We start from the raw sequence: 50961 nt of genomic DNA, 5'->3' as shown, positions 1-50961 counted from the left end.
GAGACGGCGTCCTCTCGCCGCTGACCGACGAGCAGGTCGACGTGATCGTGCGCGACCTGGCCCCCCCCCCCCCCCCCGGCCCGGGGGGGGGGGGGGGGGCCACGGCGGCCTCCAGGACAAAGTGGTGGTAACCAGGCCCCCGGACGGGGGGGCGCGCCCGGGCGCCCGCCGGGGGCGGGGCGCGTTGGGGCGGCCCCGGGGCCCCCGGCCCCCCCCCCCCCGGGGCCGGGGGGGGGGGGGGGGGCCCCCCCCCCCCGCCCCCCCCGCGGCCGACCCCTCCCCCAGGCCCGACAGGGCCGACCGTCCCCGTGGTCGAGGCGACCCTCGGCCCACCGGTCGCCGCCACCCCACCGCCTGTGCGGCTCGCCGTGCCGGACGTGGGCATCGACATGGCCGTCGACCCCGTCGGGGTCCGCGACGACGGCGAGATGGAGATCCCCGAGGACGCCGACCGCGCCGGCTGGTACCAGTTCGGTCCGGCCCCGGCCGACCCCGCCGGAGCAACCGTCGTCGCGGCGCACGTCGACAGCGTCCAGACGGGCATCGGGCAGTTCGCGAAGCTCCGTGACGTCGGGGTCGGGGCCGTCGTGACGGTGACGTCCGCCGACGGCGGGGTCCACGAGTACCGTGTCGTGACGGTCGAGAAGCTGCCGAAGGACGGAGCGCCGGTCGACCAGTGGTTCGACCGTGCCGGTGCGCCACGGCTCGTGCTCGTGACCTGCGGTGGCACGTTCCGCCGCGACATCGGGCACTATACGGACAACGTCGTCGTCACGGCCGAGCCGATCAGTGGGTAGCCGTGACTACGCTGCTGAGCGCTCCTGTCGTCCGGGAGCCGACGAGGGAGGAGCCGTCCGTGAGCGCACCCGCGCCCGGGTCTGCTGACTCGTCGCGCCCGGCGCACCGGCTCGACCCGGACGGCGAGGGAGTCGAGGAGCTCGGCGCGGCCTTCGTGCGGGGCGACGAAGCGGCGATCGCCGAGGCGTACCGTCGCTGGTCCACGCTCGTGCACACCGTCGCGCTCCGCTCGCTCGGCAGCGTCACCGATGCGGAGGACGTGACGCAGCAGGTGTTCGTCGAGGCGTGGCGCAGCCGGGAACGGTTCGACCCGGACAAGGCCCGGCTCCCCGCCTGGATCCTGGGCATCACGCGGCACGTCGTGGCGGACACCCACGAGAAGCGGGCCCGCGACCGGCGGCTGCGGGACAAGTCCGTGGCCGGCGCGGCGGAGCTGCCCGTGCCGTCCGTCGACAACCGCGTGGTCGACCGCGTCGTCGTCGCCGACGAGCTGGACCGGCTCGGGGACCCGCAGCGCACCATCCTGCGGCTCGCGTTCTTCGACGACCTCACGCACGACCAGATCGCGCACCGGCTGGACCTGCCGCTGGGCACGGTCAAGAGCCACGTCCGGCGCAGCCTCGCCCGGCTGCGGACCCGATGGGAGGTGGACGGTGCCGTTCGATGAGTCCCACGTGGACGACGACCTGCTCGCGCTCCTCGCCCTCGGCGAGACCGCCGGCACGACCTCCGACCTCGCGCACATCGAGGAGTGCGAGCGCTGCACCGACGAGCTGGCGTCCCTGACCGACATCGTCGGCCTCGCCCGCTCCGGGGGCGCCGACGCCGCGCTCGTCGCGCCCGCGCCGCAGGTCTGGGACCGCGTCGCCGCGGAGCTGGGGCTGGCTGCAGGTGCTGCGGGATCGTCGACGACGTCGACACCCCTGCCCGCACCCGCCCCCTCAGCCTCGGCGCCCGCTGACGTCATCGCTCCGGTCGTCCCGCTCGACTCGCGTCGACCGCGTGCCGGGCGCTGGATCGCCGCGGCCGCCGCGGTCGGCCTCGTGGTCGGCGGGGGCGCGACCTGGTGGATCGCCAACCGGCCCGACGCCGTCACGGTGATCGCCACCGCGGTCCTGGAGCCGCTGCCCGGCTGGGACGCGTCCGGGTCCGCGGCCGTCGAGACCCTGTCCGACGGCTCGCGAGTGCTCGTGGTCGACCTGGAGCAGAGCGAGTCGTCCGAGGACGGGTTCCGCGAGGTCTGGTTGCTCAAGCCGGACGTCAGCGGTCTCGTCAGCCTGGGCACCCTCGCGGGGAGCTCTGGCCGGTTCGACCTGCCGGCCGGCCTGGATCTCGACCAGTTCTCCGTCGTCGACGTGTCCGAGGAGCTGTTCGACGGTGACCCCGCGCACTCCGGCGACTCGATCGTGCGCGGCCCGCTGGAGGCGTGAGAACGCTGGTGGCATGAGAAACGCCCCCTCCGTCCGGAGGGGGCGTTTCTCATGCCTGCTCGGTCAGACAGCCGGGGGGGCCGCCGGCGGCTGCTGCTGCTGGACGGGCTGCACCGGCTGGACCGCCTGCACGGGCTGTGCCACCGGGGCGGCCTGCGCCGGCGGCGCGTTCGGCGTGGTGCGCTGCTCGACGACCGCCGTGTGGGAGGTGTTGCTGCGCTGCGCGTTGAGCACGATCGCCAGGATCAGTGCAATGACACCGGCGCCCATGCAGATGTAGCCGATCACCGTGAGGTTGACCCCGTCGATGGCGTCACTGACGCCGAACGAGAGGATCGCGCCGATGACGATGAGGGCGATTCCGCCTCCGATACCCATGGTCGGGTCCTTCCGTCGAGCCGTGCGCGGGTCGCCCGGCCTCGACCCGCGAGTCTGGTACCGACCGGGCGACCCCGCACGTCGAGAGCGCCCCTACCCCAAGATCTCCGGGTAGATCGGGGCATTCTCACCCGTCTGGCCGAGCACGTGCTCCGCCAGGAACGCCTCGACCACCTGGTACCAGACGATGGCGTGCTGCGGGCTGAGCACCCAGTGGTTCTCGTCGGGGAAGTAGAGGAACCGGTGCGGGGTCCTCCCCTCGTCGTCGGCGGGCAGGCCGCTCCGGGACAGCAGCTCGTACCAGAGGCGCAGACCCTCTCCGATGGGCACCCGGTAGTCCTTGTCGCCGTGCACCACGAGCATCGGTGTGACGATCTTCTCGACGAACCGGTGCGGCGAGTTCTCCAGCGCCATCTCCGGCGTCATCTCGCGCTCCCAGTAGTAGGCCGCGTCCGTCGTCGGGCCGAACTGGTCCAGCGCCCACAGGCTCGCATGCGTGACGATCGCCTTGAACCGGTCGGTGTGCCCCGCCACCCAGTTCGCCATGTAGCCGCCGAACGAGCCACCCATCGCGGCCGTCCGCGTCTCGTCGATGTCGTCGCGCGCCTCCACCACGTCGGTGATGGCCAGCAGGTCCGTGTACGGCGCTGCGCCCCACGCGCCCCAGCCGGCCTGCACGAAGTCCTGGCCGTAGCCCGTGGACAGCGCCGGGTCGGGCAGCAGGACCGCGTAGCCGCGCGCGACGAGGATCCACGGGTTCCACCGCCACGACCACGCGTTCCACGACCCGAGCGGACCGCCGTGGATCCACAGGAGGAGCGGCGCCTTCTCGGTCGTGGTCGGCAGCGCCAGCCACGCCCGGACGCGTCGGCCGTCCGCCGCCGTCGTCTCGACCTCCGTGAGCGTGCCGGGCAGCTCGGGCGTCGCGGCCGGGCTGCGCAGAGCCGTCGTCGCACCCGTCTCCAGGTCGATCCGCACCGGGTGCGACGGCGCCTCGTACGACGTCCGCAACGCGAACGCCACCGACCCGTCGGGACTGACCGACACGTCCGTGAAGGTGGCGTCGTCGCTGGTCAGCCGCGTGACCTCGTCCGAGTCGAGATCGACCCGGAACACCGGTGCGCGACCGTCGTCGTCGGCCGACACGAGCAGGCCGGTGCTGTCGGGCAGCCACACCGGGTGCTGCGGCCAGCGGTCCCAGCTCTCGACGAGCGTCCGCGGCTCACCACCAGCCAGCGCGACGAGCTGCAGCGTGACGCGCGGGGCGTCGTGCGGCGTCGACACGGTCTCGCGGACGAAGGCGACCCAGCGCCCGTCCGGCGAGATCGCCGGCGACCACAGGTCCGCGGCGGGATCGTCGACGAGCACCCGGTGCTCCCCCGACGCCACGTCGACCGCGACGAGCCGCCCCCGCAGCGTCCCGCGCGCGAGCGGCTGGTTCCATCCGGTCACCACCGTGCGCCCGTCCGGGCTGATCGCGGCCGCCTGCTCGACCAGCGCCGACCGCGCACCCGGCGTCACGTCCGTGAGCGTGAGCCGCGGGTCCTTGGCGCCGGCCAGGGGCGCGACGACGTCGGTACCGATGTCCGCGACGAACCAGTGCGGCGACTCCGGCCCCAGGTCGTGGTCCCAGAACCGGACCGGGTAGCCGTCGTGCAGGATCGCCGCGACCTTCTTCTCCTTGCGCGCCTTGCGCAGCTTCTCGTCGGTCTCCGCGTCGGTCGCGCTCGGCAGGACGTCCGAGCCGACCAGCACGACGTCGGCGTCCCGCGCCACCTGCACCCCGCCCAGCCCCGCCGCCCGGTCCGCGACCACGCGCGCCTCCGCACCGTCGCGAGGCATCAGCCACAGCGCCGGGACGGGCTCGTCGTCGTCCGCCTTGCCGTCCGGGTCGGGCCGCGCGCTGGTGAACAGCAGGTCCCCGTCCTGCGTGAACGCGGCGCTGGCCTCCCCCTTGGCGCTCCGGGTCAGTCGCCGTGCGGGCTTCTCCCCGGTCGGGTCCACCTCCCACAGGGCGGTCACGAACTTGGTCGACTTGGCATCGAGCGTCGCCACGCTGGTCACCAACCGCGACCCGTCCGGCGACAGCACCAACCCACTGACCCGAGGGATGGCGACGTACTGATCCAGCTCATGAAAGGGCGTAGAAGTCATGCGCCCCGTCCTATCACCCGTTCCTGGGCGATGTCCGCCAAGGTCCGTGGCCGAGAGCACGTCGAGTCGCGTTCCGCCGCCGATTCCGCGACCCACGGTGTCCTCAACGCTCCGGGCTGGTGGCGAGAACATCTTGAGGCGCGTCTGCGGGCTTCAGAGCGCGACTCATGGTGTTGTCGACCGCGCGGTGAGGGTCGAGCGAACCGCTGCGGGGATCGTTCCTGCGGCGATGTCGGCCGAGGTGAACCGGAGCATCTGCGCGGCGCCCCACGTCACCATGGCGTTCTGCCGCTGCCGGTCACGGTGCAGGGCGTCGGGACGGTCGTGGAACTCGCGTCCGTCGATCTCCGCGATCAGCCATCCGCCGCCGTCTCGCCTCCAGCCCAAGTCGCCACGCCCGAGGAACGCGCCGTTCACTGCGCGGATCTCGACCTGCAGGTCATCCGGGGGGATCCCCGCGTCGGCGCACTGCAGACGGGCGAACGTCTCCAGCGGGGACTCTGCGCGCGGGTCGACCCGGCTCAGAACACGTTCCTCCATCCCCGCGCTTCCCCGACGCGACCTGAGTCGGCGCCGGATCTCCTCGAGGCCGGACGGTGACTGCAGCCCCCGATGGAGACAGTCGTCGAGAACCGCGACCGCGTTCGCGACCGGCAGCTCCGGCAGCGCCTGCACCAGGGCAGACGTGAGCGAGACGATCCCGTGGCCGCCGTAGGTGCCGCTGACGGGGTCCATGAACTGCCTGACCCGGATGCCGTCACGTCCACGTCGGAACCGTCCGCCCGCGAGTGCTACCTCGGGTGCGACGTCAGTCGTCAGGCCGGAGACCCCGAGCAGCGCGAGCGCGCAAGCACCCACGGCGACCGAGTGGGGTCCGTACGCGAGCAACCCGATCCACGCGGCCCGTCGACGACGATGATCGGCATCCCGTCGGCGGTCGCGTCCGGGTGCCACGTCGTAGACACCATGGGTCACGCGCCGCCAGGCACCCGACCGGACGAGTCGGGCACGGCGGTCTCCGTCGACACCGGCTGCAGCGCACTGCGCAGTCGAGAGCAGGTCCTCTTGGCGGAGTGCGAGCGAGAGCAGCGACGTCGGGGCAGGCCGAGGGGTGCGCACGACCGCCACCACAGCAGACAGCACCGTCGCCCGGGACCGCAGGACCCCGACGGTGCGCGCATCGTCGGCAAGTCAGGGCTGTGGGCGGCCCGCCGTCGAACCGGTATCGGTGCGGGTTCGGCCGCAGCCGTGGCCACGGACCAGGGTCAGGTCAGGCCGGTGGGTGGGTGTCGCGTTCGGCCAGGTTGGCCAGCATCGCGTTGTACTCGTCCAGCTCGACGTCGCCGTCGCGGTCGACCTGGCGGTCGCGGCGGCGGGCGGTGCGGTCGTCGTCACGGGACCAGGCGAGCGCCACGCCGATCGCGAGGGCCAGGGTCGGGATCTCGCCGATGCCCCAGGTGATCGCACCGCCGAGCTGCTGGTCGGCGATCGCGGACGGGCCCCAGGGGCGGCCCATGAGCCCGAACCAGTCGGCGACCAGCAGCACGTCGCCGGACACGAGGGTCACGCCGAAGAACGCGTGGAACACCATCGTCGCGAACAGCAGGAGGAGCCGCTGCGGGTACGGGAGCCGCTTGGGGCCGGGGTCGATGCCGACGAGCGCGTTCACGAACAGGTACCCGGCGGCGGTGAAGTGCACGACCATCGCGAGGTGCCCGACGGGGCTGCGCAGCGACCACTCGAACAGGCCCGAGTAGTAGAAGAGCAGCATCGACCCGATGAAGTTCACGGCGGCGACGACGGGGTGCGCGAGGAAGTGGCCGACGTGGCTGTCGACGATGGTGAGGATCCACTCGCGCGGGCCGCGGGAGTCGTCGTCGCGCAGCTGCGTCGAGCGGACCGGCAGGGCGCGCAGCGCGAGGGTGACGGGCGCCGAGAGCGCGAGGAACAGGGGCACGACCATCGCGAGCACCATGTGCTGGACCATGTGCGCGCTGAACAGGACGTGCCCGTAGAGGGCAGGTCCACCGTTGGTGGCCCAGAAGAACAGGACCATGCCGACGGTCCAGGACGCGGCGCGCGCCATCGACCACGAGTCGCCGCGGCGACGCAGCCGCAGCACCCACCGCCAGTACACGACGAGCCCGGCGACGGCCGCGGACGCGAGCACCAGGTCCCAGCGCCACTCGGTGACCCAGAGCAGCCCGCTGGGCTCGGGCGGCAGCGGGTGCCCGGTGAGCTGGTACGCGGGTGACGGGTCCGCCGGCGGCTCCTCCGGCACGGGCGGCGCGGTCTCGCCGAGCGCGACGGCCACCCCGGAGACGGCCCCCATGACGGTCAGCTCGACGAGGACCAGGCGCCAGAACAGCCAGTCGGTGGTGCGCGTCGCCAGCTGCGGCAGGACGGTCCGCCGGTGCGCGAGGCCGAGCAGCCCGAGCACGCCGAAGAGGGCGACCTTGGCCAGGAGCAGCAGACCGTAGGTGGTGGTCAGGTCGCTCCAGCCGGTGGTCCGCAGCAGGCCGTTGACCAGCCCCGACACGGCGACGGCGACGAAGCACCAGCCGGCGATGACCGAGTACCGCGCGACCGACGCGGACAGGTCGGTGCCCACCCGCCGGACCAGCAGCGCCAGCGCCGTGAGGGCGCCGATCCAGATCGCGGCGCCGACCAGGTGGACCACCATCGACGACGTCGCGATGTCGTGCCCGGAGGCACCTGCGGCGTGCCCGAGCTGCGCCTGCTGCCAGAGCGCGACGAGCACGATCGCGGCGGTCCAGGCCGCGCCGGTGGGCGTGGTGACGACGAGCGCGAGCGCGGTGACGACGGCCGCGACGGTCGTGATGAGCAGCAGCGTGCGGCCGAGGTCGATCTGCGTGACGAAGACCCCGAGCTCCGCGCCGAACGACTCCGAGTCCAGCGGCCGGCCGGCGACGTTCGCGTACGTGAGCACCAGGTGCACGATCGACAGGAGCGTCCAGGTGCCCGCGGCGAACCCGGCCACGACCGTGCTGCGCGGGTACGCCCGACCGTCGGCGGTGCCGATGCCGGTGCGGGCGGTCCGGGTCGACGCGACGGCGGCGCGACGCGGCAGCACGCACACGGCGAGGACGAGGGCTCCGAGCGTCACCGCCCCCGCGAGCTCGGTGAGCGCCTCCGTCGCGGGCAGCCCCCAGCGCACGGCCGCGCCGGGGTCGCGGAGCAGCGCCGGGAGCGCGGCGCCCGAGAACGCGACGCCGAGCAGCGCGGCGGCGACGGCGGCGACCACCAGCGCGAGCACGCGCCAGCGGCTCGGGGGCCGACGCGCGTCGACCCCCGGCCCACCGGCACCCGCGCGGCCGGCGCTCGTCACCGGCGCAGTCATCTGACCAGCGTAGGTCGACTCAGCGGCCGCCCCGACATGCCGTCGGTCACGTCCGGCGCGGCGCCCGCGGCCGGCGCGAGGTCGGGCCGGTGAGGTCCGGCGACGGGGCCGACGGCCGGTGCCGCGACGACACCGCCGTCGGACCCGACGACGAGCCCGCTGACACAGACCCCGGGGAGCACGTCCCTCACGACCCCGGAACGCCTCCCGCCGGCGGGTCCGTCGACGACCCCGTCGGGCGGCGTCGCAGCAGCAGCCACGCGACCACGGCGCCGACCACGACGAGCACGGCGACGATCGCGACGAGGGCGGCACCGGAGACCCGGCCCTCCGCGACGGGTGCCTCGGTGGGCGTCGGCGACGGGCTCGGCGCGGCGGACTCGCTCGCCCGGACCTCGGCGGAGGTGGTCGGCGAGGGTGTCATCGTCGGCGCGTCCGTCGCGACCCCGTACGAGGTCGCCTCCGCCGCGGTGAACCGGAACTGCCCCTCGATCGGGTGCCCGTCCGCGGAGGTGACGCGGTAGATCACCGTGTACTCGCCGGCAGGGAGCTCGCCGGTGACCGCGATGCCGGCGGTGTTGTCGACGAGGATCGGCGGGCCGATGTTGACCATCGTCTCGTCGGCCGTGTGCACCATGATCTCGGTGCCGACCATCAGCACGGGCTCGTTGAAGGTGAGCGTGACCATCTCCGGGATCACCTGGACGGTCGAGCCGTCCGCCGGGTCGGTGCTCTGCAGCACGTTGTGCGCCTGCGCCGCCGGCGCGCCCAGGACGACGGCCGCCAGCGCGAGCGTGAGCGTGACGAGCCCGCCGAGGAGCCGGGTCATGCGTCACCGCGACGGCGGCGACCGAGCAGCACGACCACGAGGGCCGTCGCGCCGAGGGCGAGACCGACCCCGCCGAGGACCCGGGCGAGGGTGTCGGGCTCCGACGTCGTCGGGGTGGACGCGGTGACCGCCGCGGCCTGCTCGACCACCGCGTCGTCGGACTCCGCGTCGGTCGTCGTCAGCTCCGGTGCCGGGTGCGCGGCCTCCTCGCCCCCCTCCTCGGCGACGTCGACCCAGTCCACGACCGTGCCGTCGGTGTACGTCTGGTGGGCGGGCAGGACGAGGCGCGTGCCGGCATCGGGGAGCGGGCCGGCGGACACCTCGAACTCCTGGAACTGGCCGTCGACGATCTCGGCGCCGGGAGCAGCGGTCCACACGACTCGCGAGGGCGCCTCGGTCAGCTCGGTCCCGTAGAAGTCGACGGGCTCGGGCAGGGGGGCGGTCTCGACGGTGGCCGTCCAGCCGGGCAGCGGCTTGGTGGACACCGACAGGAGGGGGGTGTCGGTCGGGAGGTCGACGGTGACCTGCGAGGTCGCGGCCGTCTCCGACTCGTTGGGGACGCGGAACGTGAGCACGGTCCATCCTCCTGCGGTGGTCTGCTCGGGGACCACCCGGACGTGCGCGGACGCGGCGGTGACAGGGATGACGGCGAGGGCGAGCGCGACGAGGGTGGTCGCGCCGAGACGGCTGATCGGACGCATGGCAGGTCCCCTTGGGGGTGATCGCGGTGGTCGAGGGCGGGCGCACGCACGAGCCCCCCGACCGCTGGGATCAGCGCGGGGGGACCGTGGGCGACTGCCACGCGGGTGGACCGCGCAGGGGGACGACGTCACGCCACCAGGCGTGCCCGGACCAGGGGACCTCGGCCGGCGTCGGCAGCGAGGGACGGGGGACGACGACGACGGGTGCGGGGCCGCCGACGAGGGGACGCAGCCACGCCGCGAGCCACCACAGCGCACGGTCGGCGCCGACGAGCACGAGCGCGGCGACGACCGTCGCGACGACGTGCAGCACGAGCATCGCGGACTCACCGAGCACCGGCTGCGCGAGGGGGTCGACCGCGGTGCAGGCCGCCTGCGACTGCATGACCATGCCGGGGTGGTGCTGGTGCCCGAAGAGGGCGGCCTGGTCGGTCGGCGCCGGCATGCAGGCCATCGACGTGAACAGGCTGAACGACGAGTGCACCGCGAGCTGCCCGGCGCCGAGCAGCGCGACCGCCCCGACCGGCCCGAGCCGGCGGCCGGTGAGCACCACGGCGGCGGCCAGCACGAGCGCGGTCAGGCTGACGACGACCACGAACGGCGGGAGCGACCCACCGGCGAGCACGTGCGCGAGGGCCGCGAGCGCGACCGTCACGACGGCCACCGCGGCACCGCGCGCGAGGCGCAGCGGGCCGGTCGCGGGCGTGGGCATGCCCGACACCGTAGCCGTGACGGCCGATCGGCGTCCGCCCCGCTGAAGCGTTTATCCGCTGCGCGCGCGCCGGGCGAGAGAGCTGTGGCGGGGAACACATCGCGGGTGCACGGTTGTTGCGGCACGTTAGTTGTCCTGCGCAATCATTCCCGGCCGAGAAGGTCTCATGTCCTCACAGCACACCGCCGCCCCCGAACGGCAGACGTTCGTGCCCCCGACGCACCGTGAGATCCTCACGATCCTCGGCGGCCTGATGCTCGGCATGTTCCTCGCGGCGCTCGACCAGACCATCGTCGCGACGTCCATCCGGACCATCGGCGACGACCTGCACGGTCTGTCCCTGCAGGCGTGGGTCACCACCGCGTACCTGCTGACCGCGACGATCTCGACGCCGCTGTACGGCAAGCTCTCCGACATCTACGGCCGCAAGCCGCTGTACCTGATCTCGATCTCGATCTTCGTGGTGGGCTCGCTGCTGTCGGGCACGGCCGACTCCATGTACCAGCTGGCGGTCTACCGCGGCGTCCAGGGCCTCGGCGCCGGTGGCCTGATGGCGCTCGCGATCACGATCCTCGGTGACCTCGTCGCCCCCCGGGAGCGCGCCCGCTACCAGGGCTACTTCCTCGCGGTGTTCGGCACGGCGTCGGTGCTCGGTCCCGTGGTCGGCGGGTTCTTCGCGGGGGCGGAGACCATCCTCGGGATCACGGGCTGGCGCTGGGTCTTCCTCATCAACGTGCCCATCGGGATCCTCGCGATCATCGTCGTCGCGCGCGTGCTGCACCTGCCGCCGCTGAAGCGGGTCGACCACAAGATCGACTACCCGGGTGCGTTGGCGCTCGTCGTCGCGCTGGTGCCGCTGCTGGTGGTCGCCGAACAGGGCCGGATCTGGGGCTGGGACTCCCCGCGGTCGATGGCCTGCTACGTCACCGGCGTGCTCGGTGTCGCGGCGTTCATCCTGGCCGAGCGGTACGCCAAGGCCGACGCCATCCTGCCGCTCTACCTGTTCCGCAACCGCACGTTCTCGGTGGGCGCCGCCGCCAACACCGTGATCGGCCTCGGCATGTTCGGCGGTCTGGCGACGCTGCCGCTGTACCTGCAGATCGTCAAGGGCCAGTCCCCCACCGAGGCGGGTCTGACCCTCATCCCGTTCACGCTCGGCATCATGACGGGCTCCATCGTCGCGGGCCAGACGACCTCGCGGACCGGCCGCTACAAGGCCTTCCCCGTCATCGGCACCGTCCTGATGGGCCTCGGCGCCCTGTTCTTCTCCCGCCTCGAGGCGGGCACCACGCTGCCGTTCGTGTTCGCCGTGTCGATCCTTTTCGGGCTCGGCCTGGGCTTCACGATGCAGCCGCTGGTGCTGGCCGTGCAGAACGCCGTGCAGGTGCGGGACATGGGCGTCGCGACCTCGTCGTCGCTGTTCTTCCGGCAGATGGGCGGCACCCTGGGGACCGCCGTGTTCCTGTCGGTCCTGTTCTCGACGGTCGGCCCCAACATCGCGGCCGCGTTCCGGACCGCGTCCCAGACGCCGGAGTTCCAGGCGGCGGTCGCCGACCCGGCCGTCGTGGCCGACCCCGCGAACGCGCCCGTCCTGGGGATGCTGCAGGGCGGCGGCGGCGGCGCGGTGCCGTCGCTGGACGACTCGTCGTTCATCAACGCCCTCGACCCGCGGCTCGCGCAGCCGTTCCTCGACGGCTTCGCGCAGTCGGTGGACACCGTGCTGCTGCTGGCCGCCTTCATCATGGTGTTCGGCGTGATCCTCACGGTCATGCTCCCCGAGCTGCCGCTGCGCAACGTGTCGGGCATCCAGGGGCGGTTCGACGACGACGCCGCTGCGTCTGCCGCGGGAGTCACGGCGGTCGGCGCTGTCACCGCCGTGGTCGCCGACGAGGCTGCCGTGGGCCGCGCGGCGGGCGCGACGTCGACCACCTCGAGCGGGCACCCTGGAACTGGTGCCGCACCCGGGTGAACCTCGACGGGCTCTGCACCGTGACACAGGTGTCAGCCCCACCAGGTCCGACCCGGAGGTCCCGATGTCCGCGACAGCACAGAGCACCCCCCACACCTGCGACGGATGCCTGGACCGGCGAGAGGTGCTCGTCCGGGCCGGTCTGGTGACGATGGGCGTCGCCGCTGCGGGCGTGCTGGCCGCGTGCGGCGGCTCGGACGCCCCGTCCGGCGGGGGTGCCGCGGCGAGCGGCGGCGCGCTCGCGCAGGTGTCCGACATCCCGGTGGGCGGTGCTCTCTCCGCGAAGGACGCCGACGGGAAGCCGATCATCCTGCTCCAGCCCGAGGCGGGAACGGTGGTCGCCCTGTCGGCCGTCTGCACGCACCAGAGCTGCACGGTCGCGCCCGACGGCGACGAGCTGGTGTGCCCGTGCCACGGCTCGGTGTACGACCTGACCGGCGCCAACGTGTCCGGGCCGGCACCGTCGCCGCTGCCGGAGGTCGACGTGCACGTCAGCAACGGCGCCGTGCTCGCCGGGAAGGCTTGAGCCATGAGCTGGCACACCGGTACGCAGGCGACGTCCGACGTCCTGCGAGCACTCCTGTCCGCGTGCGTCATGCTCTCCGCCGTCGTCCACCTCGACCTGTGGGCCAGCGGCATGAACACGCTCGACGTCGTCGGCCCCGCGTTCCTGCTCAACGGCGTCGGGGGCCTGGTCCTCGGCGTCCTCGTGCTCGTCTGGCGGCACTGGCTGCCGTTGCTGGGCGCGATCGGGTTCGGCGTCGCGACCCTGACGGCGTTCATCATCTCGACCACGCCCGGCGGGTTCTTCGGGGTGCACGAGCAGTGGGTGGGCATCCCGGTGTGGCTGTCGGCGATCTCGGAGATCGGCGCGATCGTGCTGGGCGTCGCGGCGATCCTCGTGGAGCGCCGCGTCCCGGCACCGACACCAGCACCGGTCGCCTAGTCCAGGGGCAGCGTCTGCCCGTCGAGGAGCAGCTGTCCTGCCTTGGCCTTGGTCTCGAACGGTTCGGTGTGCCACAGCTCCCCGAGCGTCGCGACGTCCTCGCTGGTGTAGCCGGCCGCCCAGAACGCGTCGACCAGCGCCTGGTCGACGTCCGCCGGCTGCGCAGCGGCGTCGCCGGGCGCGATCGGGGGCGTCTGCCCGTCGAGGAGCAGCTGCCCGGCCTGTGCCTTGGTCGCGGTCGCGTCGAGGTGCCACAGGTCCGCGAGCGCCTCCATGTCCTCGACGGTGTAGCCCGATCCCCAGAACGCCTCGTACTGCTCCCGCGTGTACCCGTCGGGCATCGCCGACCACTCGAGACCCACGGACTGCGCGACGTCCTCGACCACCCGGGCGACGCCGGAGTAGGGGTTGGCCGCCGCGGCAGCGCCGGCACCGGCGACAGCCAGCGCCGAGATGACCGCACCGGCGGCGACCGCCTTGCCGCCCCGGCGCACCAGCGTGGTGACCGTCGCCTCCGGCGGGTGGTCGAGGGCGGCCTGGAGCCGGGCCGCGACGACGGCGGCGTCGGGCTGGTCGGCCTCGCGCGAGTGCAGGGCGCGGCTGATCCGGGCGATCAGCTCGTCGTCGTGCGGGTTCGTGCTCATCGCTGCTCCGGTGGGGTCGAGAGGTCGGTGTCGCGCAGGGTGGCCAGCGCTCGGCTGGCGTGGGACCGGACGGTGGCCGGGGAGGTGCCCAGGACCTCGGAGATCTCCGCGTCGCTGAGGCCCTCGTAGTACCGCAGGACCAGCACGGTCCGTTGTCGCGGGGGCAGCGCTTCGAGGTGCCTCCACATCGCGTCCTCCTCGACGACCCCGTGGGCGTGGTCGCCGTGCGCCTCCGCGTGGGCGGCGAGGGTCTCGTCGGTCGCGGGCCGGATGGTCCGCACGTGCCAGCGGCGACGCCACGAGAGGTGCTCGTTGGTGACCATCCGGCGCAGGTACAGGTCGGGCCGCTGCATGAGGGAGATCCGGGTCCAGCGCACGTGCGCCCGCAGGAGCACCTCCTGGACCAGGTCGGCGGCGGTGTGCCCGTCGCCCGTCAGGACCGTCGCGTACCGCAGCAGCCCGGCGAGGTGGACACGGACCAGGTCGTCCAGGACCGGCTCCGGGTCGACCACCGGGATCGCCGCGCTGTCCGTCCCGGCGATCACCGACGGACCCCGAGAAGGTCGTCCAGCGTCGCGCCCTCGTCCGGGCGCGGCAGCGGGCTCGGGTCGAGGCAGCGGGCGAGCAGCGCCTCGACCAGTGCCGCTCGCCGCACGATGCTCGGGCCGTCGATCGCGCCCGGCAGGATCCGCACCTCGAGCGTGTCGCGCAGGGGCGTCGCGGTGACGAGCTGGGTGAGGTTGACGTCGGCGTACTTGGTGAGGCCGGTGGCCTGTGCCCGCGCGTCGTCGCTCGTCTCGACGAGGTCCAGCAGCGCGTCGGGCAGCGGAGCCAGCCGGCGGCACGCGGGGTTGGTGTCCAGCGCCGCCCACAGCTGGTGCCGCCAGTGCCCGAACAGCCGGACGGCGTTGGCGAAGGCCTCCGGCCGGCGGAACGGTGCCCCGTCGACGTGCAGGTGCACCGCGGCCTCCTGCGGGACCGTGAAACCGAGCTCGCGCGCCGGGACCAGCAGCCGCTCGAGCGCCGCCGCGTGGTCGGTCTCGATCGGCGGCGTGATGATCTCGCACGGGCGCTCCCGCCCCGCCGGCAGCGGCATCGCCACGGCGACGGTGGCGCCGCGGGCGTCGTCCACCCGGACCGCGCGGCCGACGACCTCGGCGCGCACCCCGAACAGCTCGGCGACCGGGTCGAGCACGGTGCTCAGCGGGGCGTCGGGGTCGGCGTGCCGCTCGACCAGCCGCAGCAGCCGGGCGTCGTCGCACAGGACCCGGTACCACCCTTGCCGCCCCGGGCCCCGGAGCGGCAGGTCGGCCTCGATGGTGATGTCGTCGACCAGCCGCGCCACCGGGCGCCCGTCGGCGTCGACCACGTCGAACGCCGGTGACAGGTGCCGGAAGACGCCGACGCCCGGCACGACCGACGGCTCGGAGTCGGTGTGGAAGGACCGCCGCACCTGAACGCCCCGGCGCGCGGCGAGCTCGTCGGCCAGCACCTGCCGGTCCGATCCCGCGGGTGCCAGCAGCTCGATCTCGAACCCGGTCCGCAGCGACAGCTCGTCCACGTCGTTCTCCTCACGCAGGGTCGTGCCGGGCGACGGGCTCAGGACTGGCCGGCGGGCGTCCCGCTGGGCGGCACGGGAGGAGTCTGCCCGTCCAGGATCATCTGGCCGACACGCGCCTTGGTCTCGACGAACTCGCTGTGCCAGATCGCGCCGATCGCCTCGATGTCCTCGGCGGTGTACCCGGCGTTCCAGAACGCCTCGAACTGCTCGTCCGTGAGCACCACGGCGGGCTCGGTCGGCGTGCTGCCCCCGGCGGGCACCGGCACCGGCTGCCCGTCGAGGATCAGCTGGCCCGCGCGCGCCTTCGTCTCGGTGGCCTCCAGGTTCCACAGCGCGCCGAGCTCCTCGACGTTCTCGGGCGTGTACCCGGCCCCCCAGAACGCCTCGTACTGCTCCGGCGTGTACCCCTCGGGCATCGTCGACCAGTCGACGCCCGCGGACTGCAGGATCTCCGTGACCGACCGGGACAGGGCCGAGGTCGGCGCCGCCGCGGCCGCGATCCCCGTGCCGGCGACGCACAGACCAGCCGCGACGACTCCGATGGCCACGAGGCGGCGGGTGGGACTGTGGTTCGTGGTGGTGACGTCCATGAGGGCCTCCGAGCTGCGTGCGGATGTGCGTACCCACCTAGAACGCGGCTCGACGCCCAGGTGTGCAGTCCGGGAGCAGAGTTCCTACGGGCCTTCGAGAAGCCGCCGTTCGTACGCCGCCACCACCATGGCCACGGTCCACTCCTCCGTGCCGACGGCCTGGTCACGACCGACGTACGGCCCGCGCCCCCGCTCGGCACCGAGCCAGCACGCCTCGTCGAGGAACACCGCACGCGCCTGCGCGAACGACCGCGACGCGAACAGGGTGCTGGTGGTGCCGGCGTCGCGGTAGCCGACGGTGAAACCCTCGTCGAACGTGATGGCCTCCACCGCGGTGGTCGCGCCGATCGCGAAGTCGACCCCGTCCAGCAGGCCGTTGTCGAGGGCGTCGTCGCGCAGGTCGGCGAGGTCCGGCGACGACGGCTGCGACGCGATGCCGGTCGCTTCGCGGGCGGCCGGGCTCGCCTCGGACACCTTGACCAGGACCCGGAACCGGCGCAGGTCGCGCACGGTCAGCGGGACGCGGTTGGTGTCCAGGAACCGGTACGCGCCGGCGTCCTCCTCCAGCAGGACCAGGCCGTCCAGCACCAGCGGGTTGGCCACCTCGACCCGGTAGCGGTGCGCGTCCGGCCTGCCCGTGCCCGGACGCAGGACGTCCCCGCGCTCGTAGCCGACCCGTTCGAGCTCGAGGTCGTCGTGCTCGGTGAGGGTCCGGATCATCGGGCGAGTGTCACACGGCGACGCGCGGCTCAGCCCCAGACGAGGCCGTGCGAGGGGTCGTGCAGGACGCGCGCGACGTCCGCGAGCACCTGCGAGCCCAGCGCCCCGTCCACCAGGCGGTGGTCGAAGCTCAGCGCCAGCTGCGTGACGTGCCGGATCCGGATCTTGCCCTTGTGCACCCACGGCTGCTCCCGGATGGCGCCGAACGCCAGGATCGCCGCCTCCCCGGGGTTGATGATCGGGGTGCCCGTGTCGATGCCGAAGACGCCGACGTTGGTGATCGTGATGGTGCCGTCGGACATGTCCGTGGGCGACGTCTTGCCGGCCCGCGCGGTCGCCGTCAGGTCCGCGAGCGCGCTCGCCAGGTCCTTGAGGTTCAGGCGGTGCGCGTCCTTCATGTTCGGCACGACGAGCCCGCGGGGGGTCGCCGCCGCGATCCCGAGGTTGATGTAGTGCTTGTAGACGATCTCCTGCGTCGCCTCGTCCCAGCTCCCGTTGATCTCCGGGTGCCGGCGCACGGCGAGCATGAGGGCCTTGGCAGCGATGAGCAGGGGCGTGACGCGGACGTCGGAGAACTCGCGGTCGGCCCGCAGTCGCTCGACCAGCTTCATGGTCTTGGTGACGTCGACCGTGTGGAAGACCGTGACGTGCGGGGCCGTGAACGCGCTGGTGACCATGGCCTCCGCGGTCCGCTTGCGCACCGACTTCACGGGCACGCGCGTCTGGCGGCCGTCGGAGGAGACCGTGCCGCTGGCCAGCCAGGGGGCGTCGTCGCCGGGGTAGGTGGCCAGGGTGCGCGCCTCCGCCTGCGCCGCGCGGCCCAGCACGTCCTCGCGTGTGACGATGCCGCCGGGGCCCGTGGGCGAGATGGAGTCCAGGTCCACACCCAGCTCGCGGGCCAGCTTGCGGACCGGGGGCTTGGCGAGCGCGTGCCGGGTGGCCTCGCGCTGCGAGGAGGTGGCGGCGAGTGCCGACGGCGTGGCGACGGCAGCTGGTGCCGACGGTGTGGTGACGGCGACGGGTGCCGACGGGGTCACGGCGGCCGGTGAGCCGTCCGCGGTCCGGCCACGGCGGCCGGTGGCGGGCTCGGCGAGCCCGTAGCCGACGAGCACCGCCTCCCGCGCAGCAGGTTCTGGCTGCGGCGCGACCGCGCGGTCTGCGCGGGCCGCTGCGATCTCGTCGGAACCCCCGGGCTCCACGCCCGCGTGCCGGTCCCCTCCGCCACGGTGCCCGTGCTCGACCGCGCCGCCGGACGGCTGCACGGCCGCCGCGGTGACGGCGGGCGGCTCCTCGTCGGCCGGTGCGGCGCCGTCCGGGTCGGTGTCGACCTCGATGATCGGCGTCCCGACGTCGACGGTTTGGCCGGGCTCCACCATGAGACGCGTCACGACGCCCGACCACGGGCTCGGCAGGTCCACCAGCGACTTCGCGGTCTCGATCTCGACGATCGTCTGGTTCACCTCGACGGTGTCGCCGACGGCGACGTGCCAGGCGACGATCTCGGCCTCGGTCAGGCCTTCGCCCGCGTCCGGGAGCGGGAACTGCTGGAAGGTCGGCACGACGGTCTCCTCAGAAGGCCAGCGAGCGGTCGACGGCGTCGAGGACGCGGTCGAGCCCGGGCAGGTAGTCGTGCTCGATCTTGGCCACCGGGTACGGGGTGTGGAAGCCGCCCACGCGCAGGACGGGTGCCTCCAGGTGGAAGAAGCAGTCCTCGGTGATGCGTGCGGCCACCTCGGCGCCCGTGCCGTAGAGGACGGGGGCCTCGTGCACGACGACGCAGCGACCGGTCCGCTGGACCGAAGCCGCGACCGTGGCGGTGTCGAGCGGCGACAGGGTCCGCAGGTCGACGACCTCGATGCTGGTGCCCTCGGCGGCGGCCGTCTCGGCGGCCTTGAGCGCGGTCTGCACCGTGGGCCCGTACGCGACGAGCGTCAGGTCGGTGCCGGCGCGGAGGACCTTCGCGGTGTCCAGCGCGGGGTGCGGGGCGTCCACCGCGGCGTCCAGGTCGACGTCGCCCTTCTCCCAGTAGCGACCCTTGGGCTCGAAGAAGAGCACCGGGTCCGGGGAGGCGATCGCCTGCTGGATCATCGTGAACGCCTCGGCGGGGCTGGACGGGCTGATCACCCGCAGGCCGGCCGTGTGCGCGAACAGCGCCTCGGGCGACTCGCTGTGGTGCTCGACCGCGCCGATCCCGCCGCCGTACGGCACGCGGATGACGACGGGGAGGTTCAGGCGCCCCTTCGACCGGTAGTGCATCTTGGCCAGCTGCGTCGTGATCTGGTCGAACGCCGGGAAGATGAACCCGTCGAACTGGATCTCGCACACGGGCCGGTAGCCGCGCATCGCCAGCCCGATCGCGGTCCCGACGATGCCCGACTCGGCGAGCGGGGTGTCGACGACGCGCTCCTGGCCGAAGTCCTTCTGCAGCCCGTCGGTCACGCGGAAGACCCCGCCGAGCGCCCCGATGTCCTCCCCCATGAGGAGCACCTTGGGGCTCTGCTCGAGCGCCTTGCGCAGCCCGTGGTTGATCGCCTTGGCGAACGTGATGGTGGTCATCGGTGGCTCCCCTCACGGCTCTGCCCGGCATCGAGGAAGGACGCTTCGTAGGACTCGAACCACTGGCGCTCGGACTCCACGACCGAGTGCGGCGTCGCGTACACGTGCTCGAACATCGACGCGGCCGACGGGCGGCCCATGGCGCGCACCGCGGTCCGGATGCGCTCGCCGAGCGCGTCGCCCTCGGCAGCCAGGGCGTCGACGTAGTCCTGCGGCAGCTCGCCGCAGTCCTCCAGGTACAGCCGCAGCCGGTCGATCGGGTCGCGCTGACGCCAGTACTCCTCCTCGGCGGCCGAGCGGTAGCGGCTCGGGTCGTCGGAGGTGGTGTGCGCCCCCATCCGGAACGTGAACGCCTCGATGAACGTCGGGCCCCCGCCCGAGCGCGCCCGCTCGAGCGCCTCCGCCGTCACCGCGTAGGTGGCCAGGACGTCGTTGCCGTCCACCCGCACGCTCGGGATGCCGAAGCCGAGGCCGCGGTCGGCCAGCGGGACGCGGGACTGCCGGCTGGTGGGCTCCGAGATTGCCCACTGGTTGTTCTGGCAGAAGAAGACGACCGGGGCGTTGTTCACCGCGGCGAACACGAGCGCCTCGTTGACGTCACCCTGCGAGGTGGACCCGTCGCCGAAGTACGTGACGACGGCCGAGTCCCGCGCCGGGTCGCCCGTGCCGACCGCGCCGTCGCGCTGCAGCCCCATGGCGTAGCCCGTGGCGTGCAGCGTGTGCGAGCCGATGACCAGCGTGTACAGGTGGAACCCGTACGCCGTCGGGTCCCAGCCGCCGTGGTCGATGCCGCGGAACAGCCGCAGCACGTCCGCCAGGTCCACGCCGCGCGTGTACGCGACCCCGTGCTCGCGGTAGCTGGGGAACACCTGGTCCTGCGGGGCCAGCGCGCGGCCGGAGCCGATCTGCGCGGCCTCCTGGCCGAGGCACTGCGCGTAGAGGGCCAGCTCGCCCTGGCGCTGCAGCGACGTCGCCTCGTTGTCGAACCGTCGGACGAGCACCATGTCGCGGTAGAGCGCACGCAGCCCGTCGGCGCCGAGGTGGGCGATGCGCGGGTCGTAGTCGGGGTGTGCGGTGCGCTGGCCTGTGGGGGTCAGCAGCTGCACGAGGCCGTCGTCGGTCTGGGGGCCGTTCGGGACCACGCGGTTCTCCTTCGCGGTGCAGCGGCGGGGGGCCGCGCCGGGGTGATGCTCGAAACCTACGACAGCGTAGGCTACGGCACCGTAGGTTGCGCGAGAAGGACCCGCACAAGCCTCGGCGAACACCCTTGTGGAGTGTCCACACCTCCCCCCGGACCGTCAGCGAGCGAGCCACTCCGCGGTGATCTCGAGCAGCAGATCGGTCGCCTCGGGCTCACCGACGCTCACCCGGACGCCGTCTCCCTGGAACGGCCGGACGAGCACGCCGGCGCGCCCGGAACGCTCGGCGAACGCCGTCGAGTGGTCGCCGAGCGCCAGCCAGACGAAGTTGGCCTGGCTGTCCGGGACGGTCCAGCCCTGCTGCCGGAGCCCGGCCAGGAGGCGCGAGCGCTCGGTGACGATCGCGTCGACCCTGGTCATGAGCTCGGCGGTCGCGCGCAGCGACGCGAGGGCGGCGAGCTGGCCGACGTGGGAGACGCCGAACGGCGTGGACGCCGCCCGGATCCCCGCCGCGAGGCGAGGACGCGCGACCGCGTAGCCCACCCGGAGACCGGCCAGGCCGAACGCCTTGGAGAACGTGCGCAGCAGCACCACGTTCGGGTGGTCCGCGAACACGGCCAGACCATCCGGCGCCTGCGGGTCGCGGACGAACTCGACGTAGGCCTCGTCGAGCACGACGAGCACGTCCTTCGGGACTGCCGCCAGGAACGTGGCCAGCTCGTCGGCGTGCACCGCGGGTCCGGTGGGGTTGTTCGGGGTGCACACCAGCACGGCCCTGGTCCGCGGGGTGATCGCCGCGGCCATCGCCTCCAGGTCCAGCCGACCGTCGTCGCCGACCGGCACGTGCACGCCCCGGGCGCCGGCCAGCGTCACCGCGATCGGGTACGCCTCGAACGAGCGCCACGGCACCACGACCTCGTCGTCCGGCTGGCACACCGCGGTGAGCACGTGCCCCAGCACCGCGACCGAGCCGCACCCGGCCACGATGTTCTCGGGCGTGACGCCGAGCGACGCCGCGATGGCCCCGACCAGCTCCGTCGCGTACATGTCCGGGTACCGGTTGACGTCCTCGGCCGCGTCGGAGATGGCCAGCACCACCGACGGCAGGGGCGGGTACGGGTTCTCGTTGGACGACAGCTTGAACGCCGCGGCGCCGACCGGGACGCGAGCCCCTGGGACGTAGGGCGGCAGGTCTGCCAGGGCCGGACGCAAGGGGACGCGAGTCACGGGCTCAGCATGCCATCGCCCGTCGCGGGCGCGCCGACCGGGGCCCCGAGGATCACAGGTCACCTCGCGGCCGCGTCGCTCCGGGGTGGGCGAATCCGGCAGCGCGCCGCTGACCGACCCGCGCGACCGATGGCAGGATCGGCGCATGGCCTTCCTCGTCCGCGTGCTCATCAACGGCGTCGCCATCTGGTTCGCGACGCTGATCCTGCCCGGCCTGTCGATCGTCGGCGGCGACAGCAACTGGGAGACGCTCGCGATCATCCTGCTCATCGCGCTGGTGTTCGGGCTGGTCAACGCCATCGTCAAGCCGATCGTCGCGTTCATCTCGATCCCGCTGTACATCCTCACGCTCGGCCTGTTCACCATCATCGTGAACGCCCTCATGCTCATGCTGACCGCCTGGATCACCGAGGCGACCAGCTGGGGTCTGCGGATCGACAACTTCGGTGTCGCGTGCTGGGGCGCCATCATCATCTCGATCGTCAGCCTGGTCCTCTCGGTCCTGATCCCCGGTCCGCGCGTGCAGAGCTCGTCGTCCACCGAGATCAGCTACTAGGCCTGATCGTCGGCACCTGCGCCGCGACGACGGCCGGGTCGCGCGTCACCTGGAACTGGCGTGTGCGGGCGGTCGTGCCCTCCGGCCCGAGCACCTCCTGGGCGGCGGCGTCGAACGCCCGCACGCCCGGGCTCCCCGCGAGCTCCCGGTCGGCCTCGGCAGCGGTCTCGACGTAGCGGCGCACCTCGTGCGCCTCGACGAGGGTCGGGGTCGTCGGCCCGCCGCTGGCCGCAAGATCCCGGGTGACCACGGTGACGTTCGCGCTGGTCTGGTTCGGGACGCCGTCCAGCTGCGGGACGACATCCTCGGTGTGCCGGTAGTGACGCACCTGCAGCCCTGCCGGCACCCGCCCGGGGACGTCCGGCGCACCGGCCGTCACGACGGCTCGCACCGAGTACGCCCCGACAACGGCCGCAGCAACCGACATGGCGACCATCCCGCCCTGGCTGTGGCCGGCCAGCAGGACGGGCTCGTCGGGCCCGATCCCGGCCACCCGCATGGCGTCGAGCACCGCGTCGGTCATGTCGTCGGCCAGCCCTGCCAGGAGACGGCCGTTGGTCGTCAGGTCCATCGTGTTGACGTCATTGAGGCCCCAGTCCTCCGTCCCGGGGATCTCGATCACCCACGCCCGTGTGCCGTCGGGGTGCTCGAGCTCCTGCACGGAGATGACTCCCTCGGGCGTCCCCGGGCGCAACGGCGTGGGCTCGCGGTCGTAGCTGCGGGCCACGTTGTCGAGGACCGCCGCCACGTTTCGGGGAGCTGGTAGCTGGGGCGGGTTCGCGCGCAGGAGCAGGGCCGTGGGCCCGGCCGGCGGCACGAGTCCGAACAGGATGCCGGCGCCCTCGGAGACCGGCCGCAGGGTCGGGATCTGCCGTCCGCGCGCGGACGAACGCACGAACGAGCCGAGCGCAAGCATCTCGAGCTCCACACGATCGCCGGCGGTGAGGGCACCCGGCAGCCACCCCACGAGGCGACCGCCGGCGTGCTCGATGAGGGGGAGGAAGGGGTCCGGCCGCCGGAACACCGCCGACCGCACGACGCTGCCGAGTACGACGCCGCCCGCCAGCGCGGTCACGGCGCCCGCAGCGGCTGCCGCGAGGGTCCCCGCCAGGAGCGGCCGCTCCCCGAGCTCGCTCGCCACCACGACGACCCCGGTACGCAGCGCCCGGTGCGCCAGCGACTCGGCCTCCGTGTACAGCTCGATCGTCTGTCGCAGCGCCGCCGCCAGGTCGCGCAGACGGTCAGCGGCCCGCCACGGCGACCTCGGCCCCGCGCACGCGGCGACCAGGACCCGTCGCGCCTCGATCCCTGCCGGGCTCAGCGGGTCGCACGCCTGCGACGCACGCATCAGTGCCCAGGACGCGGTGTCGAGCCGGGCAGCGGCGCCCTCGAGCAGCCGGCACGTGTACGCGAGCTCCTCCAGGTCGGCGACAGTCGGCCCAGGACCGCCGACGACGCGGTACCCACTCACAGGCCGCCCCGCGTCCCGACGTCCGCCGCGGCGACGGGCTGCACGGTCCGCTCGACCGCGATCCGCACCCCGTGCACACGGCCGTCCGCCTCGTCGAGCGCGGTGCGGAACCGGTCTGCGGCCTCGGACGACCACGACATCGCCGCGGCGCCACGCAGCGACCGGGCCGCGCTCTCGACGTCGTCCAGCGCTCGCAGGACCAGGGGCAGAGCGTCGTCGGGAGGCATGCGGGGACGCTACGAGGAAGCGCGCGCCGGCCGTCGGACACCGGTGGAGGATGCGGGGCTGTGGGCGGCTCGGTCGTTACGCTCGCGCGGTGCCACGGCCCACCTCGTCCGCGCTCGGCGTGCTCGCCGTGGTCGCCGGTTCGCTCCTGTTCGCCGTCAACGGCACGGTGGCCAAGCTGGCGATGGACGCGGGTCTGGGCCCCACGCGGCTGGTCGAGCTCCGCTGCCTCGGGTCGGCGGTCGTGCTGGTCACCGCCGCGCTCGTCGTGTCCCCCGCCAAGCTCCGGCCGACGAGCCGGCGGGAGGTCGCCGTCCTGGCCCTGCTCGGCGTCGTCGGCGTGGCGCTGGTGCAGTGGTTCTACCTGGTCGCCATCAGCCGGCTGCCCGTCGGCCTGGCCCTCCTGATCGAGTACACGGCGCCGCTGATCGTGGCGCTGTGGGCGCGGTTCGTGTTCCGGGAGCAGGTGCTCGGGCGGGTCTGGTGGGCGCTGGCCGCCTGCCTGGCGGGGCTCACGCTGGTCGCGCAGGTGGGCGACGACGTCACGCTCGACGCCATCGGCCTGCTCGCCGCCGTCGGTGCGTCCGTCGCGCTCGCCACGTACTACCTGCTGGGCGACCGCCTGCTCACCACTCGTGACCCGCTGACCACCCACGCGTGGTCGCTCGGCTTCGCGGCCCTGTTCTGGGTGGTCCTGCAACCGCTGTGGACCTTCCCGACGAGCACCCTCGGCACCGACGTCCCGGTTCCCGGAACCGCTCTCGACCCGCCGATGTGGGTCTTCGTCGTCTGGATCATCCTGCTGGGCACCGTCGCGCCCTACCTGCTGTTCCTGGTCGGCATCCAGCGGGTCGGGGCGGCCCGGGCGGGGCTGCTCGGGATGGTGGAGCCGGTGGCGGCGTCGGCGACCGCGTGGGTGGTGCTGGGCGAGTCGATGACGCCGGTGCAGCTGGTGGGCGGCGCGGTCGTCATCGGTGGCGTGGTCCTGGCCGAGACGGCCCGGAGCGGCCGCGATCGCGCGATGCTGCCGGACACCGTCGCCACCTAGGACGGCCGCGGCAGCAGCAGCGCCGACGCGCCCATCGCCGCCACGAGCGCGAGCGCGCGCCAGAGGTCGCCGTCCCCCAGCGCCACCCCGCCGAGCACCGTCGCGACCACCGCCAGGACCTGGGCTCCGACCTGCACGGTCGCGACGTCCCGCAGCCCGCCCAGCACGACACCGAGCTCGACCTGCGTCCGCCACGACGTCCGCGCCGCGAGCGCGCCCGTCCAGAGCGTCAGGTGCACCAGCAGGACGAGGAGCATCACGACGCCGAGCGCGGGCGGGCCGCCGGCAACCACCCCCGTCGCGGCGGCGAGGACGACGAGCGCGGCCAGGCCGAGGCCCGGGATCACCACGGTGGCGACGACCAGGGCGACGAGCCCTGCGACGAGCAGCGGGTGGGGCCGCTCCCCGGCGAACGCGACCAGGAGGGTCGTCGCACCGAGCAGCGCGGCCACCCCGCGCAGGAGCCAGGCCGGCAGCGGCCGGACCAGGGCGACGGTCACCTCGCTCATCGCGCCGCCCCCGCCCTGCGCTGCGCCCGCCGCGCCAGCGACGCGAGCGCCACGTGCGGCGAGTCCCGCCACGTCACCAGCTCGATGTCGAGGTCCGCCAGCTCGGCCAGCCGGTCCTCGCGGGACATCCGGATCATCCGCATCGCGAGCCGCTCCCGGTCCCCGAGGTGACGCTCCCGCAGGGTCGGCAGCACGTCGACCGCGACCACGCGGTGACCGGCGCGACGCCACACGGACGCGACGAGGGCGGCCTCGTCGTCGAGGAACGTCGAGAAGAGCATCACCAGGGCGCCCGACGGGATCTGCGGGGCACGCAGGCGGCGCAGCGGGTCGCCCTCGGGCCGCGTGAGGGCGAGGGCGTGCCGGATGCGGTCGAGCTGTCGTCGGCCCCCACCGGGCGGGAGCGGTCGCCGCACGGCGCCCAGGTCGTCGAGCCCCACCCGGTCGCCGAGGTCGAGGAAGCCCTGCGCCGCCGACGTGGCCGCCTGCCGGGCCAGGTCGAGCGAGGTGGGCTCCTGGGCCTGGGGCGGGATCGACCCGCGCCAGGTCATCGGGTCGGGGCCGACGTCGTCACGGGAGTCGACGACGAGCACGACGACCGCCTCGGCGAGCGCGTGCTCGCGCCGGACGTAGAGCTCGTGCAGGTCAGGGGCCCGTCGCGCGGTCACGCGCCAGTCGATCCGTCGCAGGCGGTCGCCGGGCGCGTACGGGTGCACGTCCCGGAGGCCGCCGCCCTCGCCGGGCCGTCGGGACTCGTGGGCGCCGGTCAGCCCGCGCAGCCGCGGGGGCAGCGGCAGGTCGCCGAGCGGACGCGGGGCGGGCAGCACCAGGGCGGAGCGGACGGCCGACGGGCTGGGTTCGGACACGCTCGCGGCACCTGGCCCGACACCTTGCACGTCGACGAGGGCGACCTCCTGCGGCCCGGTGCGGACGGTGTGCACGACCAGCGGGAGGTGCCGGGTGCCGTCGACGCGCACCCACGCCTCGAGCAGCACCCGGGCACCGCGACGGACCCCGAGCAGCACGGGCGCGGGGGACTCGACCACGACGTCGGCGCGCAGCGTCCCCGCGGCCGGTGGCTGGTCCGACGCCCCGAGCCGCACGGTCGGGTCCACGGACGGCCGCCGGCGCCAGTCCCGGACCCCGGCGATGAGGGGCGCCGCGCCGAGCACCGCGACGTCCGGGCGCCCGAGCAGCGCCCCCACCACCACGAGCGTCAGGGCGGCGACCACCCCGGCGACCGACGCGCGCGAGCGCACCCAGGTCATAGGCGTCGCGCCGTCGTCGGACCCGGGACCCGCGCCAGCACGTCGGCGACGACGCCCTGCGGTGCCGCGCCCGTCGCCCACGCCTGCGGGGTGAGCGAGAGCCGGTGGGCCAGGGCGGGCACGGCCACCGCCTTGACGTCCTCGGGCGTCACGAAGTCCCGTCCGGACAGCACCGCGAGCGACCGCGCGACGAGCACCAGCGCCTGCGACCCGCGCGGCGAGGCACCCACCTCGACCGCGTCGTGCGCGCGGGTGGCCGCCGCGAGGTCGACGCAGTACCGCAGGATGTCGGTGTCGACAGTGACGGCCTCGACCCCCGCCTGCATCGCGCGCAGGGTGGCGGCGTCGACGACGGTCCGCACCGACCCCATCTCCTGGCGCCGGGCGAGCCGCCGCGCCAGCACGTCGACCTCGGCGTCGCGCTCGGGGTAGCCGACCGCGACGCGGACCATGAACCGGTCGAGCTGCGCCTCCGGCAGCGGGTAGGTGCCCTCGTACTCGACGGGGTTGGACGTGGCGACCACGTGGAACGGGTCGGGCAGCTGGTAGGTCTCGCCGTCGACGGTGACCTGCCGCTCGGCCATCGCCTCGAGCAGTGCCGACTGGGTCTTCGGGGCGGTCCGGTTGATCTCGTCGGCGAGGAGGAGCCCCGCGAAGACGGGACCGGGGCGGAACGCGAACGACGCCGTCGCCGGGTCGAAGACGCTCGACCCGGTGATGTCCGACGGCAGCAGGTCCGGCGTGCACTGCACCCGCCGGAACGCGAGCCCCAGCGCGGTCGCCAGGCTCCGGGCGGCCAGCGTCTTGCCCAGTCCGGGCACGTCCTCGAACAGCACGTGCCCGCCGCCGAGGACGGCTGCGAGCGCGACCTTGAGCGGTTCCCGCATGCCGACGACGAGGGTCGCGACCTCGTCGAGCACGGCGCTCCCGCGGTCGGCGACCTGCGCGACGGTCAGGGTGATGGGCTGCTCAGTCATGGCTTGGGCTCCCGGGGTCGTGGGTCGGGGTCTCTCGCTCGGGTCCGAGGCGGTCGAGCACGTCCAAGGTGTGCCGCAGGTCGGCGACGCTCGGCAGGGGCGAGCGGGTGCGGGTCACGGTGTGGTGGGCGCGGGCACCGAGGACCTGCTCGATGTCGGGGTCGTCCAGCGAGCGCCCGTGCCGCGCGAGCCTGCTCCGCGCCACGTCGCGCAGCTGCCGCAGGACGCGCTCACCGACCCGCCCGTCCCGTCCGACCATCGCCCACGCGAGGTCCTGCACGTCGCCGCGGGCACCGTGCCGCCGGTCGTAGTGCCTGCGGTCCCAGCCCGGATCGGGTGCACCGTCCAGCCGCGTGAGCAGCAGCACGGCCGCCGCGACGAGCAGGCCGACGAGCCCGGCCGACACCACGGTGAGCCCGCCCGCCAGGCACGCGACGGCGGCGACGAGGAACCCCACGGGCGGTCGCCAGTCCCACTTCATGCGTCCTCCGACCGTCGGGTCAGCCCGTCGGCGATCGCCGCGAGGCTCGTCCGGGCCTGGTCGACGTCACGGGGCGTGAGGACATGCTCGGAGTATCTCGCCGCCAGGTACAGCTCCAGCAGGGCGCGCGTCGCCCCGGGGTCCGCCCGCGTCGCGTCGAGGACCTCGACCGTGAACTCCGTCGCCGTCTGCGCCCGGTCCCGCACCAGCCCGGTGCGCTCCGCCGACGCCTCCAGCGCCACCCAGGCCGCGATCACCGCGTCGCCGGGCGGCACCTCGTCCTCGAGCACCTGCGCCGCCCGCCGGACACCCTCGCGCAGCGCCGGCGTGGCGCCGTCCTGGACGTCCCCGCCGAGCTCGACGTCCGGGGCGGCCGCGTCGACGACGTACGGCGCCCGCTGGTCGAGCAGCCGCCGGATCCAGCGGACCAGCAGGCCGAGTGCGACTGCCAGCAGCAGACCGGCGACGAAGAGGGCGACGAGGTAGATCCACCTCTGGGTCTCCATCGACACCCGCTCGCCGTCGAGCGCCTGCTCGACGGGTATGGCGGTACCGGTGGTCGTCGGCGGGGCGAACGTCGGGATGACGAACGGGCCGTCGTCCGCGATCCGCTGCACCAGCCGGAACGGCCCCGCCAGCGCGGACCCGATCACCGCGACGACGACGAACGCACCGACCAGCAGCACCGTGCCGGGCCTGCGCGCCTGGGTCGCCACGGGGCTCCTCGTCGTCGGGGCACCGACGGTGTGCGCCGGTGCGCACAGGCTACTGACCGGCCGCCTGCAGCGTCAGAACGCGTACGGGCCGAACCGTCCCCACGCGACGAACAGCGCCAGCGCGAGCAGCACCACGTTCAGCACGACCATCGGCGTCTCCTTGCGCCGCACGTGCGTGGTGATCGCGCCGACCATGACGAGGACCAGCCCGACGGCCGCGATGGGCACGAGCACCGGCGCGACGTCCAGCACGGCGGGCAGGATCAGGCCGATCGCACCCAGCACCTCGGCGACGCCGATCGCCTTGATCGCCGACGGGCTGAAGCTCTCGGTCCAGCCCAACCCCGCCGCGGCGAGCTTCTCCTTCGACTGCGTGATCTTCAGCAGTCCGGTGGCCAGGAACGCGAGGGCGAGCAGGGCGGCAGCGATCCACAGGGCGATGTTCATGGGCTCTTCCGACGACGGGAGCGAGGCGGGGTCGCGCGCAGCCTATGGCCCCGTCCGTGGGACGCCGCCCGTCCCGATCCGCCCCCTCTGGGATGATGGCTCCATGACCTCCCCCGCACGTGTCCGGCTCGCGGACGTCACCCCGCACATCGCCCTCGGCCCGCTCGACGGCCGGTACCGCGCGGCGGTCGCGCCGCTGGTCGACCACCTGAGCGAGGCGGCCCTGAACCGTGAGCGGGTGCACGTCGAGGTCGAGTGGCTGATCCACCTGACGTCGAACGCGGTCGTGCCGGGTGCCCCGGCGCTGACGGACGAGGACGTGGCGTACCTGCGGGACGTGGTCGCGACGTTCGGGCCCGACGAGGTCGCGGAGCTGGCGGCGATCGAGAAGATCACCGTGCACGACGTCAAGGCGGTCGAGTACTTCCTCAAGAGCCGGCTCGCGGCTGCGCCCGAGGGGTCGGCGCTGCGCGAGGTCGGGGAGCTCGTGCACTTCGCGTGCACCAGCGAGGACATCAACAACCTCTCGTACGCGCTGATGGTCCGTGGCGCGGTGCAGGAGGTGTGGGCACCGGCCGCGACGACACTCGTCGACCAGGTGGCCGAGCTCGCCCGGTCGCTGAAGGACCAGCCGATGCTCGCCCTGACGCACGGGCAGCCGGCGACGCCGACCACGCTGGGCAAGGAGCTGGCCGTGCTCGCGCACCGGCTGCGGCGCCAGCTCACGCGCATCGGTGGCGACGAGTACCTGGGCAAGCTCAACGGCGCGACCGGCACGTACGGGGCGCACGTCGTGGCGGTGCCGGGCGCGGACTGGCCGGCCGTCAGCAAGGCGTTCGTCGAGCACCTGGGCCTGACCTGGAACCCGCTGACCACGCAGATCGAGTCGCACGACTGGCAGGCCGAGCTGTACGCGGACGTCGCGCGGTTCAACCGGGTGCTGCACAACCTGGCCACGGACGTCTGGACGTACATCTCGCGCGGCGTCTTCATCCAGATCCCGGTGGCGGGCGCGACGGGCTCGTCGACGATGCCGCACAAGGTCAACCCGATCCGGTTCGAGAACGCCGAGGCCAACCTGGAGCTGTCGAGCGCGCTGCTGGACACCCTGGCCAGCACCCTGGTGACCAGCCGGCTGCAGCGGGACCTGACCGACTCCACGACGCAGCGCAACATCGGCCCCGCGTTCGGGCACTCGCTGCTGGCCATCGACAACGTGGCCCGCGGGCTGCGGGCGCTGTCGGTCGACGAGGCGCTGCTGGCGCGGGAGCTCGACGAGAACTGGGAGGTGCTCGGCGAGCCCGTCCAGTCGGCCATGCGCGCCGCCTCCGTCGCGGGCGTCACCGGCATGGAGAACCCGTACGAGCGGCTCAAGGAGCTGACCCGCGGCCGTCGCCTGACGGCCGCGGACATGCGCGAGTTCATCGGCAGCCTCGGGCTTCCCGACGACGTCGCCGCCCGGCTCGCCGACCTCACGCCCGCGTCGTACACGGGGCTCGCGGACTCGCTCGTGGCCTACCTCGACGCCTGAACCGGCCTGCTACACCCGTTCGGCCGCATCGTCCAGTCCACACTGCGCCGAACGGGTGAACGATCGGCGTCGCCCGGCCATCTTCTGCCGACTCGCGAGCAGAAGAGGAACCGTTTCGACGGGACCGCTCTCATGCCGTCTGACCTGCGATTTCATCCGAAAGAGTGATCGCTCCTGGACAGGTGCCCGGTTTGCCCTGCACAATCGTGCACCGACCGGTCTGAAACATCCGGTTCACCCCTTTTCTGGCAAGGATGCCCATCGTGACGCTCATGCAGAAGGCGATCACGCCAGCGCTCACCCGCGCGCACCTCACCGCGGGCCATGACCGTCTGGCGGGGTACGTGGTGCGTGCCGAGGACGTCGCTTTCGCGACGACCCCGGCGCAACTGTTCGAGGTGCACGGTCTCGGGTACGAGGGTTCGCCCTTCAGCCCGTACGACCGCTCGATCGATGTGCTGCGCTTCGAGTCATCCCCCCAGCTGCAGTACCGCGACGTGCCCGGCTACATCCTCCCGCTCTGGTGGCTGCGCCACTCGCGCATCCCCCCGGGCGCCGAGCTGATCCGCATCTACGACAACGGCACCTCCACTCTGCTGGCGCGCTACGGCGACGTCGGCGCCGGCTGGACGGTCACGCAGCTGGGCGCCCCCCGCCCCTCGCTCGCGTCCCTCTCCCGCTGTGTCGGGCCCGTCGCCAAGTGGCACGGCGCCTACCTCGAGGCCGACGTCGTCGACAGCGGCCACACGGTCGTCCTCGCCCTGGCCAACCCGCCGCTGGCGGAGACCGGCTTCCACCAGTCGCCGTCGGGCCGCTGGTACCGCCGGGTCGCCCGCGAGGACGTCACCGAGCTGTTCGAGCTGGACCTCACGGCCCGCTGGAACGGCCTCAGCGTCCGCGTCGTCGACCAGTGGCAGGACGCCCAGCGCTACGTCGTCGCCCGGATCTCCCACCTCGGCGACGACATCGAGCGCGCCGAGCGTCTCCACCTCACCCGTGTCGAGGCCGGCGTGTACGAAGGCATCGTCTATGCCGCCGAGCTCACCGACATCCAGACCAACCAGGTGGTCCCCCACACCTGGGCCCCCGGGCCTGCTGCCCCCCAACAGCAGGTGGTGCGCTCCTGAGCGCGCCGCACCGAGGGTTCCGTACCAGGGTCACGCCAGCGTGATGTGACCCTCACGGGACGCGTGCCGGGCCTGGCCCTCCCCCCCGTCCAGGCCCGGCACGCTCTGCTTCACCGCTGCGACCACGCAGCCGCAAGGACGACCAGTCAGTGCGCGTCGGCTGCCACGGTCGGCACCGGGATCGACGCCAGCTCGGTGAGCGCAGCCGCGTAGGTCATCGCGTCGCCGGCACGGGCCGCCTCACGGGCGCGGACCGTCGGGGCGTGCAGCGCGGCCCGCGTGCGCCGGCGCAGGGCTCGTTCGGCCCGCTCGTCGCGCGCGTCGTCGGGCAGCTCGCTCAGGCCGGACTCCAGCCCGCCGAGGACCCGGGTGCGCTCCGCGACGACCGCGGGGTTCCAGTCGCGGACCCGCCGGTCGGCCTCGTAGGCCTCCGCTGCGGCGACGACGACGTCGTGGGCGGCCTGCACGGCGGCGTGCTCCGCGGGCGCGTGCTCGGCCACGGTGTGCAGGCTGACCAGCCGGACACCGGGCAACGAGCGGACGCCCGGGTCGACGTCGTGCCGCAGCGCGAGGTCGACGACAGTGAGAGGCGACGCCGAACCCTGCCGCGCGGCGGCCAGCGCATCGACGCCGAGAACCGCTCCGGCGGCGCCGCTGCAGGCCACCACGAGGTCGACGTCGGACACCTCGGCGGCGAGGTCCGCGGATGCCGGCAGCGACCGGACCCCACGGGCGGCGGCGAACGCACGGGCGCGACCGGAGGCGGAGTACACCCGGATGTCGCCGGCGCCGCGGGCCTTGAGCGCCGCCAGCGACGCACCCGCGTAGGAGCCGGTGCCGATGAGCACGCAGCGGACCGCGGACCAGTCGGGCAGCTCGCGCTGCGCGATGTCGAGCGCGACGCCGACCACCGAGCGGCCGGTGGCGCCGAGCCCGGTGCGGCTCTCCACCAGGCGGGAGACGCGAGAGGCCGCCTGGAACAGGGACTCGAGGCCGGACGTGGTGGTGCTGTCGCGGCGGGCGGCGGTCAGTGCGCGCCGCACCTGCCCCTGGATCTCCCGCTCGCCGACGACCATCGAGTCGAGCCCGCTGGCGACGGAGAAGAGGTGGGCCGCGGCGTCGGTGCCGGTGCGGACGCGCAGGTGCGTGTCGACCTGCGCGGCGGTGTAGCCCGAGCGGCTGGCGACGGCCTCGGCTGCCGCGGCGCGGGCCGACGGGGTGTCCGCCGCGTCGTCGACCTCCAGGTACAGCTCGAACCGGTTGCACGTCGCCAGGACGACGGCACCGGACACGAACCTGTGGGCCGTCGAGCCCACGAGCTCGGACGCGACGGCGTGGACGTCCGACGAGAGACGTTCCAGCACATCGAGGTCGAGGTCGTGGTGACTGGCGGCGAGGGACAGCAGCACCACGTGCCCGAGTTAATCATCTCGACATTTGTCCGGCACAATCGGCGACGTGAACCTTCCTTCCTCGCACCCCCTCGTCGACGGCCGCACGAAGAATTCTTCGCTGGTCCGTGCATATTCCGGCCAGGCCCCGTCGCGACGGCCGGTGTGGTTCATGCGACAGGCCGGCAGGTCGCTGCCCGAGTACCGCGAGGCGCGCGTCGGGACGGCGATGCTGGAGGCCTGCCTGGACCCGGCGCTCGCCAGCGAGATCACCCTGCAGCCGGTGCGCCGGCACGACGTGGACGCGGCGATCTTCTTCTCCGACATCGTGGTGCCGCTCAAGCTCGCGGGCGTCGACGTGGAGATCAAGCCCGGCGTCGGCCCCGTGATGGGCTCCGCGGTCCGCACCGCCGACGACGTCGCCCGGCTGCGGGAGCTCGGCCCGCTGACACCCGACGCGCTGCAGCCCGTGTCCGACGGCGTCGCGCTCACCGTGGACGCGCTCGGCGAGACGCCCCTGATCGGCTTCGCGGGCGCCCCCTTCACGCTCGCCGCGTACCTGGTCGAGGGCGGCCCGTCGCGGGACCACCTCGCCGCCCGCACCCTCATGCACGCCGACCCGGCCACCTGGGCGGCGCTGACCGAGTGGGCGGCGGACGTCGCCGGCGCGTTCCTGCGCGCGCAGGTGCTGGCCGGTGCCAGCGCGACGCAGCTCTTCGACTCGTGGGCGGGGTCCCTGAGCCTGGCCGACTACACCGCGCACGTGGCCCCCGCGTCGGCCCGGGCGCTGACGCACGTCGCCGACCTGGACGTGAAGAAGGTGCACTTCGGCACGGGCACCAGCGAGCTGCTCGCGGCGATGCGCGACGTCGGCGCGGACGTCGTCGGCGTCGACTACCGGCTCCCGCTGGACGAGGCGAACCGCCGGCTCGGCGGCACCACGCCGCTGCAGGGCAACATCGACCCCGCGCTGCTGGCTGCTCCGTGGCCGGTGCTCGAGGCGCACGTCCGCGACGTCGTCGCGCGCGGCTCGGTCGCCCCCGGGCACGTGGTGAACCTCGGTCACGGCGTCCCTCCGGAGACCGACCCGACCGTGCTCACGCGCGTGGCCCGCCTGGTCCACGAGATCTGAGATGACCTGGGACGCGGTCGTCGTCGGGGGCGGGATCGCGGGGCTCGTCGCCGCGCGCGAGCTGGCCCACGAGGGCCTGCGGACGCTCGTCCTGGAGGAGCGCGAGACCCTGGGCGGCGCGGTCGCCGGGCACACGGTCGCGGGGCTGCGGCTCGACGCCGGGGCCGAGTCGTACGCCACGCGCGGCGGCACGGTCGCCGCGCTCCTCGACGAGCTGGGGCTGTCCGACCGCGTCTGCGCGCCCGAGCCGCACGGCTCCTGGGTGCACCTCCCGCACGGCGACGGACCCCTGCCGCGCACGGGTCTGCTGGGCATCCCGGCGGACCCGTGGGCTGCGCGCGGGACGCTCGGGCTCGTCGGGGCGGCGCGCGCGAGCCTGGACCTGGTGCTCCCCGCCACCGCAGCGACCTCGCTCGGCGACCTGGTCCGCCGCCGCATGGGCGCGCGCGTGCTGGACCGCCTCGTGCGGCCGGTGGTCGGTGGGGTGCACGCCGCGGACCCCGACGACCTCGCGGTGGACGCCGTCGCGCCGGGCCTGCCGGACGCGCTCCGCCGGGAGCGGGGCTCGCTCGCGCGGGCGGTCCGGAGCCTGCGGGCATCGGCTCCGGCGGGGTCGGCGGTGCAGGGGATCGCGGGCGGGATGCACGTGCTGGTCGACGCCCTGGTGGCGGACATCGAGGCGCACGGCGGCACCGTCCGCACGGGCACGTCGGTGACGTCCCTGGACGACGAGCGCGCCGACCGGTGGGTGCTGGCCACCCCGGCGGCGGTCGACCTGCTGGGGCTGACCGTCGGTCGCCCGGACCCGGGTGCGCAGGTCACGCTGGTCACCCTCGTGCTGGGCGACCCCGCGCTCGACGCTGCACCGCGCGGCACCGGGGTGCTCGTCGCGCGCGAGGCGACGGACGTCACCGCCAAGGCGCTCACGCACGCCACCGCCAAGTGGGCGTGGCTCGCGCAGGCCGCCGGGCCGGGCCGGCACGTGGTGCGGCTGTCGTACGGGCGGGCGGGAGAGGACGTGCAGCCCGACGTCGACCTGGCCCTGCGCGACGCGTCGGTCCTGCTGGGCACCCCGCTGTCCCGCGACCGGCTCGAGGGTCAGGCGGTCGTCCGGTGGACGCAGGCGCTGCCTCGGCCCAGCGCCCACCACGCGCGGGTCGTCGCCGACGTGCGGGCAGCGGTCGAGCCGCTCGCGGGGGTCGCGGTGTGCGGTGCGTGGGTGGCCGGCAACGGGCTGGCGTCGGTCGTGCCGGACGCCCGCGCGGCGGCGCGGTCGGTGATCTGAGGGAATTGCTTCGTCATTTTCTGACAACGCGTCGGCAAGCGGTGGAAGAATGTCGTGGGTCACATTTCTTGGCGGCATTTTCTGACAACCTGTCACGACCCCGTCACGGGGTTCTGGGAATGTCCCCGCGCTTCGACATCCCTGCGACGGAGGGGGACACTGGCCGCATGCTCCAGCACGTGCGGGTCGGGACCCGCGCGAGCGCGCTCGCGCTCACGCAGACCGGCCATGTGGTCGACGCCCTCGCCGTCCTCGGGCGTGGCGACCTGACCCTCGAGACCGTCCACGTCCGCACCGACGGCGACCGCCTGACCGGTTCCCTGCAGAGCCTGGGAGGCACGGGGGTCTTCGTCACTGCCCTGCGCGACGCCCTCCTCGACGGCCGCTGCGACGTCGCGGTGCACTCCCTCAAGGACCTGCCGACGGGCGACGCGGACGGGCTCGTGCTCGGGGCGGTCCCGCCGCGCGAGGACCCCGCCGACGCGCTGTGCGCCCGGGACGAGCTGACCCTCGCGCTGCTGCCCCCCGGCGCCCGCGTCGGCACCGGCTCCCCCCGCCGCGCGGCCCAGCTCCTCGCCGCCCGCCCCGACCTCGACGTCGTCGACATCCGCGGCAACGTCGACACCCGGCTCGGTCGTGTCGCCGGCTCCGCCACCGGACCCGGCGACCTGGACGCCGTCGTGCTCGCCCGCGCGGGTCTGGCCAGGCTCGGGCGGCTCGACGCCGTCACCGAGGCGTTCGGCCCGGGCACGATGCTGCCCGCACCCGGCCAGGGCGCGCTCGCCGTCGAGGTCCGCGCCGGGCTCGAGCCCGACGAGCCGCTCGCGCTGGCCCTGTCCGCGCTCGACCACCGCCCGACGCACCTCGCGGTCCTCGCCGAGCGGGCCCTGCTCGGTCGCCTCGAGGCCGGCTGCGCGGCACCGATCGGTGCGACGGGACGCCTGGCCGACGACGGCCGCACCTTGTTCCTCGACGCCGTGGTCGTCCGCCCGGACGGCAGTGCGTCGCTGCACCGCGGCCTGACGGCGACCCTGGGCACCGACAGCGCCGCCGACGCCCTCGCGCTCGGCGCCCGGCTGGCCGAGACGCTCCTCGACGCCGGCGCCGCCGACCTCGCCGCCCTGGGCGCCGTCCGATGACCGGGACCCCCGTGCTGCCGCTGTCCGGGTGGCGGGTCCTGGTCCCCCGCCCGACGGCCGGTCGCAGCCCCGCCGTCGTCGCGCTCGCCGCGGCGGGGGCCGAGGCGGTCGTCGTGCCCCTCATCGAGACGGTGCCGCCCGAGGACCCCACCGAGCTGGACGACGCCCTGCTCGCCCTCGAGTCGGGCTGGTTCGGGTGGCTCGTCGTGACCAGCGCCGCCGCCGTGCCCGTGCTCGTGGACCGCGCGCAGGAGAGCGCCGGCAGCCTGACGCAGCTGCTCGCCGACGGCCACGTGCGCGTCGCGGCCATCGGCCCTGGCACCGCCCGTGCCCTGCGCGACGTCGGCGTCGAGCCCGACCTCGTCCCCCGCGGCAAGTCGACGTCGCGCGGGCTGGTGGAGGAGTTCCCCGCGCCCACCGAGCCGGCCCGCGTGCTGTTCCCCCGCGGCGACCTGGCGGCGACGACGGTCGTCGACGGGCTGCAGGAACGCGGCTGGGACGTGGCCGACGTCGTCGCGTACCGGACCGTGCCGGCCGCCCCGCCGTCCGCCGAGGTGCGCGAGGCCTGGACCGACGGCACCATCCGCGCGGCCCTGCTCACGTCGGCCAGCACCGTCCGGGAGCTGGCGTCCCGACTGGGGACGCCACCGACGACCACCCTGATGATCGGCATCGGCCCGTCCACCGCCGCCGAGGCCGCGCGCCTGGGCCTGCCGCTGGCGGGCATCGCGACCGAGCAGACGATGATCGGCATGGTCGACGCCCTCACGCGTGCGGTCACCACCGTCCTGCCCGCCCCCGTCCCCAGCCCCGAGGAGCTCTGATGACCGACGCCCGTCGCGTCCGTCCGCGCCGGCTGCGCGCCACGCCCGCGCTGCGCCGCCTGACCGCCGAGACGCGGCTCGACGCCGCCCAGCTGGTGCTGCCGGTGTTCGTCAAGGAGGGCCTGACGGAGCCGCGCGAGATCAGCTCGATGCCCGGCGTCCAGCAGCACACCCGCGACTCGCTGCGGAAGGCGGTGGCGGAGGCGGCGCGCGTCGGGCTCGGTGGCGTCATGCTCTTCGCGATCCCCACGGTGCGGGACGCCGTCGGCTCGCAGGCGACCGACCCGGACGGGATCCTCAACCTCGCCATCGCGGACACCGTCGCCGAGGTGGGTGACGCGCTGGTCGTGCAGGCCGACCTCTGCCTCGACGAGTTCACCGACCACGGGCACTGCGGCGTCCTCACGCCCGGCGGGGCCGTCGACAACGACGCGACGCTGGTCCGGTACGCCGAGATGGCCCTGGCCCAGGCGTCGGCCGGGGCGCACGTGGTGGGTCTCAGCGGGATGATGGACGGCCAGGTCGGGTACGTCCGGGACGCCCTCGACGCCGCTGGTCGCGACGACGTCGCCGTGCTGGCCTACGCCGCCAAGTACGCGTCCGCGTTCTACGGACCGTTCCGGGACGCGGTCGAGTCCCAGCTCGAGGGCGACCGGCGCACCTATCAGATGGATCCCGCGAACCGCCGCGAGGCCGTCCGTGAGGTGGCCATCGACCTCGCCGAGGGTGCCGACATCGTCATGGTCAAGCCGGCCCTGGCGTACCTCGACATCCTCGCCGACGTGGCCGCCATGTCGACGGTTCCGGTCGCGGCCTACCAGGTCTCGGGCGAGTACGCCATGATCGAGGCCGCCGCTGCGCGAGGCTGGATCGAGCGCAGACGGGCGATCCTGGAGTCTGTGCTCAGCATCCGCCGCGCCGGTGCCGATCACGTACTCACGTACTCTGCGACAGAGCTGGCCGGTTGGCTGGCAGAGGAGATCCGATGAGCGTCACCACCACGACAGCGAAGACGAGCGCTGCCGCCTTCGCGCGCGCGCAGACCGTCATCCCGGGCGGGGTGAACTCGCCGGTGCGCGCGTACGGGAACGTGGGCGGCACGCCCCGGTTCCTCGCGTCCGCCCGGGGCCCCTACGTCACCGACATCGACGGCAACGAGTACGTCGACCTCGTCGGCTCGTGGGGTCCGGCCCTGCTGGGCCACGCGCACCCCGAGGTCGTCGAGGCGGTCCGCGACGCGGCCGGTCGCGGCCTCAGCTTCGGCGCGCCGACGGTCACCGAGACCGACCTCGTCGACGAGATCCGCTCGCGGGTCCCTCCGGCCGAGAAGGTCCGCCTGGTCTCCACCGGCACCGAGGCCACGATGACGGCGCTGCGCCTGGCGCGCGCGTTCACCGGGCGCGACCTCGTCGTGAAGTTCGCCGGCTGCTACCACGGGCACGTCGACGCGCTGCTGGCCTCGGCCGGCTCCGGCGTCGCGACCCTCGGCCTGCCCGACTCGGCCGGTGTCTCGGCCGCGGTCACCGGCGAGACCATCGTCGTCCCGTACAACGACGTCGAGGCCGTCGAGGCCGCGTTCGCCGAGCACGGCGACCGCATCGCCGCGGTCATCACGGAGGCCGCGCCCGCGAACATGGGCGTCGTCCCCCCGCTGCCCGGGTTCAACGCCGCGCTGCGCCGCATCACACTCACGCACGGCGCCCTGCTCATCCAGGACGAGGTCCTCACGGGCTTCCGCGTCGGGTACTCCGGCTGGTGGGGGCTCGAGGGCCTGCGCGAGGGCTGGGCGGCCGACCTGCACACCTTCGGCAAGGTCATCGGCGGCGGCCTGCCGGTCGCCGCGGTCGGTGGGCGCCGGGACGTCATGAGCCTGCTGGCCCCCACGGGCCCGGTCTACCAGGCGGGCACCCTGTCAGGGAACCCGGTGGCGACCGCGGCCGGACTGACGACGCTGCGGCTCGCCGACGCGTCGGTCTACGCCCGGGTCGACGCCGTCTCCGCGCAGCTGCGCGGTGAGCTCACGGCCGCGCTGTCGGCGGAGGGCCAGCCGCACGCCGTGCAGTGGGCGGGCAACCTGTTCAGCACGTTCTTCGGTGCCGACGCCGCCGCGCACGGTGCCCAGGACTACGCGGCCGTGCTGGCCTCGGAGTCGTGGCGCTACGCACCGTTCTTCACCTCGCTGCTCGAGTCGGGCGTGTACGCACCGCCGTCGCCGTTCGAGGCGTGGTTCGTGTCCGCCGCGCACGACGACGACGCGATCGACCGGATCGTCTCGGCCCTCCCGGCCGCCGTCCGCGCCGCAGCGCAGGCCACGGCACCGACCGCCTGAGATCGACGAAGGGACCCGCCACGCGGCGGGTCCCTTCGTCGTTCGTGCGTCGGTTCAGCCGGCCGTTCGGGCTGCGCCGACCAGTTCGGCGTCGTCGTCCGCGGTGACCGTCGCGGCCTCGAGGGCCAGCTCGTTGCGGTAGGCCCGCACGGACCAGGCGATGGCGCCGGCCCAGACGACCGCGATCGCGCCGAGAATGAGGCCCTCGGCGGGGGTGTCGCCCAGGCCGACCCACTCGCCGCGGATCAGGGTGCGGACGTTGGTGAGGACGATGAGGCCACCGACCGCCGAGCCCAGGATGCGGCCGGGGATCTTGCGGACGAGCCACGCGGCGATCGGTGCGGCGATGACGCCACCGACGAGGAGCGCGAGGACCCAGGCGGGGTTGATGCCCTGCGAGCCGAGCGCGATCAGGAAGCCGAGGCTCGCGGCGATCGCGACGAGGAACTCGGACGTGTCGATCGAGCCGATGACCTTGCGCGGCTCGATGCGGCCCGACGCCAGGAGCGCAGGGGTACCCACCGGACCCCAGCCGCCACCCCCGGTCGCGTCGACGAAGCCGGCGAACAGACCGAGGGGCGCGAGGAACCGCTTGCGCAGCGGGAGCCCGAGGCGGTCCTTGCGCAGCCCGAAGAGCGTGAACCGGATCAGGATGTAGACGCCGAGCGCGAGGAGGATCGCGGACATGACGGGCTTGGCCACGTCCGTCGCGAGGTTCGAGAGCACGTAGGCGCCGAGGAACGCGCCGACCGCTCCCGGCACGCCGATGCGCAGGACGACCTTCCAGTCGACGTTCCCGAACCTCCAGTGCGAGAGGCCCGAGACGAGCGTGGTGCCGATCTCGCTGAGGTGGATGGTGGCCGACGCGGCCGCCGGGTTGGTGCCGATGGCCAGCAGCAGGGTGGTGGACGTGACGCCGTACGCCATGCCGAGGGCGCCGTCGACCAGCTGGGCGGCGAGCCCGACGAGGGCGAGCAGGATCAACGAGCGCACGAGAGACCACCTCGGATGGGGGAGCGAACACCCGATAATCCCGACCGCCTTGGTCTACCGGTAGTCCCGTATCACGAGCTGAGATGGACGGTCGTATGGTGGACAGCTAGGGGTTGACCCAGGCATCCTCGCGAGCGCCGAGCTCACGGACGTGCGGCGGCAGCTCCCCGGACACCAGGCCGGCAAGCGTGACCTGGTCCAGCACGTCGCGGACGCTCACGCGCAGGGCTACCCAGACCTGCAGCAGCGCCTCCGCGGACCCGCCGTACTCCAGCGCGGTCGGCCGCTCGTCGCGGACCGTCACCAGCGGACCGTCGACGGCCCGGATCACGTCGGCGAGTGTGATCTCGTCCGCCGGCCGCGCCAGCCGGTAGCCGCCGGACCGACCGCGGACGCTGCTGACCACGCCGCCACGGCGCAGGTCACCCAGGATCCGCTCCAGGAACGCGACCGGGAGCTGCTGCCCGACCGCCAGGTCGTCCGCCCGCACGGGGTCCCCGTGAGGGGACGCCGCCAGCTCGGCACACGCCCGCACCGCATAGTCCGCCTTCGCCGAGACCCGCATGCCGTCGATTGTGCCCCGTGCGCGTCCCGGGAATACCCCCTAGGGGTATGGTGTTGCGCAAAGAGCACCCACTCGACCACCGGAACGAGGCCCTCATGCACGGCTACACGGACGCCAAGGACGACTACCTCAAGCGCCTGCGGCGCGTCGAGGGTCAGGTGCGCGGCATCGCCCGGATGGTCGACGAGGACGTGTACTGCATCGACATCCTCACGCAGGTCGCCGCCGTCACGAAGGCCCTGCAGGCCGTCAGCATCGGCCTGGTCGAGGACCACCTCGCGCACTGCGTCGTCGACGCCGCCCGCCAGTCCCCCGAGGAGGGAGCGGCGAAGGTGAAGGAAGCCTCCGACGCCATCGCCCGCCTCGTCCGCAGCTGATCGAAGGAGACCCACCATGACCACGACCACCACCACCACGTTCGGCGTCGACGGCATGACCTGCGGCCACTGCGTCTCCGCGGTCACCTCCGAGCTGTCCGCCCTGCCCGGCGTCCACGACGTCACGATCCAGCTGACGGTCGGGGGCTCGTCGACCGTCTCCGTCGTCTCCGACGCGCCCCTGACCGACGCCGCCGTCGCCGAGGCCGTCGTCGAGGCGGGCTACGCCGTCACGCCGAGGAGGTCCTTGCTGTGACCGATCGCATCATCGACCGCACCGCCGAACGCACGATCGACCTCGCGATCGAGGGGATGACCTGCGCCTCGTGCGTCGCGCGCGTCGAGAAGAAGCTGAACCGCCTGCCCGGCGTCGAGGCGACGGTGAACCTGCCGCTGGAGTCTGCGCGGGTGACCATCACGGCCGGCGAGACCACGGACAGCGACGCGCTCGTCGCGGCCGTCCGGTCGGCCGGGTACGACGCCACGGTCGTGGGCGCGCCCCCCGCACGGGAGCCGGAGCCAGCTCCGCACGAGCACCACGGCGCCTCCGCGGAGTTCATGCACCACGAGGGCATGGACCCGTTCGAGCACGCCCTGTCCGGGCACGCGATGGCGCCCGGGCACGACATGGACCCGGACGAGGACACGTCGGCACCGACCGACGCGCGCGGCACGGAGCTACGCAGCCGCCTGCAGGTCGCGAGCGTCCTCACGGTCCCCGTGCTGCTGCTCTCGATGATCCCGGCGCTCCAGTTCACGGGCTGGCAGTGGGTGGTCACCGCCCTCGCGCTGCCCGTCGTCACGTGGGCCGCCTGGCCGTTCCACCGGGCCGCGTTCCGGGCCGCCCGGCACGGCGCCTCGACCATGGACACGCTGGTCTCCCTCGGCATCATCGCGGCGACCGGCTGGTCGCTGTGGGCGCTGCTGTTCGGCGGTGCGGGTGAGCTCGGTCTGAACATGACCCCTTCTCTGTGGCCGCGCGCCGAGATGGGCATGGAGATCCCGGAGCTCTACTTCGAGGTCGCCGCGGTCGTCACGACGTTCCTGCTGGCCGGTCGGTACGCCGAGCACCGGTCCCGTCGACGTGCCGGTGACGCCCTGCGCGCGCTGCTCGACCTGGGCGCCAAGGACGTGTCGCTGCTGGTCAGCGGCACCGAGCAGCGCGTCCCGGTGGATCGCCTGCAGGTCGGCGACGAGTTCGTCGTCCGGCCCGGCGAGAAGGTGGCGACCGACGGCGTCGTGGTCAGCGGCACGTCCGCGCTGGACACCTCGCTGCTCACCGGCGAGCCGGTGCCCGTCGACGTCGGCCCCGGCGACGACGTCACCGGCGCGACCATCAACACCTCCGGCGCGCTCGTGGTGCGGGCCACCCGCGTCGGCGCCGACACCCGGCTGGCGCAGATCGGCCGGCTCGTCGCCACCGCGCAGACCGGCAAGGCACCCGTGCAGCGGCTGGCCGACCGCATCTCCGCGGTGTTCGTGCCCATCGTGCTGGTCCTCGCGCTCGGCACGCTGGCGGCCTGGCTGCTCAGCGGTGCCGGTGCGCAGGCCGCGTTCACCGCGGCGGTCGCCGTGCTGATCATCGCGTGCCCGTGCGCCCTCGGGCTGGCGACCCCGACCGCGCTGCTGGTCGGCACGGGTCGCGGCGCCCAGCGCGGCATCCTCATCAAGGGTCCGGAGATCCTCGAGCAGACCCGCACCATCGACACCGTCGTGCTGGACAAGACCGGCACGGTGACCGAGGGGCGGATGGCGCTCGTGGACGTCGTCGGCGACGACGAGGTCCTGCGGTACGCGGCGGCGGTCGAGCAGCTGGCCGAGCACCCGATCGGCCGGGCGATCGCGTCTGCCGTGGTCGAGCAGGACGGTCCGACCGGTACCGACGGCGTCGTCATCGGCGCCGACCAGGTGCACGACTTCCGGGCCGAGGCGGGTCACGGCGTCTCCGGCGTCGTCCGCACCGCGCACTCGGGTGTCGGGCTGGGTCGACGCGTCCTCGTCGGCAAGCCCGCCTGGCTGCGCGACCAGGGCATCGACCCGGCGGCGCTCCAGGACGCCGTCGACGCGGCCGAGGCCGACGGCGCCACCGCCGTGATGGTCGCCTGGGACGGCTCGCCCCGCGGCGTGCTGGTGCTGCGCGACCCGGTGAAGCCGACGTCCGCGCAGGCGGTCGCCGAGCTGCGGGCACTCGGCCTCCGGCCGGTCCTGCTCACCGGGGACAACGAGGGTGCCGCTCGTGCGGCCGCCCGTGAGGTCGGGATCACCGACGTCGTCGCCCACGTCCTGCCCGCCGACAAGGTTGCCGTCGTGGAACGGCTGCAGCGCGAGGGCGCACGCGTCGCGATGGTCGGCGACGGGGTCAACGACGCGGCGGCGCTCGCCACCGCCGACCTCGGCCTGGCCATGGGCACCGGCACCGACGTCGCCATCGAGGCGTCCGACATCACGCTGGTCCGGGGCGACCTGCGCTCCGCGGGCGACGCGATCCGGCTGTCCCGCCGCACCCTGCGGGTGATCAAGCAGAACCTGTTCTGGGCGTTCGCCTACAACGTCGCCGCGATCCCGCTGGCGGCCCTGGGACTGCTCAACCCGATGATCGCGGGCGCCGCCATGGCGCTCTCCTCGGTGCTGGTCGTCGGCAACTCGCTGCGCCTGCGCCGCTTCGAGTGAGGAGGTTCCGCCGGCGACCCCCGGCGGAACCCCCCGGCCTCAGTGGAACCGGCGGCCCTCGTCGCGGCGGTACGCCGTGACCGCCATCGCCGCGAACGCGGCGGTCCAGGCCAGCAGGACCAGCAGCGCGAAGCTGTACGCCTCGTAGCCGGTCACCGCCTGGACGGCGAGGTCGCGGGCCGCGCGCGATGGCAGCAGCTTGCTGATCGCGTCGAGCCAGGCCGGGAACGCCTCCGGCGGCAGGAACAGCCCGCCGGCGAACGCGAGCGGGAACAGCGTGGCCTGCACGACGGCGATCGCCGCCTTCGAGCTGAGCCGGTAGCCGATCGCCAGCCCGAGCAGCAGGAACGGCACCGCCACCGCGGGCACCATGACGATCGCGGCCAGCGCCTGGGTGGGCGTCACGGTCGCCGCCGTCAGGAACGCCCCCAGCAGCACGAGCGGCACCAGGGCGAGGTACGACCAGAGCACGCCGTTGAGCACCCGGCCCATGAGCCGCGGCCCGGCCCCGGCCGGGAGGGTGCGCAGGAAGGGGTCGAACGGCATCGCACGGTCCTCGGAGACGCCCACCCCGAACGAGAACAGGCACGTCGACATCACCGCGAAGACGCCGAGCTGGGCGACCGCCGCCGTAGCGATCGCCGGGTCGTCGGCCACCGCGCGCTGCGGGATGACGAAGAACAGCAGCGCGAGCGACGGGAACAGCAGGTTGCCGATCACGGCGATGGGGATGCGCACGGTCTCCAGGAACTGGAACTTCGCGTGGACGACGGCCAGCGCCCAGAACGGTCGCGTGGTCAGCGTGGTCGTGCTCATCGGACTGCCTCCTCGTCCTGTGTCAGTGCAAGGAACGCCTCTTCGAGCGACGCGCCGCGCAGCTCCAGGTCGGAGAACGGGACCTCCTCGACGACGAGCGCGCGCACCAAGCGGTCCGCATCGTTCGCGAGGACCGTCCACCGGCCGTCGGCCCCCTGCTGCGCGCCGTACGCGCCGGGCAGCCGCGCGAGGTCGTCCGCCACCGCACCCGGCAACGTGAAGATCACGCGGCGCAGCGCGACGAGGCCGAGCACCGACTGCAGGCTGTCGTCGGCCAGCACGCGACCGCCGCCGATGACGACGACCCGCTGCGCCAGCGCCTCGATCTCCTCCAGGTAGTGGCTGGTCAGCAGCACGGTCGCACCGTCGGCGTGGTAGTCCCGCAGCGCCTGCCAGAGGATGTGCCGCGCCTCGACGTCGAGCCCGGTGGTCGGCTCGTCGAGCAGGACCAGCCGCGGCCGGCCGACGAGCGCGAGGGCGACCGCTAGCCGCCGCTTCTGCCCACCGGACAGCCCGCCCGTCTGGCGGCCGACCAGGTCCTCGAGCCCGAACCGCGCCAGCACCTCGGCCCGGGTCATGGGGGACGGGTAGTGCTTGGCGACGAGGTCCACGACCTCCCCGACCGTCAGCGTCGGCGGCAGGCCGGTCTCCTGCGGCGTGGTGCCCAGCGCGATCCGCGACGACGCGACCCGCGGGTCCGCACCGAACAGCCGGACCGTGCCGGAGTCCGCACGGCGCAGGCCGCTGACCAGGCTGAGCAGGGTCGTCTTGCCCGCACCGTTGGGGCCGAGCAGCCCGACGAGCTCTCCCTCGCCGACCGTCAGCGACACGTCGTCGAGCGCGGTGACCGCGCCGAACGTCCGGGTCACACCGGTCAGCTCCACGACCGCGGTCATGATGCGTCTCCCAGCAGCTCTCGCAGCGACGTCGTGTACGTCTGGAACGCCAGCCGTCCGGCCAGCGTCAGTGCCACGTAGGTGGCCGGGGTCCGGCCCTCGTGGGTCTTCGTGATCTGCACGTAGTCCGCCTCCTCGAGTCGGCGCAGATGGGTGGACAGGTTCCCCGCGGTCATGTCGAGCAGCTTCTGCAGCCGCGGGAAGGCGATGCGGTCGTGAGCGCCGAGGGACGCCAGGGTCGCGACCACGCGCAGCCGGGCCTGCGCATGGATGACAGGGTCCAGCTCGACGTCAGCCACGGGAGCGGACCGTCTCGACGAGGGCACCGACGAGCAGCCCGCCACCGCCGGCGAGCGCCATCACCAGGTACGAGTCCGGGAACCCCGTGAGGGCCGCCGCCGCGCCGGTCAGCGCCATCCAGGCGCCGAGCACGTACATGGAGGTCGCGCGCCAGAGCAGGCCTCCGGCGATGTACAGCAGGCCGACCACCAGGGCCGCGATGGCGTTGGCCGCCAGCGAGATCACCGCGCCGGACGCTCCCGCCTGCGCCAGACCGCCGACGATCATGCTCTGCGCCAGGAACGCGACGGGCCACGCGACGCCGTACAGGGCACCCTCCCGGGCACTCGCCCCGGCGATGCCGCGCGTCCGGTGCATGACGTGCACGACCGTCACGGCGAGCGCGACGACCCCGCTCGCGATCGCGACACCCACGGCGAGGGCCGACGGGCTGCCGTCGTCGCGGGTGGTCAGCCACAGCGCGCCGTAACCGACGAGCCAGGCGGCGCCCCACAGCCCGAACAGCAGCGGGCCCGACGGACGCGTGTCCTCGGCGCGCGCGCGCTGCGCGGCGATGATCGCGAGCGCGTCCGCGAGGTCCGGCGCCGCGTCGGCGTCGGAGCGCGGGTCGTCTGTCGGCATCGCTCCTCCTGAGGTTTGCAACACAAACTAGTTTGCGATGGCCGCCCTGGCAACCCCTCTCCCCAGGCGGCATCCAGGTTGCGCCCAGAGACCCGGCCTACGCTTCGGGCATGACAGCGCCGCCGCCCACTGACGCGCGCCCGGACGATGCCGCGGCCGTCGGGACTGCCCCGCCGCCCTCCCAGCGCGCCTACCGCCGACGGATCACCACCGAGATCTGGATCGTCCTGGGCCTGTCGCTCGGCAAGTCCGGCCTCTACGCGGTGGTCAACCTCATCGACCGCCTGACCGCCGGCCCACCGCTGGGCGACCAGACGACGACGCTCAACCCCAGCCGGTCGCCGCGCCCGTGGCTCGACCTCACCTACCAGCTGCTCCAGGTCGGATTCGCGCTGGTCCCCGTCGCGCTGGCGCTCTACCTGCTGTCCGCCAACGGGAAGTCAGCGGTCCGCCGGATCGGGCTGGACTTCACGCGCCCGTGGCGGGACCTCGGGATCGGCGTCGGGCTCGCGGCCGCGATCGGCATCCCCGGCCTGGGCCTCTACGCGATCGCGCGGACCCTCGGGCTCGCCGTCGAGGTGCAGGCCTCCGCGCTGAACGCCGCCTGGTGGACCATCCCGGTCCTGCTGCTCGCCGCGCTGCAGAATGCGCTGCTCGAAGAGGTCATCGTCGTCGGCTACCTGATGGAGCGGCTGCGTGAGCTGCGCTGGAGCGCGCCGGCGATCGTCATCACCAGCGCGCTCGTGCGCGGCTCGTACCACCTGTACCAGGGCTGGGGCGCGTTCGTCGGCAACGCGATCATGGGCCTGCTGTTCGCCGAGTACTACCGGCGCAAGCGGCGGGTGATGCCGCTCGTGATGGCGCACACGCTCATGGACACGTTCGTGTTCGTCGGCTACGCGCTGATCCCCGCCGCGTGGATCGCGATGCTGGGCTTGAACTGAGCCTCTGAGCTGAGCCTCAGACGTCCGCCGAAGGGGTGCCCAGCTCCCGGACCGCGCCCTTCGTCGCGAACCCGCTGACGATCAGGATGACGCCGCCGACGAAAGCGAAGATGCCCAGCAGCACGACGACCACCGAGACGACCGTCTGCGGGTGCGTCAGCATCAGCAGGCCGAACAGGAAGTTCACCAGCCCGAAGGTCAGCACCCAGTACCAGCCGGCGTCCCGCGCCCGATACAGGACGACCGCCGCGATGATCCCGAGGATCCCGAGGATCAGCACCCAGCCGGCGATCAGGTAGAAGAGGATCTGGGCGGTCTCGGGGGTCCAGACCACGACCACGATGCCGATCGTGAGACTGAAGAGCCCGGACAGCAGGAACCACCCCGCCCCGGGGTCCTTGCGGTTCACGAACCACTCCACCACGGCGACGATCCCGTCGAGGATGGCGAAGATGCCGAAGATCCAGACGAGAGCCGTCACCGACCACAGCGGCTGCACGAGCATGAGCAGGCCCAGGACCAGCAGCACCACCCCGCGCAGCACCGGGAGCCACCAGCTGCGGCTCAGCGCGGACGAGATGTCGGCGGTGGTCAGGTCGTCTGACATCGGTGCCTCCACAGGGAGTCGGTTCGACGCGAGCGGCAAGAGCGTTCGAGCGTCACGGTAGTGGACGACCCGGACGAAGCACCCCGACGCGCGCAGACCTCCGAACCGGCAGGTCAACCAGCAGAACGACGGCGCGGACCCGCCCTGACGGGCGTATGCGGCACGGCTGCCTAGACTCGCCCGTATGTCCGCGACGCCCGCCAGCCGCGCGGACGTCGACGCGGGTGCCACCGTCGACGTCCCCGCGCCCGTCGGCGAGCCCGGACCCGGCGCCGAATCCCCCGCTCCTGACCCGTCCGACACGTCCGGCATCGAGATCGTCGACGTGCCCGCGGTCCGTGTGCACCACCCGAGCGACCTGCTGGCCATGGTGCTGTCGGTCCTCGGCATCGCGCTCGTCCTGGTCCTGGCCACCTACGCGCACAACACGACGACCGGCGTGGCCGAGGACGTCCAGGGGTTCGCCAGCCTGCTCAACCGGATCCTGTTCGTCCCCCGCGTCGGCCTCGAGATGTTCGTGACGCTCGCCGTCCCGCTCGCCGTCATCACCGAGCTGGCGTTCCGGCGGCTGGGCCGGCAGCTGCTCGAGGGCCTGATCGCGGCGTTCGTGGCACTGGTCCTCAACATCGCCGCGCTGTGGGCCATCGAGACGTTCGGCTCCACGGAGCTGGTCATCGGGATGTCCATCCGGGCGAACGGCCAGTGGGTGGTCACGCTCCCCGGGTACGTCGCGCTGCTGGTCGGCCTGCTCACCGTGGTCGGGCCGCGCGGTCGGCGCCGCACCGTCAAGTGGTCGTGGAACCTGCTCTGGATCGCCGTCGGCGTGCTGCTGATCACCGCCGGGGTGTCGCTGCCCGGCCTCGTCGTCTCGTTCCTGATCGGACGCGTGACCGGTCTCGGCGTCCGGTACCTGTCGGGCGTGCTGTCCGAGCGGGCATACGGGGAGAGCCTCGTCGCGGGCGTCCGGCGGGCCGGGTTCGAGCCCGTGCGGCTGCTGCGGGTGGCCGACTCGACCACCGAGGAGTCCGCCCACGACACCCCGCTCGACGGCGACCAGGCCGCCCGCGCGCTGACCCGCTCCACCGACCACCGCCTGTACGAGCTGACGACGCGCGACGGCGAGGAGCTCGACCTCGTCGTCGTCGACGGCGACCGCCAGGTGGTCGGCATGCTCAACCGGCTCTGGCGGTCCCTGCGGATGCGCGGGATCGAGGGCCGCTCGGTCGTCTCGCTGCGCCAGGCCGCCGAGCGCGCCGCGCTGCTCGCCTACGCCGCCCGCGCCGCCGGGGTCCGCACGCCCCGGCTGCTGAGCATCGCCGAGGCGGACGACTCGATGCTGCTGGTGCAGGAGCGCCCCGACCGCGCGGTGCCGCTGAGCGACCTCGACGCCGACCAGCTCACCGACGAGGTGCTCCAGGAGATCTGGGCCCAGCTGCAGCTCGCGCACGACGCCGGGATCGCGCACCGCTCGCTGACCAGCGACGTCCTGCTCGTCGAGACCGTCGTCGGCCGCCCGATCGTCTGGCTGACCAGCTGGGAGCAGGGCGACGTCGCGTCGTCCGACCTGGCGCGGCGGATGGACGTCACCCAGCTGCTGGCGCTGCTCGCCCTGCGCGTCGGCGCGACGCGTGCGCTCGACTCCGCGGCCACCGTCCTGCCCGACGAGCACATCGCCGCGATCGGCCCGCTCCTGCAGATGATCACGCTGCCGCGTCTCACGCGTGACGAGATGCGCGCGAACAAGAAGGTGCTGGCCGAGCTGCGGTCCGCGCTCGTCGCCCACCTGCCCGAGGCCGACGTCGAGCCGCAGCAGCTGGTCCGGTTCGGCGCCCGGACGGTGCTGACCATCGTCGTGCCGATCGCCGCGATCGTCTTCGTCATCACCAGCATCAACGTCGAGGAGATCACCTCCGCGCTCGCTGCGGGCGACTGGCGCTGGACGGTCGTCGCGTTCGCGCTCGGCCTGGTCACCCTGTTCGGCGCCGCCCTGGCGTTCGTCGC

General features: G+C 73.7%; 53 protein-coding genes and 1 pseudogene (1 of these 54 cut by a window edge). 21 read left to right on the top strand and 33 right to left on the bottom strand.

The window, feature by feature from the left end; genetic code table 11:
- Positions 1 to 308 precede the first annotated feature (308 nt).
- From J2X26_RS06130 to J2X26_RS06120, 3 genes are read left to right on the top strand one after another with little or no spacing between them, the layout of a single operon-like run.
- Positions 309 to 797 (top strand): class F sortase, encoded by a 489-nt coding sequence (locus tag J2X26_RS06130; protein WP_307490665.1) that lies wholly within the window; start codon positions 309 to 311, stop codon positions 795 to 797.
- Between the two features lie 59 nt (positions 798 to 856).
- Entirely contained in the window at positions 857 to 1465 is a 609-nt protein-coding gene (locus tag J2X26_RS06125; RefSeq protein WP_307490664.1) for an RNA polymerase sigma factor, read from the top strand.
- Positions 1466 to 1472: 7 nt separating this feature from the next.
- Entirely contained in the window at positions 1473 to 2228 is a 756-nt protein-coding gene (locus J2X26_RS06120) for an anti-sigma factor (protein ID WP_307490663.1), read from the top strand.
- 63 nt (positions 2229 to 2291) lie between these two features.
- On the opposite strand, the gene J2X26_RS06115 is transcribed toward J2X26_RS06120, so the two are convergent.
- The 8 genes and pseudogenes from J2X26_RS06115 to J2X26_RS06085 all read right to left on the bottom strand — a co-directional run bounded on the left by J2X26_RS06115 (position 2292) and on the right by J2X26_RS06085 (position 10363).
- Complete coding sequence (locus J2X26_RS06115) at positions 2292 to 2606, bottom strand: DUF6458 family protein (protein WP_307490661.1); 315 nt, start codon at positions 2604 to 2606, stop codon at positions 2292 to 2294.
- Positions 2607 to 2699: 93 nt separating this feature from the next.
- A complete protein-coding gene (locus tag J2X26_RS06110) occupies positions 2700 to 4760 on the bottom strand; it encodes a S9 family peptidase (protein ID WP_307490660.1) in 2061 nt (686 codons plus the stop codon).
- A gap of 165 nt (positions 4761 to 4925) precedes the next feature.
- Positions 4926 to 5495, bottom strand: coding sequence for a hypothetical protein (locus J2X26_RS06105; protein ID WP_307490659.1), 570 nt, complete (start codon positions 5493 to 5495; stop codon positions 4926 to 4928).
- 234 nt (positions 5496 to 5729) lie between these two features.
- Positions 5730 to 5879: pseudogene (locus J2X26_RS21680) on the bottom strand (hypothetical protein); the annotation flags it as partial.
- Positions 5880 to 6030: 151 nt separating this feature from the next.
- Positions 6031 to 8121 (bottom strand): cytochrome c oxidase assembly protein, encoded by a 2091-nt coding sequence (locus tag J2X26_RS06100; RefSeq protein WP_307490658.1) that lies wholly within the window; start codon positions 8119 to 8121, stop codon positions 6031 to 6033.
- Positions 8122 to 8308: 187 nt separating this feature from the next.
- A complete protein-coding gene (locus J2X26_RS06095; protein ID WP_307490657.1) occupies positions 8309 to 8950 on the bottom strand; it encodes a copper resistance CopC family protein in 642 nt (213 codons plus the stop codon).
- Positions 8947 to 9651, bottom strand: a complete 705-nt coding sequence (locus J2X26_RS06090) for a YcnI family copper-binding membrane protein (RefSeq protein ID WP_307490655.1) — start codon at positions 9649 to 9651, stop codon at positions 8947 to 8949. Before J2X26_RS06090 ends, J2X26_RS06095 begins: the two co-directional genes overlap by 4 nt.
- Before the next feature lie 70 nt (positions 9652 to 9721).
- Positions 9722 to 10363 carry a hypothetical protein gene (locus tag J2X26_RS06085; protein WP_307490654.1) on the bottom strand — a complete coding sequence of 214 codons (642 nt, stop codon included), beginning with the start codon at positions 10361 to 10363 and terminating at the stop codon, positions 9722 to 9724.
- A 166-nt stretch (positions 10364 to 10529) separates the two neighbouring features.
- Here J2X26_RS06085 and J2X26_RS06080 point away from each other — a divergent pair, with 166 nt between their 5' ends.
- The 3 genes from J2X26_RS06080 to J2X26_RS06070 all read left to right on the top strand — a co-directional run bounded on the left by J2X26_RS06080 (position 10530) and on the right by J2X26_RS06070 (position 13278).
- Positions 10530 to 12332 carry an MDR family MFS transporter gene (locus tag J2X26_RS06080; protein ID WP_307490652.1) on the top strand — a complete coding sequence of 601 codons (1803 nt, stop codon included), beginning with the start codon at positions 10530 to 10532 and terminating at the stop codon, positions 12330 to 12332.
- Between the two features lie 64 nt (positions 12333 to 12396).
- The gene (locus J2X26_RS06075) at positions 12397 to 12858 is read left to right on the top strand and encodes a ubiquinol-cytochrome c reductase iron-sulfur subunit (protein WP_307490650.1); all 462 of its coding nucleotides are present in this window, start codon (positions 12397 to 12399) and stop codon (positions 12856 to 12858) included.
- A 3-nt stretch (positions 12859 to 12861) separates the two neighbouring features.
- Positions 12862 to 13278, top strand: coding sequence for a hypothetical protein (locus tag J2X26_RS06070; RefSeq protein ID WP_307490649.1), 417 nt, complete (start codon positions 12862 to 12864; stop codon positions 13276 to 13278).
- On the opposite strand, the gene J2X26_RS06065 is transcribed toward J2X26_RS06070, so the two are convergent.
- The 9 genes from J2X26_RS06065 to hisC form a co-directional block, all read right to left on the bottom strand.
- Positions 13275 to 13922 (bottom strand): hypothetical protein, encoded by a 648-nt coding sequence (locus J2X26_RS06065; RefSeq protein WP_307490648.1) that lies wholly within the window; start codon positions 13920 to 13922, stop codon positions 13275 to 13277. The genes J2X26_RS06070 and J2X26_RS06065 overlap by 4 nt on opposite strands.
- Entirely contained in the window at positions 13919 to 14467 is a 549-nt protein-coding gene (locus tag J2X26_RS06060) for a SigE family RNA polymerase sigma factor (protein ID WP_307490646.1), read from the bottom strand. The genes J2X26_RS06065 and J2X26_RS06060 overlap by 4 nt, the downstream gene beginning before the upstream one ends.
- Positions 14464 to 15483 (bottom strand): amidoligase family protein, encoded by a 1020-nt coding sequence (locus tag J2X26_RS06055; RefSeq protein WP_307490645.1) that lies wholly within the window; start codon positions 15481 to 15483, stop codon positions 14464 to 14466. The genes J2X26_RS06060 and J2X26_RS06055 overlap by 4 nt, the downstream gene beginning before the upstream one ends.
- Positions 15484 to 15521: 38 nt before the next feature.
- On the bottom strand, positions 15522 to 16073 hold the full coding sequence (locus J2X26_RS06050; protein ID WP_307490643.1) for a hypothetical protein: 552 nt from the start codon (positions 16071 to 16073) through the stop codon (positions 15522 to 15524).
- Between the two features lie 84 nt (positions 16074 to 16157).
- Positions 16158 to 16793, bottom strand: a complete 636-nt coding sequence (locus tag J2X26_RS06045; protein WP_307490641.1) for a hypothetical protein — start codon at positions 16791 to 16793, stop codon at positions 16158 to 16160.
- A 29-nt stretch (positions 16794 to 16822) separates the two neighbouring features.
- Positions 16823 to 18352 carry a dihydrolipoamide acetyltransferase family protein gene (locus tag J2X26_RS06040; RefSeq protein ID WP_307490639.1) on the bottom strand — a complete coding sequence of 510 codons (1530 nt, stop codon included), beginning with the start codon at positions 18350 to 18352 and terminating at the stop codon, positions 16823 to 16825.
- Positions 18353 to 18362: 10 nt separating this feature from the next.
- Entirely contained in the window at positions 18363 to 19349 is a 987-nt protein-coding gene (locus J2X26_RS06035) for an alpha-ketoacid dehydrogenase subunit beta (protein WP_307490637.1), read from the bottom strand.
- On the bottom strand, positions 19346 to 20491 hold the full coding sequence (pdhA, locus tag J2X26_RS06030; RefSeq protein ID WP_307490635.1) for a pyruvate dehydrogenase (acetyl-transferring) E1 component subunit alpha: 1146 nt from the start codon (positions 20489 to 20491) through the stop codon (positions 19346 to 19348). The genes J2X26_RS06035 and pdhA overlap by 4 nt, the downstream gene beginning before the upstream one ends.
- Positions 20492 to 20647: 156 nt before the next feature.
- Positions 20648 to 21715: a histidinol-phosphate transaminase gene (gene hisC, locus J2X26_RS06025; RefSeq protein WP_307490633.1), complete on the bottom strand. Its 1068-nt coding sequence runs from the start codon at positions 21713 to 21715 to the stop codon at positions 20648 to 20650.
- 145 nt (positions 21716 to 21860) lie between these two features.
- Between hisC and J2X26_RS06020 the strand changes: the two genes are divergently transcribed.
- Complete coding sequence (locus J2X26_RS06020) at positions 21861 to 22271, top strand: phage holin family protein (protein ID WP_307490631.1); 411 nt, start codon at positions 21861 to 21863, stop codon at positions 22269 to 22271.
- Here J2X26_RS06020 and J2X26_RS06015 read toward each other — a convergent pair.
- Together J2X26_RS06015 and J2X26_RS06010 are read right to left on the bottom strand one after the other, a co-directional pair.
- Positions 22261 to 23742 (bottom strand): thioesterase domain-containing protein, encoded by a 1482-nt coding sequence (locus tag J2X26_RS06015; protein ID WP_307490629.1) that lies wholly within the window; start codon positions 23740 to 23742, stop codon positions 22261 to 22263. The genes J2X26_RS06020 and J2X26_RS06015 overlap by 11 nt on opposite strands.
- Positions 23739 to 23969: a hypothetical protein gene (locus J2X26_RS06010; protein ID WP_307490627.1), complete on the bottom strand. Its 231-nt coding sequence runs from the start codon at positions 23967 to 23969 to the stop codon at positions 23739 to 23741. The genes J2X26_RS06015 and J2X26_RS06010 overlap by 4 nt, the downstream gene beginning before the upstream one ends.
- Positions 23970 to 24058: 89 nt before the next feature.
- On the opposite strand from J2X26_RS06010, the gene J2X26_RS06005 reads away from it, so the two are divergent.
- Positions 24059 to 25015, top strand: coding sequence for an EamA family transporter (locus tag J2X26_RS06005; RefSeq protein ID WP_307490626.1), 957 nt, complete (start codon positions 24059 to 24061; stop codon positions 25013 to 25015).
- Here the strand turns inward: J2X26_RS06005 and J2X26_RS06000 are convergent.
- The 6 genes from J2X26_RS06000 to J2X26_RS05975 all read right to left on the bottom strand — a co-directional run bounded on the left by J2X26_RS06000 (position 25012) and on the right by J2X26_RS05975 (position 29413).
- Positions 25012 to 25524 (bottom strand): hypothetical protein, encoded by a 513-nt coding sequence (locus J2X26_RS06000; protein WP_307490625.1) that lies wholly within the window; start codon positions 25522 to 25524, stop codon positions 25012 to 25014. The genes J2X26_RS06005 and J2X26_RS06000 overlap by 4 nt on opposite strands.
- Positions 25521 to 26792, bottom strand: a complete 1272-nt coding sequence (locus J2X26_RS05995) for a DUF58 domain-containing protein (RefSeq protein ID WP_307490624.1) — start codon at positions 26790 to 26792, stop codon at positions 25521 to 25523. Before J2X26_RS05995 ends, J2X26_RS06000 begins: the two co-directional genes overlap by 4 nt.
- Entirely contained in the window at positions 26789 to 27769 is a 981-nt protein-coding gene (locus tag J2X26_RS05990) for an AAA family ATPase (RefSeq protein WP_307490623.1), read from the bottom strand. The genes J2X26_RS05995 and J2X26_RS05990 overlap by 4 nt, the downstream gene beginning before the upstream one ends.
- Positions 27762 to 28250, bottom strand: a complete 489-nt coding sequence (locus J2X26_RS05985; RefSeq protein WP_307490621.1) for a hypothetical protein — start codon at positions 28248 to 28250, stop codon at positions 27762 to 27764. Before J2X26_RS05985 ends, J2X26_RS05990 begins: the two co-directional genes overlap by 8 nt.
- Positions 28247 to 28966 (bottom strand): DUF4129 domain-containing protein, encoded by a 720-nt coding sequence (locus J2X26_RS05980; RefSeq protein ID WP_307490620.1) that lies wholly within the window; start codon positions 28964 to 28966, stop codon positions 28247 to 28249. Before J2X26_RS05980 ends, J2X26_RS05985 begins: the two co-directional genes overlap by 4 nt.
- A gap of 72 nt (positions 28967 to 29038) precedes the next feature.
- The gene (locus J2X26_RS05975) at positions 29039 to 29413 is read right to left on the bottom strand and encodes a DoxX family protein (RefSeq protein WP_307490618.1); all 375 of its coding nucleotides are present in this window, start codon (positions 29411 to 29413) and stop codon (positions 29039 to 29041) included.
- Between the two features lie 103 nt (positions 29414 to 29516).
- Between J2X26_RS05975 and purB the strand changes: the two genes are divergently transcribed.
- Both purB and J2X26_RS05965 read left to right on the top strand, forming a co-directional pair.
- Positions 29517 to 30944, top strand: coding sequence for an adenylosuccinate lyase (purB, locus tag J2X26_RS05970; protein ID WP_307490616.1), 1428 nt, complete (start codon positions 29517 to 29519; stop codon positions 30942 to 30944).
- Between the two features lie 272 nt (positions 30945 to 31216).
- Complete coding sequence (locus J2X26_RS05965) at positions 31217 to 32071, top strand: hypothetical protein (RefSeq protein ID WP_235523389.1); 855 nt, start codon at positions 31217 to 31219, stop codon at positions 32069 to 32071.
- Between the two features lie 146 nt (positions 32072 to 32217).
- Here J2X26_RS05965 and J2X26_RS05960 read toward each other — a convergent pair whose 3' ends face one another.
- Positions 32218 to 33483, bottom strand: a complete 1266-nt coding sequence (locus tag J2X26_RS05960; protein ID WP_307490614.1) for a glutamyl-tRNA reductase — start codon at positions 33481 to 33483, stop codon at positions 32218 to 32220.
- A gap of 46 nt (positions 33484 to 33529) precedes the next feature.
- Between J2X26_RS05960 and hemE the strand changes: the two genes are divergently transcribed.
- From hemE to hemL, 6 genes are all read left to right on the top strand, one after another.
- The gene (gene hemE, locus J2X26_RS05955; protein ID WP_307490613.1) at positions 33530 to 34594 is read left to right on the top strand and encodes a uroporphyrinogen decarboxylase; all 1065 of its coding nucleotides are present in this window, start codon (positions 33530 to 33532) and stop codon (positions 34592 to 34594) included.
- Position 34595: 1 nt separating this feature from the next.
- Positions 34596 to 35879, top strand: a complete 1284-nt coding sequence (locus tag J2X26_RS05950; protein ID WP_307490611.1) for a protoporphyrinogen/coproporphyrinogen oxidase — start codon at positions 34596 to 34598, stop codon at positions 35877 to 35879.
- 167 nt (positions 35880 to 36046) lie between these two features.
- Positions 36047 to 37018, top strand: a complete 972-nt coding sequence (gene hemC / locus J2X26_RS05945; RefSeq protein WP_307490610.1) for a hydroxymethylbilane synthase — start codon at positions 36047 to 36049, stop codon at positions 37016 to 37018.
- Complete coding sequence (locus J2X26_RS05940) at positions 37015 to 37842, top strand: uroporphyrinogen-III synthase (protein ID WP_307490608.1); 828 nt, start codon at positions 37015 to 37017, stop codon at positions 37840 to 37842. Before hemC ends, J2X26_RS05940 begins: the two co-directional genes overlap by 4 nt.
- Positions 37842 to 38831, top strand: coding sequence for a porphobilinogen synthase (gene hemB / locus J2X26_RS05935; RefSeq protein ID WP_307490606.1), 990 nt, complete (start codon positions 37842 to 37844; stop codon positions 38829 to 38831). Before J2X26_RS05940 ends, hemB begins: the two co-directional genes overlap by 1 nt.
- Complete coding sequence (gene hemL / locus J2X26_RS05930) at positions 38828 to 40171, top strand: glutamate-1-semialdehyde 2,1-aminomutase (RefSeq protein WP_307490604.1); 1344 nt, start codon at positions 38828 to 38830, stop codon at positions 40169 to 40171. The genes hemB and hemL overlap by 4 nt, the downstream gene beginning before the upstream one ends.
- 54 nt (positions 40172 to 40225) lie before the next feature.
- Here the strand turns inward: hemL and J2X26_RS05925 are convergent, their stop codons facing one another.
- Positions 40226 to 41164, bottom strand: coding sequence for a sulfite exporter TauE/SafE family protein (locus J2X26_RS05925; protein ID WP_307490602.1), 939 nt, complete (start codon positions 41162 to 41164; stop codon positions 40226 to 40228).
- A 106-nt stretch (positions 41165 to 41270) separates the two neighbouring features.
- Positions 41271 to 41729, bottom strand: a complete 459-nt coding sequence (locus J2X26_RS05920; protein WP_307490600.1) for an RrF2 family transcriptional regulator — start codon at positions 41727 to 41729, stop codon at positions 41271 to 41273.
- Positions 41730 to 41824: 95 nt separating this feature from the next.
- On the opposite strand from J2X26_RS05920, the gene J2X26_RS05915 reads away from it, so the two are divergent.
- Genes J2X26_RS05915 through J2X26_RS05905 form a run of 3 tightly spaced genes read left to right on the top strand, consistent with a single transcriptional unit; the run spans position 41825 to position 44776 of the window.
- Positions 41825 to 42106 (top strand): metal-sensitive transcriptional regulator, encoded by a 282-nt coding sequence (locus J2X26_RS05915; protein ID WP_056086768.1) that lies wholly within the window; start codon positions 41825 to 41827, stop codon positions 42104 to 42106.
- A 16-nt stretch (positions 42107 to 42122) separates the two neighbouring features.
- Positions 42123 to 42362, top strand: coding sequence for a heavy-metal-associated domain-containing protein (locus J2X26_RS05910; protein WP_307490597.1), 240 nt, complete (start codon positions 42123 to 42125; stop codon positions 42360 to 42362).
- Positions 42359 to 44776, top strand: a complete 2418-nt coding sequence (locus J2X26_RS05905) for a heavy metal translocating P-type ATPase (RefSeq protein ID WP_307490595.1) — start codon at positions 42359 to 42361, stop codon at positions 44774 to 44776. The genes J2X26_RS05910 and J2X26_RS05905 overlap by 4 nt, the downstream gene beginning before the upstream one ends.
- Before the next feature lie 39 nt (positions 44777 to 44815).
- Here the strand turns inward: J2X26_RS05905 and J2X26_RS05900 are convergent, their stop codons facing one another.
- Genes J2X26_RS05900 through J2X26_RS05885 form a run of 4 tightly spaced genes read right to left on the bottom strand, consistent with a single transcriptional unit; the run spans position 44816 to position 47409 of the window.
- Positions 44816 to 45592 carry an ABC transporter permease gene (locus J2X26_RS05900; RefSeq protein WP_307490593.1) on the bottom strand — a complete coding sequence of 259 codons (777 nt, stop codon included), beginning with the start codon at positions 45590 to 45592 and terminating at the stop codon, positions 44816 to 44818.
- On the bottom strand, positions 45589 to 46488 hold the full coding sequence (locus J2X26_RS05895; RefSeq protein ID WP_307490591.1) for an ABC transporter ATP-binding protein: 900 nt from the start codon (positions 46486 to 46488) through the stop codon (positions 45589 to 45591). The genes J2X26_RS05900 and J2X26_RS05895 overlap by 4 nt, the downstream gene beginning before the upstream one ends.
- Complete coding sequence (locus J2X26_RS05890; RefSeq protein ID WP_307490589.1) at positions 46485 to 46787, bottom strand: transcriptional regulator; 303 nt, start codon at positions 46785 to 46787, stop codon at positions 46485 to 46487. Before J2X26_RS05890 ends, J2X26_RS05895 begins: the two co-directional genes overlap by 4 nt.
- The gene (locus tag J2X26_RS05885; RefSeq protein ID WP_307490588.1) at positions 46780 to 47409 is read right to left on the bottom strand and encodes a hypothetical protein; all 630 of its coding nucleotides are present in this window, start codon (positions 47407 to 47409) and stop codon (positions 46780 to 46782) included. The genes J2X26_RS05890 and J2X26_RS05885 overlap by 8 nt, the downstream gene beginning before the upstream one ends.
- Positions 47410 to 47519: 110 nt before the next feature.
- Here J2X26_RS05885 and J2X26_RS05880 point away from each other — a divergent pair, with 110 nt between their 5' ends.
- Positions 47520 to 48353 (top strand): CPBP family intramembrane glutamic endopeptidase, encoded by an 834-nt coding sequence (locus tag J2X26_RS05880; protein WP_307490586.1) that lies wholly within the window; start codon positions 47520 to 47522, stop codon positions 48351 to 48353.
- Positions 48354 to 48369: 16 nt separating this feature from the next.
- Here J2X26_RS05880 and J2X26_RS05875 read toward each other — a convergent pair whose 3' ends face one another.
- Positions 48370 to 48960 carry an HdeD family acid-resistance protein gene (locus J2X26_RS05875; protein ID WP_307490584.1) on the bottom strand — a complete coding sequence of 197 codons (591 nt, stop codon included), beginning with the start codon at positions 48958 to 48960 and terminating at the stop codon, positions 48370 to 48372.
- A gap of 184 nt (positions 48961 to 49144) precedes the next feature.
- Between J2X26_RS05875 and J2X26_RS05870 the strand changes: the two genes are divergently transcribed.
- Positions 49145 to 50961 carry the 5' portion of a lysylphosphatidylglycerol synthase transmembrane domain-containing protein gene (locus J2X26_RS05870; protein WP_307490582.1) on the top strand. Its footprint extends 739 nt past the window's final position, so 1817 of the gene's 2556 nt are visible here — the first part of the coding sequence; its start codon is at positions 49145 to 49147; its stop codon lies off the right edge, out of view.

This window comes from Cellulomonas humilata, from assembly GCF_030814415.1.
GTDB classification, from domain to species: domain Bacteria; phylum Actinomycetota; class Actinomycetes; order Actinomycetales; family Cellulomonadaceae; genus Cellulomonas; species Cellulomonas humilata_A.
This window is presented reverse-complemented; position numbering and strand designations above follow the sequence as displayed.

Bases quoted from the DNA above. Each gene is read 5' to 3' on its own strand.
- J2X26_RS06010 (WP_307490627.1), bottom strand. From the start codon at position 23,969: ATGCCTCCCGACGACGCTCTGCCCCTGGTCCTGCGAGCGCTGGACGAC.
- purB (WP_307490616.1), top strand. From the start codon at position 29,517: ATGACCTCCCCCGCACGTGTCCGGCTCGCGGACGTCACCCCGCACATC.
- J2X26_RS06080 (WP_307490652.1), top strand. From the start codon at position 10,530: ATGTCCTCACAGCACACCGCCGCCCCCGAACGGCAGACGTTCGTGCCC.
- hemB (WP_307490606.1), top strand. From the start codon at position 37,842: ATGACCGACGCCCGTCGCGTCCGTCCGCGCCGGCTGCGCGCCACGCCC.
- J2X26_RS05965 (WP_235523389.1), top strand. From the start codon at position 31,217: ATGCAGAAGGCGATCACGCCAGCGCTCACCCGCGCGCACCTCACCGCG.
- J2X26_RS06095 (WP_307490657.1), bottom strand. From the start codon at position 8,950: ATGACCCGGCTCCTCGGCGGGCTCGTCACGCTCACGCTCGCGCTGGCG.
- J2X26_RS06065 (WP_307490648.1), bottom strand. From the start codon at position 13,922: ATGAGCACGAACCCGCACGACGACGAGCTGATCGCCCGGATCAGCCGC.
- J2X26_RS06100 (WP_307490658.1), bottom strand. From the start codon at position 8,121: ATGACTGCGCCGGTGACGAGCGCCGGCCGCGCGGGTGCCGGTGGGCCG.
- J2X26_RS06110 (WP_307490660.1), bottom strand. From the start codon at position 4,760: ATGACTTCTACGCCCTTTCATGAGCTGGATCAGTACGTCGCCATCCCT.
- J2X26_RS06105 (WP_307490659.1), bottom strand. From the start codon at position 5,495: ATGGACCCCGTCAGCGGCACCTACGGCGGCCACGGGATCGTCTCGCTC.
- J2X26_RS05995 (WP_307490624.1), bottom strand. From the start codon at position 26,792: ATGACCTGGGTGCGCTCGCGCGCGTCGGTCGCCGGGGTGGTCGCCGCC.
- J2X26_RS06035 (WP_307490637.1), bottom strand. From the start codon at position 19,349: ATGACCACCATCACGTTCGCCAAGGCGATCAACCACGGGCTGCGCAAG.
- J2X26_RS06000 (WP_307490625.1), bottom strand. From the start codon at position 25,524: ATGAGCGAGGTGACCGTCGCCCTGGTCCGGCCGCTGCCGGCCTGGCTC.
- J2X26_RS06090 (WP_307490655.1), bottom strand. From the start codon at position 9,651: ATGCGTCCGATCAGCCGTCTCGGCGCGACCACCCTCGTCGCGCTCGCC.
- J2X26_RS05900 (WP_307490593.1), bottom strand. From the start codon at position 45,592: ATGAGCACGACCACGCTGACCACGCGACCGTTCTGGGCGCTGGCCGTC.
- J2X26_RS06085 (WP_307490654.1), bottom strand. From the start codon at position 10,363: ATGCCCACGCCCGCGACCGGCCCGCTGCGCCTCGCGCGCGGTGCCGCG.
- J2X26_RS05985 (WP_307490621.1), bottom strand. From the start codon at position 28,250: ATGAAGTGGGACTGGCGACCGCCCGTGGGGTTCCTCGTCGCCGCCGTC.
- J2X26_RS05910 (WP_307490597.1), top strand. From the start codon at position 42,123: ATGACCACGACCACCACCACCACGTTCGGCGTCGACGGCATGACCTGC.
- J2X26_RS05895 (WP_307490591.1), bottom strand. From the start codon at position 46,488: ATGACCGCGGTCGTGGAGCTGACCGGTGTGACCCGGACGTTCGGCGCG.
- J2X26_RS05915 (WP_056086768.1), top strand. From the start codon at position 41,825: ATGCACGGCTACACGGACGCCAAGGACGACTACCTCAAGCGCCTGCGG.
- J2X26_RS06020 (WP_307490631.1), top strand. From the start codon at position 21,861: ATGGCCTTCCTCGTCCGCGTGCTCATCAACGGCGTCGCCATCTGGTTC.
- J2X26_RS05990 (WP_307490623.1), bottom strand. From the start codon at position 27,769: ATGACTGAGCAGCCCATCACCCTGACCGTCGCGCAGGTCGCCGACCGC.
- J2X26_RS05875 (WP_307490584.1), bottom strand. From the start codon at position 48,960: ATGTCAGACGACCTGACCACCGCCGACATCTCGTCCGCGCTGAGCCGC.
- J2X26_RS05975 (WP_307490618.1), bottom strand. From the start codon at position 29,413: ATGAACATCGCCCTGTGGATCGCTGCCGCCCTGCTCGCCCTCGCGTTC.
- J2X26_RS05920 (WP_307490600.1), bottom strand. From the start codon at position 41,729: ATGCGGGTCTCGGCGAAGGCGGACTATGCGGTGCGGGCGTGTGCCGAG.
- J2X26_RS06070 (WP_307490649.1), top strand. From the start codon at position 12,862: ATGAGCTGGCACACCGGTACGCAGGCGACGTCCGACGTCCTGCGAGCA.
- J2X26_RS05950 (WP_307490611.1), top strand. From the start codon at position 34,596: ATGACCTGGGACGCGGTCGTCGTCGGGGGCGGGATCGCGGGGCTCGTC.
- hemL (WP_307490604.1), top strand. From the start codon at position 38,828: ATGAGCGTCACCACCACGACAGCGAAGACGAGCGCTGCCGCCTTCGCG.
- J2X26_RS06115 (WP_307490661.1), bottom strand. From the start codon at position 2,606: ATGGGTATCGGAGGCGGAATCGCCCTCATCGTCATCGGCGCGATCCTC.
- J2X26_RS06075 (WP_307490650.1), top strand. From the start codon at position 12,397: ATGTCCGCGACAGCACAGAGCACCCCCCACACCTGCGACGGATGCCTG.
- J2X26_RS06050 (WP_307490643.1), bottom strand. From the start codon at position 16,073: ATGGACGTCACCACCACGAACCACAGTCCCACCCGCCGCCTCGTGGCC.
- J2X26_RS06045 (WP_307490641.1), bottom strand. From the start codon at position 16,793: ATGATCCGGACCCTCACCGAGCACGACGACCTCGAGCTCGAACGGGTC.
- J2X26_RS05880 (WP_307490586.1), top strand. From the start codon at position 47,520: ATGACAGCGCCGCCGCCCACTGACGCGCGCCCGGACGATGCCGCGGCC.
- J2X26_RS05885 (WP_307490588.1), bottom strand. From the start codon at position 47,409: ATGCCGACAGACGACCCGCGCTCCGACGCCGACGCGGCGCCGGACCTC.
- hemC (WP_307490610.1), top strand. From the start codon at position 36,047: ATGCTCCAGCACGTGCGGGTCGGGACCCGCGCGAGCGCGCTCGCGCTC.
- J2X26_RS05940 (WP_307490608.1), top strand. From the start codon at position 37,015: ATGACCGGGACCCCCGTGCTGCCGCTGTCCGGGTGGCGGGTCCTGGTC.